The 57,671-nt window shown below is 72.7% G+C and carries 54 protein-coding genes (1 of these 54 running past the window's edge); 47 read left to right on the top strand and 7 right to left on the bottom strand.

The annotated features are described in order from the left end of the window. From ABTY40_RS21775 to rpsD, 5 genes are all read left to right on the top strand, one after another. A protein-coding gene (locus ABTY40_RS21775; protein WP_352061053.1) for an MBL fold metallo-hydrolase crosses the window boundary here: on the top strand, nt 1-255 show its 3' portion. It extends 453 nt beyond the left edge of the window; only the last 255 of its 708 coding nucleotides appear in the window; the start codon falls outside the window, past its left edge; the stop codon is at nt 253-255. A gap of 8 nt (nt 256-263) precedes the next feature. Further along, nucleotides 264-1,526, top strand: coding sequence for a histidine--tRNA ligase (gene hisS / locus ABTY40_RS21770; RefSeq protein ID WP_309051137.1), 1,263 nt, complete (start codon nt 264-266; stop codon nt 1,524-1,526). A gap of 141 nt (nt 1,527-1,667) precedes the next feature. Continuing rightward, a complete protein-coding gene (locus tag ABTY40_RS21765; RefSeq protein WP_352061052.1) occupies nt 1,668-2,315 on the top strand; it encodes a vitamin K epoxide reductase family protein in 648 nt (215 codons plus the stop codon). Between the two features lie 93 nt (nt 2,316-2,408). Continuing rightward, entirely contained in the window at nt 2,409-3,761 is a 1,353-nt protein-coding gene (locus tag ABTY40_RS21760; RefSeq protein WP_309051142.1) for a replication-associated recombination protein A, read from the top strand. 376 nt (nt 3,762-4,137) lie between these two features. Continuing rightward, on the top strand, nt 4,138-4,752 hold the full coding sequence (gene rpsD, locus ABTY40_RS21755) for a 30S ribosomal protein S4 (protein WP_137990520.1): 615 nt from the start codon (nt 4,138-4,140) through the stop codon (nt 4,750-4,752). A gap of 52 nt (nt 4,753-4,804) precedes the next feature. Here the strand turns inward: rpsD and ABTY40_RS21750 are convergent, their stop codons facing one another. Next, nucleotides 4,805-7,036: an ATP-binding protein gene (locus ABTY40_RS21750; RefSeq protein ID WP_352061051.1), complete on the bottom strand. Its 2,232-nt coding sequence runs from the start codon at nt 7,034-7,036 to the stop codon at nt 4,805-4,807. A 156-nt stretch (nt 7,037-7,192) separates the two neighbouring features. On the opposite strand from ABTY40_RS21750, the gene ABTY40_RS21745 reads away from it, so the two are divergent. From ABTY40_RS21745 to nusB, 15 genes are all read left to right on the top strand, one after another. Further along, a complete protein-coding gene (locus ABTY40_RS21745; protein WP_309051134.1) occupies nt 7,193-7,633 on the top strand; it encodes a DUF948 domain-containing protein in 441 nt (146 codons plus the stop codon). Nucleotides 7,634-7,639: 6 nt separating this feature from the next. After that, entirely contained in the window at nt 7,640-7,996 is a 357-nt protein-coding gene (locus tag ABTY40_RS21740) for a DUF6167 family protein (RefSeq protein ID WP_352061050.1), read from the top strand. Then, on the top strand, nt 7,996-10,665 hold the full coding sequence (alaS, locus tag ABTY40_RS21735) for an alanine--tRNA ligase (RefSeq protein WP_352061049.1): 2,670 nt from the start codon (nt 7,996-7,998) through the stop codon (nt 10,663-10,665). The genes ABTY40_RS21740 and alaS overlap by 1 nt, the downstream gene beginning before the upstream one ends. Beyond that, nucleotides 10,665-11,129 (top strand): Holliday junction resolvase RuvX, encoded by a 465-nt coding sequence (gene ruvX, locus ABTY40_RS21730; RefSeq protein ID WP_345282198.1) that lies wholly within the window; start codon nt 10,665-10,667, stop codon nt 11,127-11,129. Before alaS ends, ruvX begins: the two co-directional genes overlap by 1 nt. A 102-nt stretch (nt 11,130-11,231) precedes the next feature. Further along, complete coding sequence (gene mltG / locus ABTY40_RS21725) at nt 11,232-13,052, top strand: endolytic transglycosylase MltG (RefSeq protein WP_352061048.1); 1,821 nt, start codon at nt 11,232-11,234, stop codon at nt 13,050-13,052. Continuing rightward, nucleotides 13,033-13,875 (top strand): shikimate dehydrogenase, encoded by an 843-nt coding sequence (locus ABTY40_RS21720; protein ID WP_352061047.1) that lies wholly within the window; start codon nt 13,033-13,035, stop codon nt 13,873-13,875. Before mltG ends, ABTY40_RS21720 begins: the two co-directional genes overlap by 20 nt. 74 nt (nt 13,876-13,949) lie before the next feature. Continuing rightward, nucleotides 13,950-14,165: a hypothetical protein gene (locus ABTY40_RS21715; protein WP_352061046.1), complete on the top strand. Its 216-nt coding sequence runs from the start codon at nt 13,950-13,952 to the stop codon at nt 14,163-14,165. Between the two features lie 135 nt (nt 14,166-14,300). After that, on the top strand, nt 14,301-15,485 hold the full coding sequence (gene aroC / locus ABTY40_RS21710; RefSeq protein ID WP_345282190.1) for a chorismate synthase: 1,185 nt from the start codon (nt 14,301-14,303) through the stop codon (nt 15,483-15,485). Then, nucleotides 15,482-16,003 (top strand): shikimate kinase, encoded by a 522-nt coding sequence (locus tag ABTY40_RS21705; protein WP_352061045.1) that lies wholly within the window; start codon nt 15,482-15,484, stop codon nt 16,001-16,003. Before aroC ends, ABTY40_RS21705 begins: the two co-directional genes overlap by 4 nt. After that, a complete protein-coding gene (gene aroB / locus ABTY40_RS21700) occupies nt 16,000-17,097 on the top strand; it encodes a 3-dehydroquinate synthase (RefSeq protein ID WP_352061044.1) in 1,098 nt (365 codons plus the stop codon). Before ABTY40_RS21705 ends, aroB begins: the two co-directional genes overlap by 4 nt. Then, nucleotides 17,094-17,546: a type II 3-dehydroquinate dehydratase gene (aroQ, locus tag ABTY40_RS21695; RefSeq protein ID WP_345282184.1), complete on the top strand. Its 453-nt coding sequence runs from the start codon at nt 17,094-17,096 to the stop codon at nt 17,544-17,546. Before aroB ends, aroQ begins: the two co-directional genes overlap by 4 nt. A gap of 267 nt (nt 17,547-17,813) precedes the next feature. Further along, on the top strand, nt 17,814-18,743 hold the full coding sequence (locus tag ABTY40_RS21690) for an AAA family ATPase (protein ID WP_352061043.1): 930 nt from the start codon (nt 17,814-17,816) through the stop codon (nt 18,741-18,743). A 102-nt stretch (nt 18,744-18,845) separates the two neighbouring features. Then, nucleotides 18,846-19,958: a M24 family metallopeptidase gene (locus tag ABTY40_RS21685; protein ID WP_352061042.1), complete on the top strand. Its 1,113-nt coding sequence runs from the start codon at nt 18,846-18,848 to the stop codon at nt 19,956-19,958. 48 nt (nt 19,959-20,006) lie between these two features. Further along, entirely contained in the window at nt 20,007-20,573 is a 567-nt protein-coding gene (gene efp, locus ABTY40_RS21680) for an elongation factor P (RefSeq protein ID WP_345282178.1), read from the top strand. A 2-nt stretch (nt 20,574-20,575) separates the two neighbouring features. After that, on the top strand, nt 20,576-21,010 hold the full coding sequence (nusB, locus tag ABTY40_RS21675) for a transcription antitermination factor NusB (protein WP_345282176.1): 435 nt from the start codon (nt 20,576-20,578) through the stop codon (nt 21,008-21,010). A 197-nt stretch (nt 21,011-21,207) separates the two neighbouring features. On the opposite strand, the gene bldD is transcribed toward nusB, so the two are convergent. Beyond that, on the bottom strand, nt 21,208-21,708 hold the full coding sequence (bldD, locus tag ABTY40_RS21670) for a transcriptional regulator BldD (protein ID WP_309050665.1): 501 nt from the start codon (nt 21,706-21,708) through the stop codon (nt 21,208-21,210). Nucleotides 21,709-21,953: 245 nt separating this feature from the next. On the opposite strand from bldD, the gene pyrR reads away from it, so the two are divergent. The 14 genes from pyrR to ABTY40_RS21600 all read left to right on the top strand — a co-directional run bounded on the left by pyrR (nt 21,954) and on the right by ABTY40_RS21600 (nt 38,476). Further along, nucleotides 21,954-22,517 (top strand): bifunctional pyr operon transcriptional regulator/uracil phosphoribosyltransferase PyrR, encoded by a 564-nt coding sequence (pyrR, locus tag ABTY40_RS21665; protein WP_345282173.1) that lies wholly within the window; start codon nt 21,954-21,956, stop codon nt 22,515-22,517. 86 nt (nt 22,518-22,603) lie between these two features. Then, the gene (locus tag ABTY40_RS21660; RefSeq protein WP_352061041.1) at nt 22,604-23,587 is read left to right on the top strand and encodes an aspartate carbamoyltransferase catalytic subunit; all 984 of its coding nucleotides are present in this window, start codon (nt 22,604-22,606) and stop codon (nt 23,585-23,587) included. 2 nt (nt 23,588-23,589) lie between these two features. Beyond that, a complete protein-coding gene (locus ABTY40_RS21655) occupies nt 23,590-24,876 on the top strand; it encodes a dihydroorotase (protein WP_352061040.1) in 1,287 nt (428 codons plus the stop codon). After that, nucleotides 24,873-25,460 (top strand): PH-like domain-containing protein, encoded by a 588-nt coding sequence (locus tag ABTY40_RS21650; protein ID WP_345282167.1) that lies wholly within the window; start codon nt 24,873-24,875, stop codon nt 25,458-25,460. Before ABTY40_RS21655 ends, ABTY40_RS21650 begins: the two co-directional genes overlap by 4 nt. Beyond that, nucleotides 25,457-26,596 carry a glutamine-hydrolyzing carbamoyl-phosphate synthase small subunit gene (gene carA / locus ABTY40_RS21645; protein ID WP_352061039.1) on the top strand — a complete coding sequence of 380 codons (1,140 nt, stop codon included), beginning with the start codon at nt 25,457-25,459 and terminating at the stop codon, nt 26,594-26,596. Before ABTY40_RS21650 ends, carA begins: the two co-directional genes overlap by 4 nt. Then, entirely contained in the window at nt 26,589-29,897 is a 3,309-nt protein-coding gene (carB, locus tag ABTY40_RS21640) for a carbamoyl-phosphate synthase large subunit (RefSeq protein ID WP_352061038.1), read from the top strand. Before carA ends, carB begins: the two co-directional genes overlap by 8 nt. Before the next feature lie 57 nt (nt 29,898-29,954). Next, a complete protein-coding gene (locus tag ABTY40_RS21635; RefSeq protein WP_352061037.1) occupies nt 29,955-31,064 on the top strand; it encodes a quinone-dependent dihydroorotate dehydrogenase in 1,110 nt (369 codons plus the stop codon). Next, nucleotides 31,061-31,897, top strand: coding sequence for an orotidine-5'-phosphate decarboxylase (gene pyrF, locus ABTY40_RS21630; protein ID WP_352061036.1), 837 nt, complete (start codon nt 31,061-31,063; stop codon nt 31,895-31,897). The genes ABTY40_RS21635 and pyrF overlap by 4 nt, the downstream gene beginning before the upstream one ends. A 302-nt stretch (nt 31,898-32,199) precedes the next feature. After that, entirely contained in the window at nt 32,200-32,523 is a 324-nt protein-coding gene (locus tag ABTY40_RS21625) for an integration host factor (RefSeq protein WP_026246651.1), read from the top strand. Between the two features lie 72 nt (nt 32,524-32,595). Then, complete coding sequence (gene gmk, locus ABTY40_RS21620; RefSeq protein WP_352061035.1) at nt 32,596-33,159, top strand: guanylate kinase; 564 nt, start codon at nt 32,596-32,598, stop codon at nt 33,157-33,159. 28 nt (nt 33,160-33,187) lie between these two features. Further along, the gene (gene rpoZ / locus ABTY40_RS21615) at nt 33,188-33,460 is read left to right on the top strand and encodes a DNA-directed RNA polymerase subunit omega (protein ID WP_005319902.1); all 273 of its coding nucleotides are present in this window, start codon (nt 33,188-33,190) and stop codon (nt 33,458-33,460) included. A 58-nt stretch (nt 33,461-33,518) separates the two neighbouring features. Beyond that, the gene (coaBC, locus tag ABTY40_RS21610) at nt 33,519-34,778 is read left to right on the top strand and encodes a bifunctional phosphopantothenoylcysteine decarboxylase/phosphopantothenate--cysteine ligase CoaBC (protein WP_352061034.1); all 1,260 of its coding nucleotides are present in this window, start codon (nt 33,519-33,521) and stop codon (nt 34,776-34,778) included. Nucleotides 34,779-35,044: 266 nt separating this feature from the next. Next, nucleotides 35,045-36,253, top strand: coding sequence for a methionine adenosyltransferase (gene metK, locus ABTY40_RS21605; RefSeq protein ID WP_352061033.1), 1,209 nt, complete (start codon nt 35,045-35,047; stop codon nt 36,251-36,253). 93 nt (nt 36,254-36,346) lie between these two features. After that, a complete protein-coding gene (locus ABTY40_RS21600) occupies nt 36,347-38,476 on the top strand; it encodes a primosomal protein N' (protein WP_352061032.1) in 2,130 nt (709 codons plus the stop codon). Between the two features lie 87 nt (nt 38,477-38,563). Here ABTY40_RS21600 and ABTY40_RS21595 read toward each other — a convergent pair whose 3' ends face one another. Then, nucleotides 38,564-39,082, bottom strand: coding sequence for a hypothetical protein (locus tag ABTY40_RS21595; RefSeq protein WP_352061031.1), 519 nt, complete (start codon nt 39,080-39,082; stop codon nt 38,564-38,566). 226 nt (nt 39,083-39,308) lie between these two features. Between ABTY40_RS21595 and fmt the strand changes: the two genes are divergently transcribed. From fmt to ABTY40_RS21555, 8 genes are all read left to right on the top strand, one after another. Continuing rightward, nucleotides 39,309-40,241 carry a methionyl-tRNA formyltransferase gene (fmt, locus tag ABTY40_RS21590; protein ID WP_345282147.1) on the top strand — a complete coding sequence of 311 codons (933 nt, stop codon included), beginning with the start codon at nt 39,309-39,311 and terminating at the stop codon, nt 40,239-40,241. Nucleotides 40,242-40,256: 15 nt separating this feature from the next. Further along, the gene (locus ABTY40_RS21585) at nt 40,257-40,613 is read left to right on the top strand and encodes a hypothetical protein (RefSeq protein ID WP_352061030.1); all 357 of its coding nucleotides are present in this window, start codon (nt 40,257-40,259) and stop codon (nt 40,611-40,613) included. A gap of 35 nt (nt 40,614-40,648) precedes the next feature. Beyond that, nucleotides 40,649-42,070 carry an RsmB/NOP family class I SAM-dependent RNA methyltransferase gene (locus ABTY40_RS21580; RefSeq protein ID WP_352061029.1) on the top strand — a complete coding sequence of 474 codons (1,422 nt, stop codon included), beginning with the start codon at nt 40,649-40,651 and terminating at the stop codon, nt 42,068-42,070. A 152-nt stretch (nt 42,071-42,222) separates the two neighbouring features. Continuing rightward, entirely contained in the window at nt 42,223-42,906 is a 684-nt protein-coding gene (rpe, locus tag ABTY40_RS21575) for a ribulose-phosphate 3-epimerase (RefSeq protein ID WP_352061028.1), read from the top strand. Nucleotides 42,907-43,026: 120 nt separating this feature from the next. Beyond that, a complete protein-coding gene (locus ABTY40_RS21570; protein ID WP_345282139.1) occupies nt 43,027-44,073 on the top strand; it encodes a sugar-binding transcriptional regulator in 1,047 nt (348 codons plus the stop codon). Between the two features lie 73 nt (nt 44,074-44,146). Continuing rightward, the gene (locus tag ABTY40_RS21565) at nt 44,147-44,575 is read left to right on the top strand and encodes a guanyl-specific ribonuclease (RefSeq protein ID WP_352061027.1); all 429 of its coding nucleotides are present in this window, start codon (nt 44,147-44,149) and stop codon (nt 44,573-44,575) included. Further along, complete coding sequence (locus ABTY40_RS21560) at nt 44,572-44,973, top strand: barstar family protein (protein WP_352061026.1); 402 nt, start codon at nt 44,572-44,574, stop codon at nt 44,971-44,973. Before ABTY40_RS21565 ends, ABTY40_RS21560 begins: the two co-directional genes overlap by 4 nt. Nucleotides 44,974-45,038: 65 nt before the next feature. Next, on the top strand, nt 45,039-46,481 hold the full coding sequence (locus tag ABTY40_RS21555) for a GuaB1 family IMP dehydrogenase-related protein (protein WP_352061025.1): 1,443 nt from the start codon (nt 45,039-45,041) through the stop codon (nt 46,479-46,481). 141 nt (nt 46,482-46,622) lie between these two features. On the opposite strand, the gene ABTY40_RS21550 is transcribed toward ABTY40_RS21555, so the two are convergent. Then, on the bottom strand, nt 46,623-47,615 hold the full coding sequence (locus ABTY40_RS21550) for a GDSL-type esterase/lipase family protein (RefSeq protein ID WP_352061024.1): 993 nt from the start codon (nt 47,613-47,615) through the stop codon (nt 46,623-46,625). Nucleotides 47,616-47,955: 340 nt separating this feature from the next. Between ABTY40_RS21550 and ABTY40_RS21545 the strand changes: the two genes are divergently transcribed. The 4 genes from ABTY40_RS21545 to ABTY40_RS21530 all read left to right on the top strand — a co-directional run bounded on the left by ABTY40_RS21545 (nt 47,956) and on the right by ABTY40_RS21530 (nt 52,814). After that, a complete protein-coding gene (locus ABTY40_RS21545; protein WP_352061023.1) occupies nt 47,956-49,443 on the top strand; it encodes an amino acid permease in 1,488 nt (495 codons plus the stop codon). A 10-nt stretch (nt 49,444-49,453) separates the two neighbouring features. Continuing rightward, nucleotides 49,454-49,909: an Lrp/AsnC family transcriptional regulator gene (locus tag ABTY40_RS21540; RefSeq protein ID WP_015032260.1), complete on the top strand. Its 456-nt coding sequence runs from the start codon at nt 49,454-49,456 to the stop codon at nt 49,907-49,909. A gap of 350 nt (nt 49,910-50,259) precedes the next feature. Further along, entirely contained in the window at nt 50,260-51,066 is an 807-nt protein-coding gene (locus ABTY40_RS21535; protein ID WP_352061022.1) for a carbon-nitrogen hydrolase family protein, read from the top strand. Nucleotides 51,067-51,119: 53 nt separating this feature from the next. Beyond that, nucleotides 51,120-52,814, top strand: a complete 1,695-nt coding sequence (locus ABTY40_RS21530; protein ID WP_352061021.1) for a flavin monoamine oxidase family protein — start codon at nt 51,120-51,122, stop codon at nt 52,812-52,814. A gap of 12 nt (nt 52,815-52,826) precedes the next feature. On the opposite strand, the gene ABTY40_RS21525 is transcribed toward ABTY40_RS21530, so the two are convergent. The 3 genes from ABTY40_RS21525 to ABTY40_RS21515 form a co-directional block, all read right to left on the bottom strand. Continuing rightward, nucleotides 52,827-53,534, bottom strand: a complete 708-nt coding sequence (locus ABTY40_RS21525) for a DUF5995 family protein (RefSeq protein WP_352061020.1) — start codon at nt 53,532-53,534, stop codon at nt 52,827-52,829. Between the two features lie 73 nt (nt 53,535-53,607). After that, nucleotides 53,608-55,002: a uracil-xanthine permease family protein gene (locus tag ABTY40_RS21520; protein WP_352061019.1), complete on the bottom strand. Its 1,395-nt coding sequence runs from the start codon at nt 55,000-55,002 to the stop codon at nt 53,608-53,610. A 101-nt stretch (nt 55,003-55,103) separates the two neighbouring features. Then, on the bottom strand, nt 55,104-56,321 hold the full coding sequence (locus tag ABTY40_RS21515) for an MFS transporter (protein WP_352061018.1): 1,218 nt from the start codon (nt 56,319-56,321) through the stop codon (nt 55,104-55,106). A gap of 134 nt (nt 56,322-56,455) precedes the next feature. Between ABTY40_RS21515 and ABTY40_RS21510 the strand changes: the two genes are divergently transcribed. Further along, nucleotides 56,456-57,580, top strand: coding sequence for an ROK family transcriptional regulator (locus ABTY40_RS21510; protein ID WP_352061017.1), 1,125 nt, complete (start codon nt 56,456-56,458; stop codon nt 57,578-57,580). The last annotated feature ends 91 nt before the right edge of the window (nt 57,581-57,671 follow it).

The following is a 57,671-nucleotide window of genomic DNA, read 5'->3' as shown; positions in this document are numbered from 1 at the left end:
GACGTGCCGTCCGTGTTCTTCTCCGGGGATCTGCTGTTCGCCGGCTCCGTCGGACGCACCGACCTGCCCGGCGGTGACATGGACGAGATGCTCGAGTCGCTGGCCCGCGTGTGCCTCCCGCTCGACAACTCGACCGTGGTCCTGTCGGGACACGGTCCCCAGACGACCATCGGCCAGGAGCGCGCCACCAACCCCTATCTGCGGCAGGTGGCGGCCGGCCTCGGGAGCCCCGACGCTCCCCGACGAGGAATGTGACGATTCACGTGAGCACCTTCAAGGCCCCCAAGGGCACGTACGACCTCATCCCGCCCGTCTCCGCGACGTACCTGGCGGTGCGCGAGGCCATCGCCGCCCCCGTGCGGAAGGCCGGCTACGGCTACGTCGAGACCCCCGGCTTCGAGGACGTGAACCTCTTCGCCCGTGGCGTCGGCGAGTCCACCGACATCGTGACCAAGGAGATGTACGCCTTCGAGACCAAGGGCGGCGACCGCCTCGCCCTGCGCCCCGAGGGCACCGCCTCCGTGCTGCGCGCCGCCCTGGAGGCGAACCTGCACAAGCAGGGCAACCTCCCGGTCAAGCTCTGGTACTCCGGCTCGTACTACCGCTACGAGCGTCCGCAGAAGGGCCGCTACCGCCACTTCTCGCAGGTCGGCGCCGAGGCGATCGGAGCCGAGGACCCGGCCCTCGACGCCGAGCTGATCATCCTCGCCGACGAGGCCTACCGCTCGCTCGGCCTGCGGAACTTCCGCATCCTGCTGAACTCGCTCGGCGACAAGGAGTGCCGCCCGGTCTACCGCGAGGCGCTGCAGACCTTTCTGCGCGGCCTCGACCTCGACGAGGAGACCCTGCGCCGCGCCGAGATCAACCCGCTGCGCGTCCTCGACGACAAGCGCGAGGCCGTGCAGAAGCAGCTCACCGGCGCCCCGCTCCTGCGCGACTACCTGTGCGACGCCTGCAAGGCGTACCACGAGGAGGTCCGCGCCCTGATCACCGCCGCCGGCGTGGTCTTCGAGGACGACGCCAAGCTCGTCCGCGGCCTCGACTACTACACCCGGACCACCTTCGAGTTCGTCCACGACGGCCTCGGCTCCCAGTCGGCGGTCGGCGGCGGCGGCCGCTACGACGGCCTCTCGGAGATGATCGGCGGCCCCGCGCTGCCGTCCGTGGGCTGGGCCCTCGGCGTCGACCGCACGGTCCTCGCCCTGGAGGCGGAGGGCGTCGAGCTCGACATCCCCGCCGCCACCTCCGTCTTCGCCGTGGCCCTCGGCGAGGAGGCGCGCCGTCTCCTCTTCGGCAAGATCACCGAGCTGCGCCGGGCCGGGATCGCCGCCGACTTCTCCTTCGGGGGCAAGGGACTCAAGGGCGCCATGAAGGACGCCAACCGCTCCGGCGCGCGCTTCGCCGTCGTCGCCGGCGAGCGCGATCTCGCCGAGGGCGTCGTCCAGCTCAAGGACATGGAGTCCGGTGAGCAGGAGGCCGTCGCCGTGGACGCGCTCGTGGACGCGGTCCGCGCCAAGCTGGCCTGATCGCCGCTCCCGCCCGGCCGGGCCCGGACCACCACGCGGTGGTCCGGGCCCGTTCCTTATGTCCCGCGAACGGCCGAGGGCGTCCGGCCTGTTGCAGAATGGCCGTGCCCACAAGGCCGGCCGAGCGAGGGAAAAGGCGACATGACGAAGGCAACGGTGGACGGCGGCGTCCCGTCCGGCCGGGACGGCGACGGCGCGATCCGGACGTCCGGCACCATCGGGGCGAGCAGGCCCCTCGCCTGGCTGTTGGTGATCACCGGTGCGGCCGGCGTCCTCGCCGCCTGGGTGATCACCCTCGACAAGTTCAAGCTCCTTGAGGACCCGAACTTCGTCCCGGGGTGCAGCCTCAACCCGATCGTCTCCTGCGGCAACATCATGAAGAGCGAGCAGGCCTCGGTCTTCGGCTTCCCGAACCCCATGCTCGGGCTCGTCACCTACGGCATGGTCGTCGCCATCGGCGCGGCCCTCCTCGCGGGCGCCCGCTTCCGCCGCTGGTACTGGCTCGGGCTCAACGCCGGCACCCTGTTCGGCGTCGGCTTCTGCACCTGGCTGATGCAGCAGTCCCTGTACGAGATCAACTCGCTCTGCCTCTGGTGCTGCCTCGCCTGGATCGCCACCATCGTCATGTTCTGGTACGTGACCTCGCACAACGTACGCAACGGCGTCCTGCCCGCCCCCGCCGCCCTGCGCGGCTTCCTCGACGAGTTCACCTGGATCCTCCCGGTCCTGCACATCGGCATCATCGGCATGCTGGTCCTGACCCGCTGGTGGGACTTCTGGACGAGCTGACCGCCCCGGACGTGCGGTCGCCGGCCCGAGCGGCGCCGGCGGTGCCGACGGTGTGGACGGCGTTGTCGGTGCGGTGACCTAGGCTTCATGAGCGTGGAGCCCGACCTCTTTACCGCAGCCGCCGAAGAACGCCAGGAGAAGGACCCCGCCGGCAGCCCGCTGGCCGTCCGGATGCGCCCCCGCACCCTCGACGAGGTGGTGGGCCAGCGCCACCTGCTCAAGCCCGGTTCACCGCTGCGCCGCCTCGTCGGCGAGAGCGGCGGACCCGCCGGGGCCTCCTCGGTGATCCTGTGGGGCCCGCCGGGCATCGGCAAGACCACCCTGGCGTACGTGGTGTCCAAGGCCACCGACAAGCGCTTCGTGGAGCTGTCCGCGATCACCGCGGGCGTCAAGGAGGTCCGGGCCGTCATCGACGGGGCCCGCCGGGCGGTCGGCGGCTACGGCAAGGAGACCGTCCTCTTCCTGGACGAGATCCACCGCTTCTCCAAGGCCCAGCAGGACTCCCTCCTGCCGGCCGTGGAGAACCGCTGGGTCACCCTCATCGCCGCCACCACCGAGAACCCGTACTTCTCGGTGATCTCCCCGCTCCTCTCCCGCTCCCTGCTGCTCACCCTGGAGCCGCTCACCGACGAGGACCTGCGCGGTCTGCTCGCCCGGGCACTGCGCGACGAGCGGGGCCTGGGCGGCGCGGTGACCCTGGCGGAGGATGCCGAGGCCCACCTGCTGCGGGTCGCCGGCGGGGACGCCCGGCGCGCCCTGACCGCCCTGGAGGCCGCGGCGGGTGCCGCCCTCGACAAGGGGGAGCCCGAGATCACCCTCGGGACCGTGGAGGAGACCGTCGACCGGGCCGCCGTCACGTACGACCGCGACGGCGACCAGCACTACGACGTGGCGAGCGCGCTCATCAAGTCGATCCGGGGTTCCGACGTCGACGCCGCCCTGCACTACCTGGCCCGCATGATCGAGGCGGGGGAGGACCCGCGCTTCATCGCCCGGCGGCTGATGATCTCGGCGAGCGAGGACATCGGGCTCGCCGACCCGACCGCGCTCCCGCTCGCCGTGGCCGCCGCCCAGGCCGTCGCGATGATCGGCTTCCCGGAGGCGGCGCTCACCCTCGGCCACGCCACCGTCGCCCTGGCCCTCGCCCCCAAGTCCAACGCGGTGACCAACGCGATCTTCGCCGCCCGCGCCGACGTGCAGAAGGGCCTCGCCGGTCCGGTACCGCCGCACCTGCGCGACGGCCACTACAAGGGCGCCGCCAAGCTCGGCCACGCCCAGGGCTACGTGTACCCGCACGACGTGCCCGGCGCGATCGCCGCCCAGCAGTACGCCCCCGACGCGATCCACGGCAAGCGTTACTACGAGCCCACCCGCTACGGGGCCGAGGCCCGCTACGCGGACGTGGTGGAGAAGGTCCGCGAGCGCCTCAGGGGCGAGGGCGGCTGACGGGTTCCGTAGCGAGGGGGCCGCCGGGGCCGCCCCGGTGCACCGGCCCCCGCCGGAGCCGGTACACTTCTCTGGATTGCTGTGTTCCGTGCCCGGCCCCGGTCGGCACCACCAGAGCGGGACCAACAGCGGGAGTCCCGGTCCCCGGACCTGTTCTCCAGGAGCGTCGCGCACCTTCGAAGGTGTCGCGTGCCACCCACCACCTCCCGGATTTCCGGACCAGGCGGTGGGTCGTTCGCGTGCTGCACGTATGTGCCCAGACCAGGGAGCGGCTGCCCGGCAGGCCCCTCACGGGACCGGCGGGTTTCCCCGGCTGCGGATGCGACCTCCTCTAACCCTGGTGAAGCCGTATTCATACAGATAGAGAGGTTGGTTCATGCCGAACCAGTCCCGTCCCAAGGTCAAGAAGTCGCGTGCCCTCGGCATCGCGCTGACCCCGAAGGCCGTCAAGTACTTCGAGGCCCGCCCCTACCCGCCGGGCGAGCACGGCCGTGGCCGCAAGCAGAACTCGGACTACAAGGTCCGTCTGCTCGAGAAGCAGCGTCTGCGCGCCCAGTACGACATCAGCGAGCGCCAGATGGCGCGCGCCTACGACCGTGCCAAGAAGGCCGAGGGCAAGACGGGTGAGGCGCTGGTCGTCGAGCTCGAGCGTCGTCTCGACGCCCTGGTCCTGCGTTCGGGCATCGCCCGCACCATCTACCAGGCCCGCCAGATGGTCGTTCACGGCCACATCCAGGTCAACGGCCAGAAGGTCGACAAGCCGTCCTTCCGCGTCCGTCCGGACGACGTCGTGATGGTGCGCGAGCGCTCCCGCGAGAAGCCGCTGTTCCAGGTGGCCCGTGAGGGTGGCTTCGCCGCTGACGGCGAGACCCCGCGCTACCTCCAGGTCAACCTGAAGGCCCTGGCCTTCCGCCTGGACCGCGACCCGAACCGCAAGGAGATCCCGGTCATCTGCGACGAGCAGCTGGTCGTCGAGTACTACGCCCGCTGATCCGGGGCACCTCCCGGCGGTAGCCGGGGGAGTCGTACCACCCTCGCGGTGTTCAGCCCGCCGCTTCCCCGCCCTTTCCGGTGGGGGAGCCGGCGGGCTTCCGCGTTCCCGGGACCCCCGAGGGGCGCGTCGTGCGGAACGGCCGCGGAGCCCCCGTCCCGTCCGCGGCCGGGCCGCCGCGGAAGGCGAGAGCCCGCTCCACCGCCGCGTCGAGCGACAGCGCCCTGCCCTCCCGCAGCGCCGCCTCGTACCGCTCGGCGCCCAGCTCCTCGGCCGCCCGGCGCGCGCACAGCTCCCGCGGCCCGTCGAAGGACGCCGAGCCGAACAGCCTGATCCCCACCGTGTCCCACACCGGCACCGCCGAACCCTGCAGCACGGCCGCCTCGGCCGGATCGCCCTCGCCGACCGTGACCAGCGCCAGCAGTTCGATCCCCAGGACCAGCCCCACCAGGTCGTGGAAGGCATGGTTGATCGTCACGCACTCGCGCAGCAGCTCCCGCGCCTCCGCGAGCTCCCCACGGGTCCACGCCGAGAAGGCCAGCACGTACAGCGCGTAGGCCCGGGTCCAGCGCTCGCCGCGCTCCTCGCAGACCTCCCGCACCTCCCGGCAGATCGCCGCCGCGCCCTCCAGATCGCCCTGGAACGCCCGCGCCATCGCGAGTTCCACCCGGCCCATCAGCACGTTGCTGTTGAGTTCGCCCAGTTCCCGGTATGTCTCCAGGGCCCGCCCGATCAGCTCCTCGGCCCGGGGCATGTCGTCCGAGAGCAGTGCCAGGCAGCCCATCCGGTGCGTCGCGTACGCCTCCGCCAGCAGGTTTCCCGCGTCCCGCGCGCGCTCGCGGCAGGAGTGGAGCGCCGCCACGGCCGCCGTGCCGTCGCCCTGGAGGACGGACACGTAGCCCAGCACCCACAGCGCCTTGAGCCGGGCGTCCTCGTACCCGGATTCCAGGGCCAGCGCCCGCTCCAGCCAGTGACGGCCCTCCGAGAGCCGCCCGCAGCCCACCCACGCGAACCAGAGCGTCCCCGCCAGGTGCTGGGCCAGGTGCGCGTCCTCCGGCTGCTCCAGGCACAGGTCGAGCGCGGCCCGCAGGTTGGGCAGTGCCGCGTCCGTCCGGGCGGCCACCTCCGCCTGGCGCGGGCTGAACCACTCCAGCTCGCACCAGGTGGCGAGGCCCATGTACCAGTCACGGTGCCGCCGCCGCATCCGCTCGGTGTCGCCGAGCGCCGCCAGCCACTCGGCCCCGTACGCGGCGACCGTGTCCAGCATCCGGTAGCCCGGCCCGGCCGGGGTGTCCTCCCGCGCCACCAGCGACTGGGCCAGCAGGCCGCCGAGCAGATCGAGGATCCGGTCCTGCGGCAGCTCCGGGCCGCCGCACACGTACTCCACCGCCTCCAGGTCGAACGGCCCGGCGAACACCGAGAGCCGCGCCCACAGCAGCCGCTCCTCGGGTGTGCACAGTTCGTGGCTCCAGCCGATGGCGGTGCGCAGCGTCTGATGGCGGGGCAGGACACCCCGCCCGCCGTCCGTGAGCAGCCGGAACCGGTCGTCGAGGCGGTGCAGCATCTGGTCGACCGAGAGCAGGGGGAGCCGGCTCGCCGCCAGCTCCAGGGCGAGCGGGATCCCGTCCAGGCGACGGCACAGCTCCCGTACCCCGGGATCCACGGCCCACCGGTCCGCCGCCCCGGACCCCGCCGGATCCGGCCGCGGCCCCGGCACGGCGGGCGGGCCGGTACGGACCGCCGGGCCGGGAGCCGGCGCGCCCGCCTCCGCCGCCCGCTCGGCGAGCAGCGCGACCGCGTCCGCCTCGTCCATCGGCGCCAGGGTGAACACCGCCTCGCCCGCCACCCGCAGCGCCCGCCGGCCGGTCGCCAGGACCGTGAGCCCCGGCGCGTGCCCGAGGAGCTCCCGAAGCAGCGGGGCGCAGCTCTCCACCAGGTGCTCGAAGCCGTCCACGACCAGCAGCAGCCGGGACCCCGCCAGGTGCTCGGCCAGCACCTCGCGCGGGGCCCGGGGCGTGTGGTCGGTCAGGCCGAGGGCCTCCACGAGGGCGTGCGCCACGAGCTCCGGGTCCCGCAGCGGGGCCAGTTCCGCGAGCCGTACGCCGTCGCCGTAGCGTTTCTGCGTGGCCGCGGCGACCCGCAGCGCGAGCCGGGACTTGCCGACCCCGCCCACGCCCACCACCGTGACCAGCCGCGATTCCTCCAGGAGCGCCTCCAGTGCGCTCCGCTCGGCGGCCCGTCCGACGAACCGGTTCAGCTCCGCCGGGAGATTGCTCCGTCGCATGGGACACGGAGCGTACTCACCCACGCGCGCTCCGTACAACCGCCCCCCCCGTGACCGGGCCCGCGGGCGGTAATGCGGTACGGCACAACAGCCCGGGCGCGATAGGGTCGGAGAACGACTTTTCGCAAGGCCAACGACAGCAGAGAGCGGTGCGGCGTGACCGGTGGAGAGGTTGCCGGGATCCTGGTGGCCGTGTTCTGGGCGATCCTCGTCTCCTTCCTCGCCGTGGTACTGGTGAGGCTGGCGCAGACGCTCAGGGCGACCACCAAGCTCGTGGCGGACGTGACGGAGCAGGCGGTTCCCCTGCTCGCCGACGCCTCGGCGACCGTGCGGTCCGCGCAGACCCAGCTCGACCGGGTCGACGCCATCGCCTCGGACGTCCAGGAGGTCACCTCCAACGCCTCCGCGCTCTCCTCCACCGTCGCCTCCACCTTCGGCGGCCCGCTCGTCAAGGTGGCCGCCTTCGGCTACGGCGTGCGCAAGGCCCTCGGCCGGGAGCGCGGCGGCCGCGAGGAAGCACCGCGGGCCACCACGCGACGCACCGTGATCGTCGGCCGTACCGTGCCCCTGGCACGCCGCAGGAAGCAGAAGGGCTGAGCCGCGATGTTCCGCCGCACGTTCTGGTTCACGGCCGGCGCAGCCGCCGGCGTCTGGGCCACCACCAAGGTCAACCGCAAGCTCCGGCAGCTGACGCCCGAGAGCCTCGCCGCCCAGGCCGCGGACAAGGCGATCGAGACCGGCCACCGGCTCAAGGAGTTCGCCCTCGACGTACGGGCCGGCATGGTCCAGCGCGAGGCGGAGCTGGGCGAGGCGCTCGGCCTGGGCGCGCCGCCGCCCGAGGATGGGGAGCTGCCGGAGGGGCGCCGCCGGGCCGCCCTGGGCGCGACCCGGCCCCCGCACACCACGTACACGCATCCCGTATTGCCCACGCATTCGAACAACCGGAATGAGGACCACTGATGGAGTCGGCTGAAATCCGCCGCCGCTGGCTGAGCTTCTTCGAGGAGCGCGGGCACACCGTCGTCCCTTCGGCGTCGCTCATCGCGGACGACCCGACTCTGCTGCTCGTCCCCGCCGGCATGGTGCCCTTCAAGCCCTACTTCCTGGGCGAGGTCAAGCCGCCCTTCTCGCGCGCCTCCAGCGTGCAGAAGTGCGTGCGCACGCCGGACATCGAGGAGGTCGGGAAGACCACCCGGCACGGCACCTTCTTCCAGATGTGCGGAAACTTCTCCTTCGGCGACTACTTCAAGGAAGGCGCCATCAAGCTCGCCTGGGAGCTGCTGACCACCCCGGTCGAGCACGGCGGCTACGGCCTGGAGCCGGAGAAGCTCTGGATCACCGTCTACCAGGAGGACGACGAGGCCGAGCAGATCTGGCGCGACGTCATCGGCGTCCCGGCCGAGCGCATCCAGCGCCTCGGCAAGAAGGACAACTACTGGTCGATGGGCGTCCCCGGCCCCTGCGGCCCCTGTTCCGAGATCAACTACGACCGCGGCCCGGAGTTCGGCGCCGAGGGCGGCCCCGCCGTCAACGACGAGCGGTACGTGGAGATCTGGAACCTCGTCTTCATGCAGTACGAGCGCGGCGAGGGCTCCGGCAAGGACGACTTCCCGATCCTCGGCGAGCTGCCGTCGAAGAACATCGACACCGGCCTCGGCCTGGAGCGCCTGGCGATGATCCTCCAGGGCGTCCAGAACATGTACGAGACGGACACGCTCAAGGTCGTCATCGACAAGGCCACCGAGCTCACCGGCGTCGCCTACGGCAAGGCCCACGACAGTGACGTCTCGCTGCGCGTGGTCGCCGACCACATGCGCACCTCCGTCATGCTCATCGGCGACGGCGTCACCCCCGGCAACGAGGGCCGCGGCTACGTGCTGCGCCGCATCATGCGCCGCGCCATCCGCAACATGCGCCTGCTCGGCGCCACCGGCCCGGTGGTGCAGGAGCTCGTCGACACCGTGATCACCACGATGGGCGAGCAGTACCCGGAGCTGGTCACCGACCGCAAGCGCATCGAGACCGTCGCCCTCGCCGAGGAGGCCGCCTTCCTCAAGGCCCTCAAGGGCGGCACCAACATCCTCGACACCGCCGTCACCGAGACCAAGGCCGCCGGCGGCACCGTCCTCTCCGGCGACAAGGCGTTCCTGCTCCACGACACCTGGGGCTTCCCGATCGACCTCACCCTGGAGATGGCCGCCGAGCAGGGCCTGTCCGTGGACGAGGACGGCTTCCGCCGCCTGATGAAGGAGCAGCGGGAGCGCGCCAAGGCCGACGCCCAGGCCAAGAAGACCGGCCACGCCGACCTGACCTCGTACCGCGAGATCGCCGACACGGCCGGCGCCACCGAGTTCACCGGCTACACCAACACCGAGGGCGAGACCACCGTCGTCGGCCTGCTGGTCAACGGCGTCCCGTCCCCGGCCGCCTCCGAGGGCGACGAGGTCGAGGTCGTCCTCGACCGCACCCCGTTCTACGCCGAGGGCGGCGGCCAGATCGCCGACCAGGGCCGCATCAAGCTGCACTCCGGCGCCGTCATCGAGGTCCGCGACGTGCAGCAGCCGGTTCCGGGCGTCTCGGTCCACAAGGGGTCGGTCCAGGTCGGCGAGGTGACCGTCGGCGCCACCGCCTACGCCGCCATCGACGTGCGCCGCCGCAGGGCCATCGCCCGCGCCCACTCGGCCACCCACCTCACCCACCAGGCCCTGCGCGACGCCCTCGGCCCGACGGCCGCCCAGGCCGGCTCCGAGAACCAGCCCGGCCGCTTCCGCTTCGACTTCGGCTCGCCGAACGCCGTTCCGGGCACGGTCCTCATGGACGTCGAGCAGAAGATCAACGAGGTGCTCGCCCGCGAGCTGGACGTGCACGCCGAGGTCATGCCGATCGACGAGGCCAAGCGCCAGGGCGCCATCGCCGAGTTCGGCGAGAAGTACGGCGAGAAGGTCCGCGTCGTCACCATCGGGGACTTCTCCAAGGAGCTGTGCGGCGGCACGCACGTCCACAACACCGCCCAGCTGGGTCTGGTGAAGCTCCTCGGCGAGTCCTCCATCGGCTCCGGCGTGCGCCGCATCGAGGCCCTCGTCGGCGTCGACGCGTACAACTTCCTCGCCAGGGAGCACACGGTCGTCGCCCAGCTCCAGGAGCTGGTCAAGGGCCGCCCGGAGGAGCTGCCGGAGAAGATCTCCACCATGCTCGGCAAGCTGAAGGACGCCGAGAAGGAGATCGAGAAGTTCCGCGCGGAGAAGGTCCTCCAGGCCGCCGCCGGCCTGGTCGAGTCCGCCAAGGACATCCGGGGCGTCGCCCTGGTCACCGGCCAGGTGCCGGACGGCACCGGCGCCGACGACCTGCGCAAGCTGGTCCTGGACGTCCGCGGCCGCATCTCCTCCGACCGTCCGGCCGTCGTGGCCCTCTTCACCACGGCGAACGGCAAGCCGCTCACGGTCATCGCCACCAACGAGGCCGCCCGCGAGCGCGGTCTCAAGGCCGGCGAGCTGGTCCGCACGGCCGCCAAGACCCTCGGCGGCGGTGGCGGCGGCAAGCCGGACGTCGCCCAGGGCGGCGGCCAGAACCCGGAGGCCGTCGGCGAGGCCATCGCCGCCGTCGAGCGCCTCGTGGTGGAAACGGCCTGATGCGACGAGGACGACGACTCGCCGTCGACGTCGGGGACGCCCGGATCGGGGTCGCCTCGTGCGACCCCGACGGGGTCCTGGCCACGCCGGTGGAGACCGTGCCGGGACGTGACGTCCCGGCCGCCCACCGGCGGCTCCGCCAGATCGTCGAGGAGTACGAACCGATCGAGGTCGTCGTGGGCCTGCCCCGCTCGCTCAGCGGGCGGGAGGGCCCGGCCGCGACCAAGGTCCGTGCCTTCGCCCGCGAGATGGCCAAGGGCATCGCCCCGGTCCCGGTCCGGCTGGTGGACGAGCGGATGACGACGGTGAGCGCGACCCACGGGCTGCGCGCCTCCGGGGTGAAGGCGAAGAAGGGGCGGTCGGTCATCGACCAGGCCGCCGCTGTGATCATCCTGCAGAACGCTCTTGAGTCCGAACGGGTATCAGGTAATCCGCCCGGTGAGGGCGTCGAAGTGGTCATCTGATCGCGATACGGTAACGTTCCGCGCGATGCGGCGGTGTTCGAACATCTGCCGTACTACGGAGAGGCGGATCGTCCGGAAGCCTCGCGGCTGTTTTGGGGATCGATGACTGAGTATGGCCGGAGCCCCGGCTCCGAACCGTGGCACCCCACGGACCCCTTGTACGGGGACCAGGGGTGGGAGGGCCAGCAGCAGTACCACCCGCACCCGCAGCAGGCGACGCAGTACGGCCACGGGGAGCAGGGTTACCCGCAGCAGGGGTACCAGGACCCGTACGCGCAGCCGGACGGTGGGCAGGGCTACGCGCCCGACCCGTACCAGCAGCAACAGCAACAGCACCAGCCGGTGGACCAGCAGCAGTCCCACGCGCACCAGCAGCATCAGGAACAACAGCAGCACCAGAACCAGCAGGCGCAGCACGAGCAGTACGCGCAGCAGGGCTACGGCGACCAGCGGCAGTACGAGCAGCCGGGGTACCCGGGCGGCGGTTACGACACGCCCGGGAACCCCGGACACCAGTACGACGCCACCTGGGAGACCGGTCAGGCGGCCATGCCGTACACCGCGCCCCCGGCCGATCCGTACGGCGGCCAGGACCCCGACCTCTACGGAACTCCCGACGCCTACCCGCCCCCGCAGCCCCCCGGCCGGCGGCAGGAACCGCCGTCGCGGGACCGCGACTGGGAGGCGGAGGAGGATCCTCACCCCGAGCCGGAGGAGGAACGTCACCCCTTCTTCACCGGCGAGGACGACGACCCCGACGAGGCCCGCGCGACCGAATCCGCGGGCCGTGGCGGCCGCGGCTCGCGCGGCGACGACCGCGAGCGCCGCAACAAGGCCAAGAAGCGCAAGGGCAAGAACGGCTTCGCCTGCCTGGTCGTCGCGGCGGTCCTCGTCGGCGGCGTCGGCGGCATCGGCTACTTCGGCTACCAGTTCTGGCAGGGCCAGTTCGGCGAGGCCCCCGACTACGCGGGCGCCGGCACCGGCGAGGTGCAGGTCGAGATCCCCAAGGGCGCTCTCGGCTACGACATCGGCAACATCCTGAAGAAGGCCGGTGTGGTCAAGAGCGTCGACGCCTTCGTGGCGGCGCAGCAGAGGGACCCGAACGGCCGCTCCATCCAGGATGGCGTCTACACCCTGAAGAAGGAGATGTCCGCCGACAGCGCGGTCAAGCTGCTGCTCAGCCCGGCCAGCCAGGCCAACCTGATCATCCCCGAGGGCAAGCGCAATGCCTGGGTGTACGAGCGGCTGGACCAGCGCCTCAAACTCGAACCCGGCACCACCCGGGAGATCGCCCTCACCAAGGCGGACTCGCTGGGCCTGCCCGACTGGGCCAAGGGGCACCAGAACGTCAAGGACCCCCTGGAAGGCTTCCTCTTCCCGGCCAGCTACCCGGTCGCCAAGAGCAGCAAGCCCGAGGACGCGCTCCGCAAGATGGTGAGCCGCGCCAACCAGGAGTACGCCAAGCTCGACCTGGAGACGAAGTCCCGGGAGCTCGGCATGAAGAGTCCGTGGGACCTGGTGACCGTCGCGAGCCTCGTGCAGGCTGAGGGCAAGACGCACGACGACTTCCGCAAGATGGCCGAGGTCGTCTACAACCGTCTCCAGCCCGACAACCGGGAGACCTACCAGCTCCTCCAGTTCGACTCCACGCTGAACTACCTCAAGGGCCAGTCCGAGATCAAGATCTCGGAGAAGGAAGCCAACACCAACACCGACCCGTACAACACCTACAAGCACAAGGGCCTGCCGCCCGGCCCCATCGGCAACCCGGGCAACGAGGCACTCGCCGCCATGCTCGACCCCACGAAGGACGGCTGGATCTACTTCGTGGCCACGGACGGCATGAACAAGACCGAGTTCGCCAAGACGCACGCCGAGTTCCTGATCCTGAAGGACAAGTTCAATGCCAGCACGAACCAGTGAGACGCGCCGCCGCGCGGCCGTCCTCGGTTCGCCGATCGCCCACTCGCTCTCCCCGGTCCTCCACCGGGCCGCGTACGAGACGCTCGGCCTGGACGACTGGTCCTACGACCGCTTCGAGGTCGACGAGGCGGCGCTGCCCGGCTTCGTCACCGAGCTCGACGACACCTGGGCCGGCCTGTCGCTGACCATGCCGCTGAAGCGGGCGATCATCCCGCTCCTCGACGGGATCAGCGACACGGCGGCCTCCGTGGAGGCGGTCAACACGGTGGTGTTCCGCGCGGACGGGCGCCGGGTCGGTGACAACACCGACATCCCCGGCATGATCGCCGCCCTGCGCGAGCGGGGCGTCGAGAAGGTGGAGTCGGCGGCCGTCCTCGGCGCCGGCGCCACCGCCTCCTCCGCCCTCGCCGCGCTGGCCCGCGTCTGCGCGGGCCCGGTCACGGCCTACGTACGGAGCGAGGCCCGCGCCGAGGAGATGCGCGGCTGGGGCGAGCGGCTCGGCGTGGAGGTCCGTACCGCCGGCTGGGACCGGGCGGCCGAGGCCTTCGCCGCGCCGCTGGTCGTCGCGACCACCCCGGCCGGCACCACGAACGCCCTCGCCGCCGACGTCCCCGGCCGGGTCGGCACCCTCTTCGACGTCCTGTACGACCCGTGGCCGACACCACTGGCCGCCGCCTGGTCCGAGCGCGGCGGCAAGGTGGTCGGCGGCCTCGACCTCCTGGTCCACCAGGCGGTCCTCCAGGTCGAACAGATGACGGGCGTCCCGCGCGCGCCGCTCGCGGCGATGCGCGCGGCGGGGGAGCGGGCACTGGCCGCCCGCTGAGTCGTCCCGGGCGGGGACCGGGACGACTCACGGGGAAACGGCGAACGCAGAGAGACACGAGAGACACGGGGGACATGGGCGGGGACCTGACGCTGGCGTCGAAATGGGACGTCGGCCTCGATCTGGCGCGTTTTCTGTACGTGGGATTCTTCAGCGACGTCCCGGCCTGGGCGCGCTGGACCGTCGTCGTCCTGGGCTGCGGCGCCCTCGGCTACGGGGCCGTGCGGTCCCGCAGGGCCCGTACCGAGGACGCCGGACGTCCCGACGACGGCACCTCCGGCGCCCCGTAGGGCGAGACGCGCGTCCGACAGCTGGACCGGGGACAAGGGGGACGCCCCGGACGTGGGAGGATCTGGGGTGGCGGGCCCGGGCCGCGCACCCGGCCGCGCCGTCGCAGTGCCCAGGCGCGAGCATGAGGAGCATCGTTGAGCAGGTTGCGTTGGCTGACCGCTGGGGAGTCCCACGGACCCGCGCTGGTCGCGACCCTTGAGGGTCTTCCCGCCGGTGTCCCGGTCACCACTGAGCTGGTGGCCGACCACCTCGCGCGGCGGCGCCTCGGGTACGGGCGCGGCGCCCGGATGAAGTTCGAGCAGGACGAGATCACCTTCCTCGGCGGTGTACGGCACGGCCTCTCCCTCGGCTCCCCGATCGCCGTCATGGTCGGCAACACCGAGTGGCCCAAGTGGGAGAAGGTCATGTCGGCCGACCCGGTCGACCCCTCGGAACTCAAGGAGACCGGCCGCAACGCGCCGCTCACCCGTCCCCGCCCCGGCCACGCCGACCTCGCCGGCATGCAGAAGTACGGCTTCGACGAGGCCCGGCCGATCCTGGAGCGCGCCAGTGCCCGGGAGACCGCCGCCCGCGTCGCCCTCGGCGCCGTCGCCCGCTCCTTCCTCAAGGAGGCCGCGGGCATCGAGATCGTCAGCCACGTCGTGGAGCTGGCCGCCGCCAAGGCCCCGTACGGCGTGTACCCGACCCCCGCCGACGTCGAGAAGCTCGACGCCGACCCGGTCCGCTGCCTCGACGCCGACGCGAGCAAGGCGATGGTCGCGGAGATCGACCAGGCCCACAAGGACGGCGACACCCTCGGCGGCGTCGTCGAGGTCCTGGCCTACGGCGTGCCCGTCGGCCTCGGCTCGCACGTCCACTGGGACCGCCGCCTCGACGCCCGGCTCGCCGCCGCGCTCATGGGCATCCAGGCCATCAAGGGCGTCGAGGTCGGCGACGGCTTCGACCTCGCCCGCGTGCCCGGCTCGAAGGCCCACGACGAGATCGTGAAGACCGACGAGGGCATCCGGCGCACCTCCGGCCGCTCCGGCGGCACCGAGGGCGGCCTGACCACCGGCGAGCTGCTGCGCGTGCGCGCCGCGATGAAGCCCATCGCGACCGTCCCCCGCGCCCTCGCCACCGTCGACGTCGCCACCGGCGAGGCCGCGGCCGCCCACCACCAGCGCTCCGACGTCTGCGCCGTCCCGGCCGCGGGCATCGTCGCCGAGGCCATGGTCGCCCTGGTCCTCGCCGACGCCGTGCTGGAGAAGTTCGGCGGCGACTCGGTCCCCGAGACCCGCCGCAACGTCCGGTCGTACCTCGACCACCTGCACATCCGGTGACCGGCGGGCCGCTGGTCGTCCTCGTCGGGCCGATGGGCTCCGGCAAGTCCACGGTGGGCGCGCTCCTCGCCGAACGGCTCGGCGCGCCCTACCGGGACACCGACGCCGACATCGTCGCCGCCGAGGGCCGGGAGATCTCCGACATCTTCGTCGAGGACGGCGAGGAACACTTCCGCGCCCTTGAGCGGGCCGCCGTCGCCGCGGCGCTCGCCGAGCACCAGGGCGTCCTCGCCCTCGGCGGCGGCGCGGTCCTCGACGCCGGGACCCGCGCCCTGCTGGCCGGGCTGCCCGTCGCGTACCTCTCCATGGACGTCGAGGAGGCCGTACGCCGGGTGGGGCTGAACACCGCCCGGCCGCTGCTCGCCGTCAACCCGCGCCGCCAGTGGCGCGAGCTGATGGAGGCCCGCCGTCACCTGTACACCGAAGTCGCCCGGGTCGTCGTCGCCACCGACGAGCGGACCCCCGAGGAGGTCGCGGACGCGGTCCTCTCGGCACTGGAACTGAAGAAGGACGCATGACCACGGAGCAGGACGTCACCCGCATCCACGTCGGGGGCAGCGCGGGCACCGACCCGTACGAGGTGCTGGTCGGCCGGCAGCTGCTCGGCGAGCTCCCCACCCTCATCGGGGACAGGGCCAAGCGGGTCGCCGTGATCCACCCGGAGGCCCTGGCCGAGACCGGCGAAGCGCTCCGCCAGGACCTCGCCGACCAGGGCTACGAGGCCGTCGCCATCCAGGTGCCCAACGCCGAGGAGGCGAAGACCGCCGAGGTCGCCGCCTACTGCTGGAAGGCCCTCGGCCAGACCGGTTTCACCCGCACCGACGTCATCGTGGGCGTCGGCGGGGGCGCCACCACCGACCTCGCCGGCTTCGTCGCCGCGACCTGGCTGCGGGGCGTGCGCTGGGTCGCCGTACCGACCACGGTCCTCGCCATGGTCGACGCGGCCGTCGGCGGCAAGACCGGCATCAACACCGCCGAGGGCAAGAACCTCGTCGGCGCCTTCCACCCGCCGGCCGGCGTGCTGTGCGACCTGGCCGCCCTCGACTCGCTGCCGGTCCACGACTACGTCAGCGGTCTCGCCGAGATCATCAAGGCCGGTTTCATCGCCGACCCGGTGATCCTGGACCTGATCGAGCAGGACCCGCAGGCGGCCCGGACCCCCGCCGGACCGCACACCGCCGAGCTGATCGTCCGCTCCGTCAAGGTCAAGGCGGAGGTCGTCTCCGGCGACCTCAAGGAGTCCGGCCGCCGCGAGATCCTCAACTACGGCCACACCCTCGCCCACGCCATCGAGAAGAACGAGCGGTACAAGTGGCGCCACGGCGCCGCCGTCTCCGTCGGCATGGTCTTCGCCGCCGAGCTCGGCCGGCTCGCCGGCCGCCTCGACGACGCCACCGCCGACCGGCACCGCAGCGTCCTGGAGTCCGTGGGCCTGCCGCTCACCTACCGGGGCGACCAGTGGCCCAAGCTCCTGGAGACCATGAAGGTGGACAAGAAATCCCGCGGCGACCTGCTGCGCTTCATCGTGCTCGACGGGCTCGGCAAGCCGGCCGTCCTCGAAGGCCCCGACCCGGCCGTCCTCGTCGCGGCGTACGGCGAGGTGTCCGCGTGAGCGAGCCGGGACGCCGGCGCGTCCTCGTCCTGAACGGCCCGAACCTGGGCCGGCTCGGCTCCCGTGAGCCGGACATCTACGGCGCCACCTCCTACAAGGGGCTGGTCGAGTCCTGCCGGAACCTCGGCGCGGAGCTGGGCTTCGACGTCGAGGTCCGCGAGACGAACGACGAGGGCGAGATGATCCGCTGGCTCCACGAGGCGGCGGACGGCACGATCCCGGTCATCCTCAACCCGGGGGCGTTCACCCACTACTCGTACGGGATGCGCGACGCCGCCGCCCAGCGCACCGCGCCGCTGATCGAGGTCCACATCTCCAACCCGTACGCCCGTGAGGAGTTCCGCCACACCTCGGTCGTCGCCGCCGTGGCCACCGGCACGGTCGCGGGCTTCGGCATCGGCTCCTACCGGCTCGCACTGCGGGCCCTCGCCGAGGAACTGTCCGCCTGAGGGATTGAGGGGCCGGGTCCGGGCAAGGGGGTGGGGGCGAGGGCCCGCCCGTCGGGACCGGTGACGCGCGGGCCGGGGGTCGTCCCGGCCGGGCGCGCGGGACCGCCGTGCCCGGCGAGGCGCTCGCGGGGCGCCCGGTGCGGAGCCGGGCACTCCCGGCGGAGCCCGGCCGTTCCCCTCGCGGGGGGCCGGGGCGGTAACGTTCCGCCGTCCCCGCACACGCCGGGACACCGGAAACAGCAGTCGTACGGGACGGAGTGCCACCGGATGCAGCACGCAGTGGGGGGCCCGCTGCCACCGCCGGAGCGGTCGGGCCGGGCACCCGACCCCGTGAACGGACCCGGCGGGTCCCAGGACGGCCGACCTCCCGTCCCGCCGCCCCCTCCTTCCGCGCCCGCGCGGCCCGGCTCCCGCCTCGGCGTGCACCGCGCCGTCCAGGCCGGCGCCCCCGGGGCGCCCCACCCCGCCGCACCGCCGGCGCCTCCGGGCGCACCGGCCTGGGGCGCCCCCGGAGCCGTACCGCAGCACCCGGCCGCGCCTCCCTCCGCGCCGCCGCACCGCGCCGAACCCACCGGTCACGTCCCGCTGCCGCCCGTCGCGCCCCTCGCGCCGGCCGCCGAGCACGCGGCCGGCACGGGCACCGCGACCCTCGCCGTCCTGCTGATCGGCCCGGCGGGCGCGGGCAAGACGACGGTGGCCCGCCACTGGGCCCAGCGGCGGCGGGTGCCGACCGCGCACATCAGCCTGGACGACGTCCGCGAATGGGTCTGCTCCGGATTCGCCGACCCGCAGTCCGGGTGGAACGAGAACTCCGAGGCGCAGTACCGGCTCGCCCGCCGCACCTGCGGTTTCGCCGCCCGGAACTTCCTCGCCAACGGCATCTCCTGCATCCTCGACGACGCCGTCTTCCCCGACCGCCCCGTCGTCGGCCTCGGCGGCTGGAAGCGGCACGTCGGGCCCGGCCTGCTGCCCGTGGTCCTGCTGCCCGGCCTGGAGATCGTCCTGGAGCGCAACGCCGAGCGCAGCGGCAACCGGCGCCTCTCGGACGAGGAGGTCGCCGCCATCCACGGCCGGATGGCCGGCTGGTACGGCTCGGGCCTGCCGATCATCGACAACTCCACGTACGACGTGGAGACCACGGCCCGCGTCCTCGACGAGGTCCTCGCCCGCGCGATAGCGAGCCCGCCCGCCTGGTGATCGGCGTCCGCCCCGGGCCCGCGCCCGGGGCGGCCCCCCGTCCCGCCCCGGTCGGCCGCGCTGAACAGGCCGGAGCGCGCCGGGGCTCGTAGGCTCGAAAACATGTCAGAGGTGTATGCGGACCGCCGTGTACGGCTGCGCGACCGGAGCGCGGCCGCGGGCAGCCCGGCGGCCCTGGTCTCCCGCCCCGCCAACGTCCGCTATCTCGCGGGCGCCGCACCCCCCGGAGCCGTGCTCCTCGTCGGGCCCGAGCCCGGCACGGACGTCCTGCTGCGCCCCACCGCGCCCGGCGCGGAACCGGCCGACGGGCGCCTCGACGAACTCCTGCGCCAGCAGATCCTCCCCACCGGCGGCGGCGACCCGGCGGTCCTCGCCGTGGACCTCGCCCGGCGGTCCGGTGCCGACGCGCTCGCCGTCGAGGAGCACGACCTCACCGTCGCCCGCCACCGGGCGATGGGCTACGTCACCCCGGGGCTGCCGCTGACCGACCTCGCCTGCGCGGTCGAACAGCTCAGGGTCGTCAAGGACGAGGACGAGATCGCCTGCCTCAGGATCGCCGCCGAGATCGCCGACCAGGCCCTCGGCGAACTCCTCGAATCGATCCTGGTCGGCAGGACCGAGCGCCATCTCGCCCTGGAGCTGGAGCGGCGGCTCGTCGACCACGGCGCCGACGGGGTCGCCTTCCCCACCTCCGTCGCCACGGGCCCGCACTCCGGCCGCCGGGGCCACCGGCCCACCGACCGGCGCGTCGAGGAGGGCGACTTCCTCTCCGTCTGCCTCGGCGCCGACTACCGCGGCTACCGCTGCGAGATCGGCCGCACCTTCGTCATCGGGACCACCCCCGCGGACTGGCAGATCGAGCTGTACGAGCTCGTCTTCGCCGCTCAGCGGGCGGGCCGGGAGTCCCTCGCCCCCGGCGCCGGATACCGTGACGTGGACCGTGCCGCCCGGCAGATCCTGGACGCGGCGGGCCACGCCGAGACCGCCGTTCCCCTCACCGGGCACGGTGTGGGGCTCGAAATCGACGAGGACCCGCAATTGTCCCCGTCGGCCATGGGTAAACTGGACGCTTGTGTGCCGGTCACCGTCGAACCGGGGGTCCACCTCCCGGGCCGGGGCGGAGTCCGGATCGATGACACGCTCGTCGTGCGCCAGGAGGCGGACGGCGGACCCGAGCTACTCACCATCACGACCAAGGAGCTGCTCGCGCTCTAGGGCGCGTACGCCTCCGGGGTCCACGTCAGTCCAGGAGATTCCGCAACCGTGGCTTCCACGAACGACCTCAAGAACGGCATGGTGCTCAAGCTCGAAGGCGGCCAGCTCTGGTCCGTCGTCGAGTTCCAGCACGTCAAGCCCGGCAAGGGCCCGGCCTTCGTGCGCACCAAGCTCAAGAACGTGCTGTCCGGCAAGGTCGTCGACAAGACCTTCAACGCGGGCGTGAAGGTCGACACGGCCACCATCGACCGCCGCGAGATGCAGTTCTCCTACATGGACGGCGAGTACTTCGTCTTCATGGACATGGAGACCTACGACCAGCTGATGGTCGACCGCAAGGCCGTCGGCGACGCCGCCAACTTCCTCATCGAGGGCTTCACCGCCCAGGTCGCGCAGCACGAGGGCGAGGTGCTCTACGTCGAGCTGCCGGCCGCGGTCGAGCTGACCGTCGCCGAGACCGAGCCGGGCGTCCAGGGCGACCGCTCCACCGGTGGCACCAAGCCCGCCACCCTGGAGACCGGTCACCAGATCCAGGTGCCCCTCTTCATCACCACCGGTGAGAAGATCAAGGTCGACACCCGCACCAGCGACTACCTCGGCCGGGTGAACAGCTAACCGTGGCCGCCCGGAGCAAGGCCCGCAGGCGGGCCTTCCAGATCCTGTTCGAGGCCGACCAGCGCGGCGCCTCCGTGCACGAGGTCCTCGCGGACCAGGTCCGGCACCACCGGGCCGACGACCGCCAGCCGCCGGTGAACGACTTCACCATGCAGCTGGTCGAGGGCTATGCCCAGCACATCGACCGGATCGACGACCTGATCGCGACCTACGCGGTGGACTGGGACCTCGACCGGATGCCGGTCGCCGACCGGAACATCGTGCGCCTCGGCGCGTACGAGCTCCTCTGGGAGGACGGCACGCCGGACGCGGTCGCGATCGACGAGGCGGTGCAGCTCGCCAAGGAGTTCTCCACGGACGAGTCGCCGACCTTCGTCAACGGTCTCCTCGCGCGTTTCAAGGACCTGAAGCCGCGCCTGCGCCGGGACGAGGCCTAGGGACCCCCCGGGACTCCGTCCGCCGTCACGCCACGCGAAGGGGCCCGCAGCATCCTGTGCTGCGGGCCCCTTCGCGTACCACCGTCGGGGTGAGACGGCGGGAACGCGCGGACGAAAAGCGCCGGGCCCGTGGACGTCGGTCGACGTCCACGGGCCCGGCGGCACGTTTCTGCTGGACGGCCGCGGCCTCGCCGCGGTCAGTTGTCCTCGTGGGCGACCGCGCGGCGCGCGTCCGCGTCCAGCACGCCCCAGCTGATCAGCTGGTCGGTGAGGACCGAGGGGGACTGGTCGTAGATGACGGCCAGGGTGCGCAGGTCGTCCTGGCGGATCGACAGCACCTTGCCGTTGTAGTCGCCGCGCTGCGACTGGATCGTCGCCGCGTAACGCTGGAGCGGGCCGGCCTTCTCCGCGGGGACGTGCGCGAGCCGCTCCAGGTCCAGGACCAGCTTCGGCGGGGGCTCGGCGGCACCGCCGGGGGTCGTGCCCGGCAGCAGCTCCTGCACCGGAACCCCGTAGAAGTCCGCCAGCTCCGCCAGACGCTGCACGGTCACCGCGCGGTCGCCACGCTCGTAGGAGCCGACCACCACGGCCTTCCAGCGGCCCTGGGACTTCTCCTCCACCCCGTGGAGCGAAAGACCCTGCTGGGTGCGGATGGCGCGGAGTTTGGCCCCGAGCTGCTTTGCGTATTCGCTGGACATAACGCTCCCGGACGCTGTGACGACATGCGGCTGCGCCGCGCGGCTGGTAACTCACTGTGAGGTTACGCAGCGTTACTCTTTCCCGTCAAGCCGAATGGTCCGTACCGCCCCCCTGCGAGCGACGGCGCCCGGTGTGGCGCAGGGGGTGTGGGCGGGGGGACCGTTCGCCCCTGGTAGAGTGGACGGCGCAATTCCGACGTCCTTTAAGGTCCGTCCCGTGAGGCGGAGAAGGAGGTCCGTTTCACATGGACGCACAGCAGCAGACCGGTGCGGCACGGCCCGTTCTCGAGGCCCCCGACATCGCGCGGGTTCTGACCCGCATCGCCCACGAGATCGTCGAGCGCGCCAAGGGCGCCGACGACGTGGTCCTCCTCGGCATTCCCACCCGCGGCGTCTTCCTCGCCCGGCGGCTCGCCGACAAGCTCGAATCGATCACCGGCACCAAGATCCCGGTCGGCTCCCTGGACATCACCATGTACCGGGACGACCTGCGGATGAAGCCCGCCCGCGCCCTCGGCCGCACCGAGATCCCGGGCGAGGGCATCGACGGCCGCCTCGTCGTCCTCGTCGACGACGTCCTCTTCTCCGGGCGCACCATCCGCGCCGCGCTCGACGCCCTCGGTGACATCGGCCGCCCGCGCGCCGTCCAGCTCGCCGTGCTCGTCGACCGCGGCCACCGCGAACTCCCGATCCGCGCCGACTACGTCGGCAAGAACCTCCCCACGTCGCTGCGGGAGACGGTCAAGGTACAGCTCTCCGAGGAGGACGGTCGCGACACCGTGCTGCTCGGTTCGCAGCCCGCCTCCTGAACCGGACCGGCTTCCCCACGGGGCCGGGGCCCGTCCCCGCGCCCCGGCATGCCCTCATACCTCCCGACACCGGAGAGACACCCCCGATGATGCGTCACCTCATCTCGGCCGCCGACCTCACCCGCGACGACGCCGTCCTCATCCTCGACACCGCCGAGGAGATGGCCCGGGTGGGCGACCGGCCGATCAAGAAACTGCCGACCCTGCGCGGCCGGACGATCTGCAACCTCTTCTTCGAGGACTCCACGCGGACCCGGATCTCCTTCGAGGCCGCCGAGAAGCGTCTCTCCGCCGACGTGATCAACTTCGCCGCCAAGGGGTCCAGCGTCTCGAAGGGCGAGTCCCTCAAGGACACCGCGCAGACCCTGGAGGCCATGGGCGTCGACGCCGTCGTCATCCGGCACAGCGCCTCCGGCGCCCCCTACCGGCTCGCCACCTCCGGCTGGATCGACGCCCCCGTCATCAACGCGGGTGACGGCACCCACCAGCACCCCACCCAGGCCCTCCTGGACGCCTTCACCATGCGCCGCCGCCTCGTCGGCCGCGACGCCGGCCTCGGCCAGGACCTCGCCGGCAAGCGCATCACCCTGGTCGGCGACATCCTGCACAGCCGCGTCGCCCGCTCCAACGTCGACCTGCTGCACACCCTCGGCGCCGAGGTCACCCTGGTGGCCCCGCCCACCCTGGTCCCCGTCGGCGTCGAGACCTGGCCCTGCGAGATCAGCTACGACCTCGACAGCGTGCTGCCGAAGTCCGACGCGGTCATGATGCTCCGGGTGCAGCGCGAGCGGATGAACGCCGCCTTCTTCCCCACCGAGCGCGAGTACTCGCGCCGCTACGGGCTCGACGGCGACCGGATGGCGAAGATGCCCGAGCACGCAATCGTCATGCACCCCGGCCCCATGGTCCGCGGCATGGAGATCACCGCCGAGGTCGCCGACTCCGACCGCTGCACGGTCGTCGAGCAGGTCGCCAACGGCGTCTCCATCCGCATGGCCGTCCTCTACCTGCTGCTCGGTGGCTCCGAGCCCGCCCCCACCACCCCCGCCCGTACCGAGGAGAGCAAGTGACCATGAGCAAGATCCTGATCCGCGGTGCGCAGATCCTGGGCGGTGAGCCGCAGGACGTCCTGATCGACGGCGAGACCATCGAGGCCGTCGGCACCGGCCTGTCCGCCGAGGGCGCCGAGGTGATCGAGGCCGCCGGCCGGATCCTGCTGCCCGGCCTGGTCGACCTCCACACCCACCTGCGCGAGCCCGGCCGCGAGGACTCCGAGACCGTCCTCACCGGCACCCGCGCCGCCGCCTCCGGCGGCTACACCGCCGTCTTCGCCATGGCCAACACCTTCCCCGTCGCCGACACCGCCGGCGTCGTCGAGCAGGTCTGGCGCCTCGGCCGGCAGTCCGGCTACTGCGACGTGCAGCCCATCGGCGCCGTCACCGTCGGCCTGGAGGGCAAGAAGCTCGCCGAGCTCGGCGCCATGCACGACTCCGCCGCCGGCGTCACCGTCTTCTCCGACGACGGCAAGTGCGTCGACGACGCGGTCATCATGCGCCGCGCCCTGGAGTACGTGAAGGCCTTCGGCGGCGTCGTCGCCCAGCACGCCCAGGAGCCCCGCCTCACCGAGGGCGCCCAGATGAACGAGGGCATCGTCTCCGCCGAGCTCGGACTCGGCGGCTGGCCGGCCGTCGCCGAAGAGTCGATCATCGCGCGCGACGTCCTCCTCGCCGAGCACGTCGGCTCCCGCGTCCACATCTGCCACCTCTCCACCGCCGGCTCCGTCGAGATCGTCCGCTGGGCCAAGTCCCGCGGCATCGACGTCACCGCCGAGGTCACCCCGCACCACCTCCTCCTCACGGACGAGCTGGTCCGCACGTACAACCCGGTCTACAAGGTCAACCCCCCGCTGCGCACCGAGCGTGACGTGCACGCGCTGCGCGAGGCCCTCGCCGACGGCACGATCGACATCGTCGCCACCGACCACGCCCCGCACCCGCACGAGGACAAGGACTGCGAGTGGGCCGCGGCCGCCATGGGCATGGTCGGCCTGGAGACCGCCCTCTCCGTCGTCCAGCGGACGATGGTCGAGACCGGCCTCCTCGACTGGGCCGGCGTCGCCGACCGCATGTCCTTCGCCCCCGCCCGCATCGGACGGGCCCGCGGCCACGGCCGCCCCGTCTCGGCAGGTGAGCCCGCGAACCTGACCCTGGTCGATCCGGCATACCGTGGTGTCGTGGACCCCGCGGACTTCGCCTCCCGCAGCCGCAACACCCCCTACGAGGGCCGCGAGCTGCCGGGACGCGTCACCCACACCTTCCTGCGGGGCCGGGCAACGCTCGTGGACGGGAAGCTGGCGTGACACCACTCATCACCCTCGCCGCACAGGCTGCGGAGACCGCCGAACAGAAGTCGGCCGAGGTGACCGACTGGGCCGCGCGGCTCGGCTGGGTCGCCGGACTGCTGCTCTTCATCGCCTTCGTCTACTGGCTCATGCGCCAGGGATGGAAGTGGCGCGGCAGTCTCCAGTCGGACCTGCCCCCGCTCCCCGCGCTGCCGGAGCGGCCCGGCGAGGCGACACTGACTCTCAGCGGGCGCTACCACGGGTCCACGACCGCCGGGCAGTGGCTCGACCGGATCGTGGCCCACGGCCTGGGCACCCGCAGCCGGGCCGAGCTCACGCTCACCGGCGCCGGGATCTCGGTCGTACGCCCCGGGGCGTCCGACTTCCTCATCCCGGCCGCCGCCCTGCGTGAGGCACGCCTCGACAAGGGCATCGCCGGCAAGGTCCTCGCCGAGGGCGGGCTCCTGATCGTCACCTGGGAGCACGGCGGGAAGCTGCTCGACTCCGGCTTCCGCTCCGACCGGGCGGCCGAGCACACCGCCTGGGTCGAAGCCCTCAACTCCATGAACCCCGTAAGCACGACGGAAGGCATCGCACGATGACGACCTCCACCAGGGGAACCAGGGTTCCCGCCGTACTCGTCCTGGAGGACGGCCGCATCTTCCGCGGCCGCGCCTACGGGGCCGTGGGGGAGACCTTCGGCGAGGCCGTGTTCTCCACCGGCATGTCCGGCTACCAGGAGACCCTCACCGACCCGTCGTACCACCGCCAGGTCGTGGTCATGACCGCCCCGCACGTCGGCAACACCGGCGTCAACGACGAGGACCCCGAGTCCGGCCGCATCTGGGTCTCCGGATACGTCGTCCGCGACCCCGCCCGCGTCCCCTCCAACTGGCGCGCCACCCGCACCCTCGACGAGGAGCTGGAGCGCCAGGGCGTCGTCGGGATCTCCGGCGTCGACACCCGTGCCCTCACCCGCCACCTCCGCGAGCGCGGCGCCATGCGCGTCGGCATCTTCTCCGGCGACGCGGTCCGCGGCGACGGCGAACTGCTCGCCAAGGTCCAGGCGCAGCCCCAGATGACCGGCGCCGACCTCTCCGCCGAGGTCGCCACCAAGGAGGCGTACGTCGTCCCCGCGATCGGTGAGAAGAAGTTCACCGTCGCCGCCGTCGACCTCGGCATCAAGGGCATGACCCCGCACCGGATGGCCGAGCGCGGCATCGAGGTCCACGTCCTGCCCGCCACCGCCACCGCCGAGGACGTCTACGCCGTGGCGCCCGACGGCGTGTTCTTCTCCAACGGCCCGGGCGACCCGGCGACCGCCGACGGCCCCGTCGCCGTCATGCAGGAGGTCCTGCGCCGCAAGACCCCCCTCTTCGGCATCTGCTTCGGCAACCAGATCCTCGGCCGCGCCCTCGGCTTCGGCACCTACAAGCTGAAGTACGGCCACCGGGGCATCAACCAGCCCGTCCAGGACCGCACCACCGGCAAGGTCGAGGTCACCGCGCACAACCACGGCTTCGCCGTCGACGCGCCCCTCGACGCGGTCTCCGACACCCCCTTCGGGCGTGCCGAGGTCTCCCACGTGTGCCTGAACGACAACGTCGTGGAAGGCCTGCGGCTGCTCGACCAGCCCGCCTTCTCCGTCCAGTACCACCCCGAGGCGGCCGCCGGCCCGCACGACGCCGCGTACCTCTTCGACCGCTTCGTATCCCTGATGGAGGCCGAGCGTGCCTAAGCGCACCGATATCCAGTCCGTCCTGGTCATCGGCTCCGGCCCGATCGTCATCGGCCAGGCCGCCGAGTTCGACTACTCCGGCACCCAGGCGTGCCGCGTCCTCAAGGCCGAGGGCCTGCGGGTCATCCTGGTGAACTCCAACCCGGCGACGATCATGACCGACCCGGAGATCGCCGACGCGACCTACGTCGAGCCGATCACCCCCGAGTTCGTCGAGAAGATCATCGCCAAGGAGCGCCCCGACGCCCTCCTGCCCACCCTCGGCGGCCAGACCGCGCTCAACACCGCGATCTCCATGCACGAGCAGGGCGTCCTGGAGAAGTACGGCGTCGAGCTCATCGGCGCCAACGTCGAGGCCATCCACAAGGGCGAGGACCGCGACCTGTTCAAGGGCGTCGTGGAGGCCGTCCGCGGCAAGATCGGCCACGGCGAGTCCGCCCGCTCGGTCATCTGCCACTCCATGGACGACGTCCTCAAGGGCGTCGAGACCCTCGGCGGCTACCCCGTCGTCGTCCGGCCCTCCTTCACCATGGGCGGCGCCGGCTCCGGCTTCGCCCACGACGAGGAGGAGCTGCGCCGCATCGCCGGCCAGGGCCTCACGCTCTCCCCGACCACCGAGGTGCTCCTGGAGGAGTCCATCCTCGGCTGGAAGGAGTACGAGCTGGAGCTGATGCGCGACAAGAACGACAACGTCGTGGTCGTCTGCTCCATCGAGAACTTCGACCCGATGGGCGTCCACACCGGCGACTCCATCACCGTCGCCCCGGCGATGACCCTCACCGACCGCGAGTACCAGCGGCTGCGCGACATCGGCATCGCGATCATCCGCGAGGTCGGCGTCGACACCGGCGGCTGCAACATCCAGTTCGCGGTCAACCCCGCCGACGGCCGGATCATCGTCATCGAGATGAACCCGCGAGTCTCCCGCTCCTCCGCGCTCGCCTCCAAGGCCACCGGCTTCCCGATCGCCAAGATCGCCGCCAAGCTGGCCGTCGGCTACACGCTGGACGAGATCCCGAACGACATCACGGAGAAGACCCCGGCGTCGTTCGAGCCCACCCTCGACTACGTCGTCGTCAAGGCCCCCCGCTTCGCCTTCGAGAAGTTCCCCTCCGCCGACTCCACGCTGACCACGACCATGAAGTCGGTCGGCGAGGCCATGGCGATCGGCCGCAACTTCACCGAGGCGCTCCAGAAGGCCCTGCGCTCCCTGGAGAAGAAGGGCAGCCAGTTCGCCTTCACCGGCGAGCCCGGCGACAAGGCCCAGCTGCTGCGCGACGCGGTCCGCCCGACCGACGGCCGCATCAACACCGTGATGCAGGCCATCCGCGCCGGCGCCACCCCCGAGGAGGTCTTCGAGGCCACGAAGATCGACCCGTGGTTCGTCGACCAGCTGTTCCTCATCAAGGAGATCGCCGACGAGCTGGCCGCCGCCGAGAAGCTCGACCCCGAGCTGCTCGCCGAGGCCAAGCGCCACGGCTTCTCCGACGCCCAGATCGCGGAGATCCGCGGCCTGCGCGAGGACGTCGTCCGCGAGGTCCGGCACGCCCTCGGCGTCCGCCCCGTCTACAAGACGGTCGACACCTGCGCCGCCGAGTTCGCCGCGAAGACCCCGTACTTCTACTCGTCCTACGACGAGGAGAGCGAGGTCGCGCCGCGCGAGAAGCCGGCCGTGATCATCCTCGGCTCCGGCCCGAACCGCATCGGCCAGGGCATCGAGTTCGACTACTCCTGCGTCCACGCCTCCTTCGCCCTGAGCGACGCCGGCTACGAGACCGTGATGGTCAACTGCAACCCGGAGACCGTCTCCACCGACTACGACACCTCCGACCGGCTCTACTTCGAGCCGCTCACCCTGGAGGACGTCCTGGAGATCGTCCACGCCGAGTCCCTCGCGGGCCCGATCGCCGGCGTCGTCGTCCAGCTCGGCGGCCAGACCCCGCTCGGCCTCTCCCAGGCCCTCAAGGACAACGGCGTCCCCGTCGTCGGCACCTCCCCGGAGGCCATCCACGCCGCCGAGGACCGCGGCGCCTTCGGCCGGGTCCTCGCCGAGGCCGGCCTGCCCGCCCCCAAGCACGGCACCGCGACCACCTTCACCGGCGCCAAGGCCATCGCCGACGAGATCGGCTACCCGGTGCTCGTACGCCCCTCGTACGTGCTCGGCGGCCGCGGCATGGAGATCGTGTACGACGAGGCCCGCCTGGAGTCGTACATCGCCGAGTCCACCGAGATCAGCCCCACCCGGCCGGTCCTGGTCGACCGCTTCCTCGACGACGCCATCGAGATCGACGTCGACGCGCTCTACGACGGCGAGGAGCTCTACCTCGGCGGCGTCATGGAGCACATCGAGGAGGCCGGCATCCACTCCGGCGACTCGGCCTGCGCCCTGCCCCCGATCACCCTCGGCGGCCACGACATCAAGCGCCTGCGCGCCTCCACCGAGGCCATCGCCAAGGGCGTCGGCGTGCGCGGCCTGATCAACATCCAGTTCGCCATGGCCGGCGACATCCTGTACGTCCTGGAGGCCAACCCGCGCGCCTCCCGGACCGTCCCCTTCACCTCGAAGGCGACCGCCGTCCCGCTCGCGAAGGCCGCCGCCCGCATCTCGCTCGGCGCCACCATCGCCGAGCTGCGCGCCGAGGGCCTGCTGCCGAAGAACGGCGACGGCGGCACCCTGCCGCTCGACGCGCCGATCTCCGTCAAGGAGGCCGTGATGCCGTGGTCGCGCTTCCGCGACGTGCACGGCCGCGGCGTGGACACCGTCCTCGGCCCGGAGATGCGCTCCACCGGCGAGGTCATGGGCATCGACGCGGTCTTCGGCACGGCCTACGCCAAGTCGCAGGCCGGCGCCTACGGCCCGCTGCCCACCAAGGGCCGCGCGTTCATCTCCGTCGCCAACCGCGACAAGCGCTCGATGATCTTCCCGGCGCGTGAGCTCGTCGCCCACGGCTTCGAGCTGCTCGCCACCTCCGGCACCGCCGAGGTCCTCAAGCGCAACGGCATCAACGCCACCGTCGTGCGCAAGCTCAGCGAGGGCGAGGGCCCGGGCGGCGAGAAGACCATCGTCCAGCTCATCCACGACGGCCAGGTCGACCTGATCGTCAACACCCCGTACGGCACCGGCGGCCGCCTCGACGGCTACGAGATCCGTACGGCGGCGGTCTCGCGCGGCGTCCCGTGCCTCACCACGGTCCAGGCACTCGCCGCGGCCGTCCAGGGCATCGACGCCCTCAACCACGGTGACGTGGGCGTCCGCTCGCTCCAGGAACACGCGGAACACCTGACCGCGGCCCGCGACTAGCAGCCCAGTGAGGGGGACACCGGAAACGGTGTCCCCCTCTTCGTGAGGACACCCTTCATGTACAAGCTCTTCTTCCAGCTCGTCTTCCAGCGCATGGACCCGGAGAAGGCCCATTACCTGGCCTTCCGCTGGATCCGCCTCGCCGTCCGCGTCCCGGTGCTGCGCACCTTCGCCGCCGCCGTGTTCGCCCCCCGGTACAAGGAGCTGCGCACCGAGGCCCTCGGCCTGCGGATGCACGGCCCCTTCGGCCTCGCCGCCGGCTTCGACAAGAACGCCGTCGCGATCGACGGCATGGCCATGCTCGGCTTCGACCACGTCGAGATCGGCACGGTAACCGGCGAGCCCCAGCCCGGCAACCCCAAGAAGCGCCTCTTCCGGCTGGTCCAGGACCGCGCCCTGATCAACCGCATGGGCTTCAACAACGACGGCTCGGCCGCCGTCGCCGCCCGCCTCGCCACCCGCCGGCCCGTCCTGCGGACCGTCGTCGGCGTGAACATCGGCAAGACCAAGGTCGTCCCCGAGGCGGAGGCCACCGCCGACTACGTGAAGTCCGCCGAGCGGCTCGCCCGCCACGCCGACTACCTCGTCGTCAACGTCTCCTCCCCGAACACCCCCGGACTGCGCAACCTGCAGGCCACCGAGTCCCTGCGCCCGCTGCTGACCGCGGTGCGCGAGGCGGCCGACCGCACGGTGACCGGCCGCCGGGTCCCGCTCCTGGTCAAGATCGCCCCCGACCTCGCCGACGAGGACGTCGACGCCGTCGCCGACCTGGCCCTCGAACTCGGCCTCGACGGCATCATCGCCACCAACACCACCATCGCCCGCGAGGGCCTCGGCCTGCGGTCGGACCCGGCCCTCGTCCAGGAGACCGGCGGCCTCTCCGGCGCCCCGGTGAAGGCCCGCTCCCTGGAGGTCCTGCGCCGCCTGTACGCCCGCGTGGGTGACCGGATGGTCCTCGTCGGCGTCGGCGGCATCGAGAACGCCGAGGACGCCTGGCAGCGCATCCTCGCCGGCGCCACCCTGATCCAGGGCTACAGCGCCTTCATCTACGAGGGCCCCTTCTACGCCCGCGCGATCCACAAGGGCCTCGCCGCGCGCCTCGCCGCCTCCCCGTACGCCACCCTCGCCGAGGCCGTCGGCGCCGACACCCGAAAGGCCACCGCATGACCCTCCCCTTCGGCACCCGCCTGCGCGCCGCCATGGACGAGCGCGGCCCCCTCTGCGTCGGCATCGACCCGCACGCCGCCCTGCTGGACTCCTGGGGCCTCGCGGACGACGTGGCGGGCCTGGAGCGCTTCACCTTCACCGTGGTGGAGGCCCTGGCCGGCACCGTGGCCGTCTTCAAGCCCCAGTCCGCCTTCTTCGAGCGCTTCGGCTCGCGGGGCGTCGCGGTCCTGGAACGGGCCGTCGCGGACCTGCGGCAAGCGGGCGGCCTGGTCGTCATGGACGCCAAGCGCGGGGACATCGGCTCCACGATGGCCGCCTACGCGGAGGCCTTCCTGCGCAAGGACGCGCCCCTCTTCTCCGACGCGCTCACGGTCTCCCCGTACCTCGGCTACGGCTCCCTGAAGCCCGCCGTGGACCTGGCCCGCGAGTCCGGCGCCGGCCTCTTCGTCCTGGCCCTCACCTCCAACCCGGAGGGGGCCGAGGTCCAGCGGGCCGTCCGTGAGGACGGCCGGACCATCAGCGCGACGATGCTCGCCCACCTGGCCGAGGAGAACGCGGGGGAAACCCCGATGGGTTCCTTCGGCGCGGTCGTCGGCGCGACCCTGGGCGACCTGTCCTCCTTCGACCTGGACATCAACGGCCCCCTCCTCGCCCCCGGCATCGGGGCGCAGGGAGCCACCCCCGCGGATCTGCCCGCCGTCTTCGGCGCGGCCGTCCGCAACGTCGTCCCGAACGTGAGCCGGGGCGTCCTCCGGCACGGTCCCGACGCCACCGCGCTGCGCGCCTCCGCCGAGCGGTACGCGGACGAGATCCGGGCCGCCGTCGGCGCCTGATCCGGGTCCTGGGGCAATTGGCGCAGGTCGGAGCGGATCGGCCGGGCCGGGGTGGTCCGTCTCACTCCTTGACGAAAAGATGGCCCAAAACCCGCTCGTTATGCCCGAAAAGTCCTGGTCAGTCGATGCTGACCAGGACTTTTCCGCTGTTCTCGCTGACTGGAGCGGCCTCGGCCGCTAGTCTCCGGAGCAGAGCGGGCGTTCAACGGGCACTTCGTTGATCGTTGCTCCACTGGTGTGGGGGCGACTAGGTTCCTCACCGGGTCCGTATCCGACAGTTCGACATCCGAGGTGACGTAGGCGTGGCTCTTCCGCCCCTTACCCCTGAACAGCGCGCAGCCGCGCTCGAAAAGGCCGCCGCGGCTCGCCGGGAGCGGGCCGAGGTCAAGAATCGACTCAAGCACTCCGGCGCCTCCCTCCACGAGGTCATCAAGCAGGGCCAGGAGAACGACGTCATCGGCAAGATGAAGGTCTCCGCGCTTCTTGAGTCCCTGCCGGGCGTGGGCAAGGTCCGCGCCAAGCAGATCATGGAGCGGCTCGGCATCTCCGAGAGCCGCCGTGTCCGAGGTCTCGGCTCCAACCAGATCGCCTCCCTGGAGCGCGAGTTCGGCAGCACCGGCGCCTGACCTTTCGGTACATTTCCGGCACCGGGCGTCCTTGCTGCGCGAGCGGGGGCGAACCACTGGAATAATCGCTGCATGGCAGCAGAGGCACGTCCGCGACTGACCGTGCTCTCCGGCCCCTCCGGGGTCGGCAAGAGCACGGTCGTCGCTCATATGCGCAAGGTCCACCCCGAGGTCTGGCTCTCGGTGTCGGCCACGACACGGAAGCCCCGCCCGGGCGAGCAGCACGGCATCCAGTACTTCTTCGTCACGGACGACGAGTTCGACAAGCTGGTCGCCAACGGTGAGCTCCTCGAATGGGCCGAGTTCGCGGGCAACCGCTACGGCACCCCCCGCCGTGCGGTCCTCGACCGCCTGGAGGCGGGTGAGCCCGTCCTCCTGGAGATCGACCTCCAGGGCGCCCGCCAGGTCAAGGAGTCCATGACCGACTCCCAGCTGGTCTTCCTCGCTCCGCCGAGCTGGGAGGAGCTGGTCCGCCGGCTGACCGGCCGCGGCACCGAGTCGCCCGAGGTCATCGAGCGCCGACTGGCCGCAGCCAAGGTCGAACTGGCCGCCGAGGCGGAGTTCGACACCACCCTCGTCAACACCTCCGTCGAGGACGTGGCGCGCGAGCTGCTAACGTTGATGCACGTAGTCTGATCTTTTATCCATCTTCGGAAGGTAGAGCGTGTCCTCTTCCATCACCGCGCCCGAGGGCATCATCAACCCGCCGATCGACGAGCTGCTCGAGGCCACGGACTCGAAGTACAGCCTCGTGATCTACGCGGCCAAGCGCGCGCGTCAGATCAACGCGTACTACTCGCAGCTCGGTGAGGGCCTGCTGGAGTACGTGGGCCCCCTCGTCGACACCCACGTCCACGAGAAGCCGCTCTCGATCGCCCTGCGCGAGATCAACGCGGGCCTGCTGACGTCCGAGGCCATCGAGGGTCCGGCTCAGTAAGCGCGTCACGTTCGTCATCCCAGGCCCGGCGGCACGTCCGCCGGGCCTGTGGTGTCTCATGGAGTCGTACGCATCCGAGCACGGGGAGTCGCGGGGAGTGACAGTGGTGACGAAGCCGAGGGTCGTCCTGGGCGTGAGCGGCGGCATCGCCGCCTACAAGGCCTGCGAACTGCTGCGGCGGCTGACCGAGTCCGGCCACGACGTACGCGTCGTCCCGACCGACGCCGCCCTCCACTTCGTCGGCGAGGCGACCTGGTCCGCCCTCTCCGGCAACCCGGTCTCCACCGAGGTGTGGGAGACCGTCCACGAGGTGCCGCACGTCCGCATCGGGCAGGCCGCCGACCTGGTCGTCGTCGCCCCCGCCACCGCCGACATGCTCGCCAAGGCCGCCCACGGCCTCGCGGACGACCTCCTCACCAACACACTGCTCACCGCCCGCTGTCCGGTGGTCTTCGCCCCCGCCATGCACACCGAGATGTGGGAGCACCCCGCCACCCAGGAGAACGTGGCCACCCTGCGCCGCCGCGGCGCCGTCGTCATCGAGCCCGCCGTCGGCCGGCTCACCGGCGTCGACACCGGCAAGGGCCGCCTCCCGGACCCCGCCGAGATCTTCGAGGTCTGCCGCCGGATCCTGGCCCGCGGCACCGCCGCGCCCGACCTCGCCGGCCGCCATGTCGTCGTCAGCGCCGGCGGCACCCGCGAGCCCCTCGACCCCGTCCGCTACCTCGGCAACCGCTCCTCCGGCAAGCAGGGCTACGCGCTCGCCAGGGCCGCCGCCGCCCGGGGCGCCCGGGTCACCCTGGTCGAGGCCAACACCGGCATCCCCGACCCGGCCGGCGTCGACGTCGTGCACGTCGGCACCGCCGTCCAGCTCCGCGAGGCCGTCCTCAAGGCGGCGGCCGACGCCGACGCCGTGGTCATGGCCGCCGCCGTCGCCGACTTCCGCCCCGCCGCCTACGCCTCGGGGAAGATCAAGAAGAAGGACGACGGCGGGGCGCCGACCGTCGAGCTGGTCCGCAACCCCGACATCCTCGCCGAGCTCTCCGCCGACCGCGCCCTGCCCGGCCAGGTCGTCGTCGGCTTCGCCGCGGAGACCGACGACGTGCTCGCCCACGGCCGCGAGAAGCTCCGCCGCAAGGGCTGCGACCTGCTCGTCGTCAACGAGGTCGGCGAGCGGAAGACCTTCGGCTCGGAGGAGAACGAGGCCGTGATCCTCGCCTCGGACGGCGCCGAGACCCCCGTACCGTACGGGCCCAAGGAGGCGCTCGCCGAGACCGTCTGGGACCTGGTGCTGCCCCGGCTGCGCCCCGCGACCTGACACTTCTGCGTCCCGGACCGAGGGAGCCGGACGGCTACCGGGCGGTGCGTGAAACACCCCCTTGGGGGTGATTCACGCCGCAGGGAAGGCGGCCCGGCCACCCGCCACCCGGGCCGTCCGGCCCGACCCCGACCATTCGTCTGGCGAGACACCTGCTTCACTCGCTGGTCACGACCGATAGACTGTTCGCGGAACGTCGCGGGGCGCAGCCCCCTGCCGGTCCGCTCAACCCATAGCCAGCAGCCGCTGCAACCCCAGGGAGCGTTGTGTCCCGTCGTCTGTTCACCTCGGAATCCGTCACCGAGGGTCACCCCGACAAGATCGCTGACCAGATCAGCGACACCATTCTCGACGCGCTGCTCCGGGAGGACCCCACCTCCCGCGTCGCCGTCGAGACGCTGATCACCACCGGTCTCGTGCACGTCGCCGGTGAGGTGACCACCAAGGCGTGGGCGGACATCCCGACCCTCGTCCGGAACAAGATCCTGGAGATCGGTTACGACTCCTCCAAGAAGGGCTTCGACGGCGCCTCCTGCGGCGTGTCGGTGTCCATCGGATCGCAGTCCCCGGACATCGCCCAGGGTGTCGACACCGCGTACGAGAAGCGCGTGGAAGGTGACGAGGACGAGCTGGACAAGCAGGGCGCGGGCGACCAGGGCCTGATGTTCGGTTACGCGTCGGACGAGACCCCCGAGCTGATGCCGCTGCCCATCCACCTGGCGCACCGGCTCTCGCGCCGTCTGACCGAGGTCCGCAAGAACGGCACCATCCCGTACCTGCGCCCCGACGGCAAGACGCAGGTCACCATCGAGTACGACGGTGACAAGGCCGTCCGCCTGGACACCGTGGTCGTCTCCTCGCAGCACGCCTCCGACATCGACCTGGAGTCGCTGCTCGCGCCGGACATCCGCGAGTTCGTCGTCGAGCACGTCCTGGGGCAGCTCGTCGAGGACGGCATCAAGCTCGACACCGAGGGCTACCGGCTCCTGGTGAACCCGACCGGCCGCTTCGAGATCGGCGGCCCGATGGGCGATGCCGGCCTCACCGGCCGCAAGATCATCATCGACACCTACGGCGGCATGGCCCGCCACGGCGGCGGTGCCTTCTCCGGCAAGGACCCGTCCAAGGTCGACCGTTCGGCCGCCTACGCCATGCGCTGGGTCGCCAAGAACGTGGTCGCCGCGGGCCTCGCCTCGCGCTGCGAGGTCCAGGTCGCCTACGCGATCGGCAAGGCCGAGCCCGTCGGCCTCTTCGTCGAGACCTTCGGCACGAACACCGTCGAGACCGAGAAGATCGAGAACGCCATCGCCGAGGTCTTCGACCTCCGCCCGGCCGCGATCATCCGCGACCTCGACCTGCTCCGCCCGATCTACTCCCGGACCGCCGCCTACGGCCACTTCGGCCGTGAGCTGCCGGACTTCACCTGGGAGCGCACCGACCGCGTGGACGCCCTCAAGCAGGCCGCCGGCCTGTAAGCGGCCGCCGCACGCCCCGGAAGCCCGGCGCCCCCGAGGGGTGCCGGGCTTCGGCGTGCCCGGCTGTCGGACCCGTCTGGTAGGTATGGGGCTGTGAGCAGCGAGAACGAGAAGTCCGACGGGCCCGAGCAGCTCGCGCTCATTCGGGAGACCGTCCGGAAGGCGAAGGTGCCGCGCGCCAAGCCGCGGACCTGGCGCGGCGCGCCCCTGGCCAAGGAGCTGCCCGTCGCCCGGGTCGTGGTCAACAAGGGCGTGCTCCACCTCGACCAGTTCTTCGACTACGCGGTCCCCGAGGAACTCGACGCCGCCGCCCGGCCGGGCGTCCGGGTCCGGGTCCGCTTCGGGGCCGGGGCACACCAGGTCAAGAACGGCCGGCGCGAGGGCGGTCGGCTGATCGACGGCTTCCTCGTGGAGCGCAGGGCCTCCTCCGACTACGCCGGACCGCTGGCCGCCCTCGCCGACGTGGTCTCGCCCGAGCCGGTCCTCGGCCCCGAACTCCTCGGCCTCGCGCGGGCGGTCGCCGACCGGTACGCCGGCAGCCTCGCCGACGTCCTCCAGCTCGCCGTCCCCCCGCGCAGCGCCAAAGCCGAGGCGAGCCCCTCACCCGCACCGCTGCCCCCGCCGCCCGCGCCCGGGCCCGGCACCTGGACGCGGTACGAACGCGGGCCCGCCTTCCTGGAGTCCCTCGCGCGCGGCGGGGCGCCCCGCGCCGTCTGGAACGCCCTGCCGGGCCCCCACTGGGCCGAGGAGATCGCCCGCGCCGTCGCCGCCACGCTCGCCTCCGGCCGGGGCGCCCTCGTCGTCGTCCCCGACGGCCGCGCCGCCGGACGGGTCGACGCCGCCCTGACGGCCGTCCTCGGAGAGGGCCGGCACGCCCTGCTCACCGCCGAGGCCGGACCCGAGAAGCGGTACGCGCGCTGGCTCGCCGTACGGCGCGGCTCCGTCCGCGCCGTCGTCGGCACCCGCGCCGCGATGTTCGCCCCCGTACGGGACCTCGGGCTCGCCGTCATCTGGGACGACGGCGACGGCAGCCACAGCGAACCGCACGCCCCGCAGCCCCACGCCCGCGAGGTGCTGCTGCTGCGCGCCGCCCACGACCGCTGTGCCTTCCTCCTCGGCTCCACCAGCTGCACCGTCGAGGCCGCCCAGCTCGTCGAGACCGGATGGGCGAAGCCGCTCTCCGCCCCCCGCGAGCAGATCCGCCGGGCCGCCCCGCTGGTCCGGACCGTCGGCGACGGCGAACTCGCCCGCGACGAGGCGGCCCGCGCCGCACGCCTGCCCTCGCTCGCCTGGCAGGCCGTACGGGACGGCCTCAAGAGCGGCCCGGTGCTCGTGCAGGTCCCGCGCCGCGGCTACGTACCGCGGCTCGCCTGCGAGCGCTGCCGCGCACCGGCCCGCTGCCGGCACTGCGCGGGACCGCTCGAAGCGCCCGAACAGCAGGAGCTGCGCTGCGGCTGGTGCGGCCGTGGCGCTCCCGACTGGTCCTGCGTGGCCTGCGGCTCCACCCGGCTGCGGGCCAGCGTCGTCGGGGCGCGGCGGACGGCCGAGGAACTGGGCCGCGCCTTCCCCGCCGTGCCCGTCCGGACCTCCGGGCGCGACCACGTCCTGGACCGGGTGCCGGGCCGGCCCGCGCTCGTCGTCTCCACCCCCGGCGCCGAACCCGTCGCCGAGGGCGGCTACGCGGCCGCCCTCCTCCTCGACGGCTGGGCCATGCTCGGGCGGCCCGACCTGCGGGCGGGGGAGGAGGCGCTGCGGCGCTGGATCGACGCGGCCTCCCTGGTGCGGGGCCAGCCCGACGGCGGCACGGTCGTCGTGGTCGCCGAACCCACCCTCCGGCCGGTGCAGGCCCTGGTCCGCTGGGACCCGGTCGGGCACGCCCAGCGCGAGCTGGCCGAACGCGCCGAGCTCGGCTTCCCGCCGGTCTCCCGCATGGCGGCGGTCGCCGGCCCGCCCGAGGCGGTCACGAGCTTCCTGGCCGCCGCCGAGCTGCCCCCGGACGCCGAGGTGCTCGGCCCCGTCCCGCTGCCGGTCGTCCGCCCCGGCGGCGCGCGGCGCCCCGGTGACCCGCCGCCCGGCGAGCAGTGGGACCGGGCCCTGGTGCGGGTGCCGCCGGGCAGCGGCGCGGCCCTCGCCGCCGCCCTCAAGCAGGCCCGCGCGGCCCGCTCGGCACGCGGCGCGGGCGATCCGGTGCGGATCCGCGTCGACCCCGTGGACATCGGCTGACCGCCGGCCCCGCGGGACCGGGGCCCGGACGCGCGACGGCCGCCCGTCCCCGCCGGGGGAGGGCGGCCGGCTCGGTGCCGCGAGGGATCAGGCGCCCCGCGGGCCGGGCAGGGCCGGCGGCCTGGGCTCCTCGCGGAGCGCGGCGCTCCCCGAGGTGGGCTGCGGCGGCATGGACCGCGCCGCCGGCACGGTGGGCAGCGTACGGGTCGCGCCCGGCTCCGCCGTACGGTCCTGGTCCGCGCCACCGCCCTGCTGCGGCGTGCGGCGGGCGCCGTAGCGGCGGTGGACGGCCTGCTTGGTGACGCCCAGCGCGGACCCCACCGCGTCCCAGGAGAACCCGAGCGAACGGTCGAAGTCGACCGCCGCGGTCACCAGGGTCTCCACGCTGTCGCGCAGCTCCTGGGCCAGGCGTACGGTCGGGGCGGGCGCCCGGCCGTAGACGACGAAGCCCGTGGACGGGCCGGAGCGGCGAGGGCGGTAGACATTGCCCAGCTGAGCCGTGAGCGTGCGCAGTGCGTCCACCTGCCGCCGGACCCGCTCGATGTCCCGCACCAGCAGGTGCAGACTCGCCCGGGCCTGGGCGTCGTGGGTTGCGTGGTCGGCCATGGATAAGCCTCTCGAACCGGCGATGAAAGGGGCGGGCCGCCCGGGGAACGGCGACCCGATTCGGTCAATCTCTCTTGACCAACGCGCCACGGGGAGTTGGGTCACGGTGCGGGGGCGTACACGCATATGCGCGAGGCGCCCGGCCTCCCGTACGCCCCCTCGCGCCACCGCCCCTAAACTGGTGTGCCGCCCGCAACACCCCCGGACAGACAGGCAGTCGCCCTTCATGAAGCTCGTCTTCGCAGGCACCCCCGAGGTCGCCGTTCCCGCCCTGGACGCCCTGCTCGCCTCCGGCCGGCACGAGGTGGCCGCCGTGGTCACCCGCCCGGACGCCCCGGCGGGACGCGGCCGGCGGCTGGTCGCCAGCCCGGTCGCCCAGCGCGCGGAGGAGGAGGGCATCGAGGTCCTCAAGCCGGCGAAGCCGCGTGACGAGGACTTCCTCGCCCGGCTGCGGGAGATCGCCCCCGACTGCTGCCCGGTCGTCGCCTACGGCGCGCTCCTGCCCAGGACCGCCCTCGACATCCCCGCGCACGGCTGGGTCAACCTGCACTTCTCGCTGCTGCCCGCCTGGCGCGGCGCGGCGCCCGTGCAGCACTCGCTCATGGCCGGCGACGAGGTGACCGGGGCGTCCACCTTCCGGATCGAGGAGGGGCTCGACTCGGGTCCCGTCTACGGTGTCGTCACCGAGGAGATCCGGCCCACCGACACCAGCGGCGACCTGCTCACCCGCCTCGCCTTCGCCGGCGCGGGTCTGCTCGCGGCCACGATGGACGGCATCGAGGACGGCAGCCTCAAGCCCGTGCCGCAGCCCGCCGAGGGCGTCACCCTCGCCCCGAAGATCCAGGTCGAGGACGCCCACGTCGACTTCGCGGCCCCCGCCCTGCGGGTGGACCGGGTGGTCCGCGGCTGCACCCCGGCCCCCGGCGCCTGGACCGTCTTCCGCGGCGAACGCCTCAAGCTGATCCAGGTCGCCCCCCTCCCGGACCGCACGGACCTCGCCCCCGGCGAACTCGCCGCCGGCAAAAACAACGTGTACGCCGGCACCGGCTCGTACGCCGTCGAACTGCTGTGGGTCCAGCCCCAGGGCAAGAAGCCGATGAAGGCGGCCGACTGGGCGCGCGGGGTGCGGATCGCGCCGGGGGAGCGTCTGGGCGCGTAGGGCGGAGCGTCCGCGGTGCTGCTCCCGCTCCCCGACGGGTCCTGGTGGGACTGGGCGGTACTCGGCTACGACGGCAGCCGGCTGACGCTCGCCGCGGGCCACGACCTCACGTATCACCACGGGCTCGAAGTGGTCTTCACGGACACTCGCTACGTCCGGTGCCCGACGGACTTCACGGACCCCGCGTTCCGCGAGCCCACCTCCGAGGAGCGCGCGGAGGTCACCCGGTTCCTCGGTGAGGAACCGCCCGTCCTCGTCGCCTTCGAGGCGGACGGCGGCGGCACGGTGCCCGTCTCCTGCCTGATCGCCGCCGAGGACTGGGCGATCCGGCAGGGGCGTTTTCCCCGGTGGGGGAGGGCGGACGTACGCTGAGAGGGTTCGGCCCCCTTTCGTCACGCGGAGCACCTTTGAGCGAGCAGGCACGTCGCCGCACCCCCCAGCCCCCCAGGCCCCACCGGCGGCCCAAGAAGGACCCCGTCCGGATGCTCGCCTTCGAGGTGCTCCGGGCGGTGGACGAGCGCGACGCCTACGCCAACCTGGTGCTGCCGCCGCTGCTGCGCAAGGCCCGCGAGAAGGACGGCTTCGAGTCCCGGGACGCGGCGCTCGCCACCGAGCTGGTCTACGGCACGCTGCGCCGGCAGGGCACGTACGACGCGATCATCTCCGCCTGCGTCGACCGGCCGCTGCGCGAGGTCGACCCGCCGGTCCTCGACGTCCTCTCGCTCGGCGCGCACCAGCTCCTCGGCACCCGGATCCCCACCCACGCCGCCGTCTCCGCCAGCGTGGAGCTGGCCCGGGTGGTCCTCGGCGACGGGCGGGCGAAGTTCGTCAACGCCGTCCTGCGGAAGATCGCCCGGCAGGACCTCGACGCCTGGATCGCCGAGGTCGCCCCGCCGTACGAGGAGGACGCCGAGGACCACCTCGCCGTCGTCCACTCCCACCCGCGCTGGGTCGTCTCCGCGCTCTGGGACGCGCTCGGCGGCGGCCGGGCCGGCATCGAGGCCCTCCTGGCCGCCGACAACGAGCGGCCCGAGGTCACCCTCGTCGCCCGGCCCGGCCGGTCCACCACCGAGGAGCTGGCCGCCGCCGCCGAGACGGAGCCGGGCCGCTGGTCCCCGTACGCCCTCCGGCTCGCCGAGGGCGGCGAACCCGGCGCCCTCGACGCCGTACGGGACGGCCGGGCCGGCGTCCAGGACGAGGGCAGCCAGCTCGTCGCCCTCGCCCTCGCCAACGCCCCGCTGGAGGGCCCCGACACCCGCTGGCTCGACGGCTGCGCCGGCCCCGGCGGCAAGGCCGCCCTCCTCGGCGCCCTCGCGGCCGGACGCGGGGCCGCCCTGCTCGCCTCCGAGAAGCAGCCGCACCGCGCCCGCCTCGTGGAACGCGCCCTCGCCGGCAACCCCGGCCCCTACCAGGTCATCGCCGCCGACGGCACCCGCCCGCCGTGGCGCCCCGGGTCCTTCGACCGGGCCCTGGTGGACGTGCCCTGCTCGGGCCTCGGCGCCCTGCGCCGCCGCCCGGAGGCCCGCTGGCGCCGCCGCCCCGAGGACCTGGACGGCTTCGGGCCGCTCCAGCGCGGGCTGCTCACCGAGGCCCTGCGCGCGGTACGGGTCGGCGGGGTCGTCGGCTACGCGACCTGCTCGCCGCACCTCGCCGAGACCCGGGTGGTCGTGGACGACGTCCTGAAGCGGACCGGGGGCGGCGAGCTGATCGACGCCCGCCCGCTGTTCCCCGGCGTCCCGGACCTCGGCGACGGACCCGACGTCCAGCTATGGCCGCATCTGCACGGCACGGACGCCATGTACCTGGCGCTGATCCGCCGGACCTCCTGAACCGCGACGCGGCCCGCGCCCCCGCACCGCGGGCCGCTATCTCCCGGTCTGTACCGGTCCCGTGCTCGTCGCTTCGTACCGAAACTGGTCTGGACCGCAACCGAAACCGCTCCGCGGCAAAGAAGTGCCCAAGAACATGGCAGGCTTGGCACATGGCGCAGATCAACCCCAGCATCCTGTCCGCAGACTTCGCCCGGCTCGCCGAGGAGGCGAAGGCCGTCGAGGGCGCCGACTGGCTGCACGTCGACGTGATGGACAACCACTTCGTGCCCAACCTCACGCTGGGCGTGCCGATCGTGGAGTCCCTCAGCCGCGCGACGGACACCCCCCTCGACTGCCACCTCATGATCGAGGACCCCGACCGCTGGGCGCCCCAGTACGTCGAGGCCGGCGCGGGCTCGGTCACCTTCCACGCGGAGGCCGCCGCCGCGCCCGTACGGCTCGCCCGCGAGATCCGGGCCAAGGGCGCCCGCGCCTCCATGGCGCTCAAGCCCGCCACGCCGATCGAGCCCTTCGAGGACCTGCTCCCCGAGCTCGACATGCTGCTGATCATGACCGTCGAGCCGGGCTTCGGCGGCCAGGCCTTCCTCGACATCATGCTCCCCAAGATCCGCCGCACCCGTGAGCTGATCTCCAAGCACGGACTGGAGCTCTGGCTCCAGGTCGACGGCGGGGTCGCGGAGTCCACGATCGAGCGGTGCGCGGAGGCGGGCGCCGACGTCTTCGTCGCGGGATCCGCCGTCTACGGCGCGGCCGATCCGGCCGCCGCCGTGGCCTCCCTCCGGGCCCGGGCCGAGGCCGCGACGGCCTCCGCCGCCTGGGCGTGTGGACACTGAGCCTCCGGCGGATGAACGCGGTCCGTCGGGCCGCCGACAGGACTGATCAAGGCCCGCCGGATCTGACAGGATGAACGGCGAGTCCAGATGTGAACGACAGCGGTACATGGACAGCGGTACGTGAACAGCAGTGAGGAGAACGCGGTGGCGGGAATGTCGGCGGGACGGTCTGCCCTGCGGATGGGCCCCGCGGAGCTGGTGCAGGCGGCGGCCATGGCCCGCCGTTTCTACCTCGAGGGCAAGTCCAAGATCCAGATCGCCGAGGAGTTCGGCGTGAGCCGCTTCAAGGTGGCCCGGGTCCTGGAGACCGCCCTGGAACGCGACCTCGTGCGCATCGAGATCCGCGTCCCGGCCGAGCTGGACGCGGAGCGCTCCGACGCCCTCCGCGCCCGCTACGGGCTCCGCCACGCGGTGGTCGTCGAGTCCCCGGCCGAGGACGAGGAATCGCCCGACCCGGAGAACCTCGGCGAGGTCGCGGCCGACCTCCTCGGCGAGCTGGTGGCCGAGGGCGACGTCCTCGGCCTGGCCTGGGGCCGCTCCACCATCCACATGGCCGCGGCGCTCGACCGGCTGCCGCCGTGCACGGTCGTGCAGCTCACCGGGGTGTACGACGCGGGGACCGCCGAGCGCGGCTCCGTCGAGGCGGTGCGGCGCGCCGCCCAGGTCTCCGGCGGCGAGGCCCACCCCATCTACGCGCCCATGCTCCTGCCCGACCCGGCGACGGCGGCGGCGCTGCGCAGCCAGACCGGCATCGCGCGGGCCTTCGACTACTTCGACAAGGTGACGGTCGCCTGTGTGTCCATCGGCTCCTGGGAGCCGGGCATCTCGACCGTGCACGACATGCTCTCCGACGAGGAGCGCGCCCACTACGCGTCGCTGGGCGTCGCCGCCGAGATGTCCGCGCACCTCTTCGACTCCGAGGGGCGCCGGGTCGGCCGCGACCTCGGTGAGCGGTGCATCACCGTGGAGGCGGACCGGCTGCGCCGGATCCCGGAGGTCGTCGCGATCGCCGGCGGCCAGCGCAAGGCGGCGGCGATCGGCGCGGTGCTCCGCTCCGGCCTCGTCACCAGCCTGGTGACCGACCGCTCGGCCGCGGACTACCTCCTCACCGAGTTCAGCCCCGGTGCCCGCCCGGCCCTCGACCGGGCAGACCCTGACGGGCGCTGACGGCCGCTGAGGGCCCCGGCGCGGGCACCCCGCCCGCGAGGCGCGGGCAGCCGTGCGGTGGCAGCATCGGGCCATGGTCGTCCGACGGGTCGTACGGGGCGGGACCGCGCTCCTCGCGGGGGTCGTGCTCCTGCTCGGCGGGTGCGCCGGGGGAGAGGTCGGACGGGACGCGCCGCCGTCGCCGCGGCCGTCGCCCGCGGCGAGCCGGAGCGACGGGGCCGCGCTGCCGGTCGTGCGGGTGGCGGACCTGCCGCCCGAGGCGCGGCGGACGCTGGAACTCATCGAGCGGGGCGGCCCCTTCCCGTACGCCAGGGACGGAGCGGTGTTCTCGAACTTCGAGCGGCGGCTGCCCCGTAGGCCCGGCGGGTACTACCGGGAGTACACCGTCCCGACGCCCGGCGAACGCGACCGGGGCGCCCGGCGCATCGTGACCGGCCGGGGCGGGGAGACGTACTACACCGACGACCACTACGAGAGTTTCCGGGAGGTGGCCGGACCATGACCGCGCACCGCGGCACGGGCCACCGGGCCCCCGATCTGTCCCGCCCCGTCCTGCTCGACCTGCACGGCGTCATCGACAAGACGGCCTTCATGAACCGGTGCGTCCGCACCCTGCCGCTCCCCGTCTGGTTCGGGCGCAACTGGGACGCCCTCGCCGACTGCCTCGCGGACATGCGTGAACCCATGGCGATCGTGGTGACCGGCTGGCAGGCTTACGCCGAGGCCCACCCGGACGACTGGACGATCGCGCAGGAGGTCTTCTCCGCCGCCGCCCGCGCGAGCGCCCGGGGCCTCGCGGTCCTCCTCTCGCTCGGCCCTTTGGAGGATCCGACAGGCACCCCCGCGCCAGCCTCGGACGATCCGACCGCACCGTCTCGCACGCCTCCCGTGGGAGAATGAACTACGTGCTTTTTCCCCTGGCTGAAATGCCTAGGGGCCGATCCGAACGACTGGGATGTCAGCACGTGCGTTTCCTCAATGACGTCAAGCCGCCGTACGACCTCACGTACGACGATGTGTTCATGGTGCCGAGCCGCTCGGCCGTCGGTTCCCGCCAGGCCGTGGACCTCTCCTCGCCCGACGGGACCGGTACGACGATCCCGCTGGTCGTCGCCAACATGACCGCCATCGCCGGCCGCCGCATGGCCGAGACCGTCGCCCGCCGCGGCGGCCTGGTCGTCATCCCCCAGGACATCCCGATCGAGGTCGTCACCGACGTCATCGCCTGGGTCAAGTCCCGCCACCACGTGCTCGACACCCCGATCGAGCTGGAGCCCCACCAGACCGTCGCCGACGCGCTCTCGCTGCTGCCGAAGCGGGCGCACAACGCCGGTGTCGTCGTCGACGAGCACCGCCGCCCGATCGGTGTCGTCACCGACGCGGACCTCTCCGGCGTGGACCGCTTCACCCAGCTGTCCGAGGTCATGTCCAAGGACCTGCTGCTGCTGGACGCGGACATCGACCCGCGCGAGGCGTTCAACACCCTCGACCACCACAACCGCCGCTACGCCCCGGCCGTCGACAAGGACGGCAAGCTGGCCGGCATCCTGACCCGCAAGGGCGCGCTGCGCGCGACCCTGTACAGCCCGGCCGTCGACGCCCAGGGCAAGCTGCGCATCGCCGCCGCCGTCGGCATCAACGGCGACGTGGCGGGCAAGGCCAAGCAGCTGCTCGACGCGGGCGTGGACACGCTCGTCATCGACACCGCGCACGGCCACCAGGAGTCGATGATCTCCGCGATCAGGACCGTCCGGGCGCTCGACCCGCAGGTCCCGATCGTCGCCGGCAACATCGTCGCCGCCGAGGGCGTCAAGGACCTCATCGATGCCGGCGCCGACATCATCAAGGTCGGCGTGGGCCCCGGCGCCATGTGCACCACCCGCATGATGACCGGTGTCGGCCGCCCGCAGTTCTCCGCCGTCATGGAGTGCGCCGCCGAGGCGAAGAAGTACGGCAAGCACGTCTGGGCCGACGGCGGTGTCCGCCACCCGCGCGACGTCGCCATGGCGCTCGCCGCCGGCGCGTCCAACGTCATGATCGGCTCCTGGTTCGCCGGCACGTACGAGTCCCCGGGCGACCTCCAGCACGACGCCAACGGCCGTGCGTACAAGGAGTCCTTCGGCATGGCCTCGGCCCGCGCCGTCAAGAACCGGACCTCCGACGAGTCCGCCTACGACCGCGCCCGCAAGGCGCTGTTCGAGGAGGGCATCTCCACCTCGCGCATGTTCCTCGACCCGCAGCGTCCGGGCGTCGAGGACCTGATCGACTCGATCATCGCGGGCGTCCGCTCCTCCTGCACCTACGCCGGCGCGGCCTCGCTCGCCGAGTTCGAGGAGAAGGCCGTCGTCGGCATCCAGTCGGCCGCCGGTTACGCCGAGGGCAAGCCGCTGCACGCCAGCTGGAGCTAGTTCCGCCCACCTCCCCCCGGCGGGGGAGGGCCGAAGGCCCCCGGGAGACCCTCCCGGGGGCCTTCTCGCGCTTCCGGGCGACCGGAAGGCCCCCGGCGGCACCGGCGGATTCCCGGAGCCCCTGAGGTGCCGTGGGGCCCCTCAGCGCCCCGGCGCGTACGGCGCCAGCGCCTCGGCCACCGCCGCCGCGATCCGCGCGTGGCCCGCGTCGTTCGGGTGGAGGCCGTCCGCCAGGTGCTCCTCCCGCAGCAGCGGGCGCCCCGGCAGGACCAGGAGCCGCTCGTCGCCCTCGGCGGCCAGGTCGCGGCCCGCGCGCTCCATCGCCCGGCGCAGCTCCGTCAGCGTGGCCCCGAGGGCGTTGCGCCCGTGCTCCGCCTCCGGGCGCAGCACGGGCGAGACGAGCAGCAGGGGCGCGTCCGGGTGGCCGCGCCGCAGGAGGCCCACGAAGGCCCGCACGGTGGCGTACAGCCACTCCGGCGTCACGGGGGCGGGCGACCAGCAGTTCGTCCCGAAGGCGAGCGTCAGGAGGTCTCCAGGGAGCCGCGCCAGATGCTCGGCCACCGGCAGCTCGCCCCGCGCCCCGCCCGCGTACCCCAGGTTGACCGTGTCGAGCCCGAGCCGCCGCCCCGCGTCGGCGGGCCAGGCGTGCGCCGGGCGGGTCGACCACCAGCCCTCGGTGATCGAGTCGCCGTGGACCAGCCAGCGCGGCCGGGGCGGGGCGGGGGAGAGGGCCCCGCCGACCGCGCGCAGCCCGAGCGGCACCGGCGCCTGCGCCTCCGGTACGTAGACGCAGAAGGTCCCGCCGCCCTCGGGCAGCGAAAGGGTCACCGAGGCCTCCGGCGCCGGCTCCGCGCACACCTCACCGACCGGCCGCCCGTCCCGCCAGAGCGCGAAGCAGTGCCGCAGCGCCGCCAACGGGTCGTCCGGCCCCGGCACCTCCGCCCGGTAGCGCAGCTCCACCGCCCGGGTGCCGGGCGCGGCCCGGAACTCGATCCGCACACCCACCGGCAGCGCCGCCCTGGCCGCCATGTCCCAGGGCCAGCGGGCCAGGTCACCGGGGTCGGCACGCACCGGTCGCGCCCCGTCCAGCCACGCCGTACCGCGCAGGAACGGCCGTACGTCGAGCCACGTCACCGAAAGCCTCCCCTCACCGGTCGCGAAGGCCCGAGGACAACGCGTCCACCCCGTGGGAACAAGGACACCCGGAGACCCTTTCCCGACCCCAATGTGTCGATTCATGCGGGGGCGCGCAATGTTTCCCCGTCCGCGCCCCAACAGCGCAATGATCAGTCGACAGTGCGCAACAACCCTGCATTACGAGTGCGAACCTCCGCCCTTTAGGCTCGTGCCCCGTACCAGGAGTGGCGGCGACCGCCTGCTCGGCGGTTCCCCTTCCCCCGTGGGCTGTGATCACACGCCCCCGTACCGCCGCGGTCGTCCTCGCATTCACAGGCAGCGATAAGGAGCCTCCGCAGTGCTGGACCACGGCGCAGCCCCGCCGGTCGAGGAATCGACCGCCCCCAAGACCTCCGCTCTCAGCGCCCTCGTCCGCCGCAAGCCGGTGGAAGACCTGGTCGCGGAGGGTGGACAGGGTGAAGGTGGAAGCCTCCGCCGCTCACTCTCGATGTGGCAGCTGACGATGATCAGCATCGGTGCCACGCTCGGCACAGGCATTTTCGTCGTCCTCGGCGAAGCCGTCCCCGAGGCCGGCCCGGCGGTCACGCTGGCGTTCGTCTTCGCCGGCCTCACCGCCCTCTTCTCCGCGCTCTCCTACGCCGAGCTGGCCGGGACCATACCGGTCGCCGGTTCCTCCTACTCGTACGCGTACGCAACGATGGGTGAACTCGTCGCGTGGGTGTGCGGCTGGTGTCTGATGCTGGAGTACGGCGTCTCGGTCGCCGCCGTCGCGGTCGGCTGGGGCGACTACCTCAACGAGCTGCTCGACGGCACGATCGGTGTCACCCTCCCCGAGGCGCTCAGCGCGCCCCCCGGTGACGGCGGCGTGTTCAACCTGCCCGCGCTGATCGTGGTCGTCCTGGCCATGCTGTTCCTGCTCGGCGGCGCCCGCGAGTCGGCCCGCGCGAACACCATCATGGTGGGCGTGAAGATCGCCGCCCTGGTGCTCTTCTGCGCCGTCGGCTTCATGGGCTTCAAGTCGGGCAACTACGCCGACTTCATGCCGCTCGGCATCGGCAGCGTCGGCGCCGCCGGAGCCATCCTCTTCTTCTCCTACATCGGCTTCGACGCCGCCTCCACCGCGGGTGAGGAGGCCAAGAACCCCAAGCGGGACCTGCCGCGGGCGATCATGCTGTCGCTGGTCGTCGTGACCGCGCTGTACGTGCTGGTCGCGGCCGTCGCCGTCGGCGCCTGGGACTGGAAGAAGTTCGCGGGCTCCGAGGCCTCGCTGGCCGCGATCATGAACGACGTCACGGGCCAGAGCTTCTGGGGCACCCTGCTCGCCGCCGGCGCCGTCATCTCCATCGCCAGCGTCGTCCTCACCGTGCTCTACGGCCAGACCCGCATCCTCTTCGCGATGTCCCGCGACGGCCTGGTGCCCAAGGTCTTCGGCAAGGTCGACGCCCGCACCGGCACCCCGCGCGTCAACACCCTGATCGTCTCGCTGCTGTGCGGCGTCCTCGCCGCCGTCGTCCCGCTCGGCGAGCTGGTCAACGCCACCAGCATCGGCACGCTCTTCGCGTTCGCCCTGGTCAACGTCGCCGTCGTCGTGCTCCGCCACACCCGCAAGGACATGGAGCGCTCCTTCAAGGTGCCGTTCGGGCCGGTCTTCCCCGTCCTCGGCTTCCTGTGCTGCGGCTACAGCATGTACAGCCTCGACCTGATCACCTGGGTGTACTTCGGTGCCTGGATGGCAGCCGGTCTCGTGTTCTACTTCCTGTACGGCATGCGCCGCTCCCGACTGGCCGCGGCCCCGTCCCCGGCAGAGGCCCCCGCAGAGAAGTGATCCACCCGTAGTGCGACTGAACGACCTCGACGAACGCATCGTCCACGCCCTCGCGGAAGACGCCCGCCGCAGCTACGCCGACATCGGCTCGCTCGTCGGGCTCTCCGCCCCCGCCGTGAAGCGGCGCGTGGACCGGCTCCGGGCCGAGGGTGCCATCACCGGCTTCACCGTCCGGGTGGACCCGGCGGCGCTCGGCTGGGAGACGGAGGGGTTCGTCGAGATCTACTGCCGCCACAACACCTCGCCGGACGACATCCGGCGCGGCCTGGAGCGGTATCCGGAGGTGGTGTCCGCGTCGACCGTCACCGGTGACGCGGACGCCGTCGTGCAGGTCTTCGCCTCCGACATGCGCCACTTCGAGCGGGTCCTGGAGCGGATCGCGGGTGAGCCGTTCGTGGAGCGCACCAAGTCGGTCCTGGTGCTCTCGCCGCTGCTGCGGCGCTTCTCCTCGGGCTCGCCCGCGTAGGCCCGGCACCCGCGGAGGCGCGAGAGGGACCACCCCCCGTGGGGCGGTCCCTCTTCTCGTGCGGCCGGGCGGACCGGGGGCCAGGGGGACGCGGCGGCCGCCGTCCCCGCCGTACCCCGGCGTCACGCCCGGGAACGCTCCGCACCAGCCGTGCGGCGGGCCCCGCCACGCCCCCGGTCGGAGCCGTACGTCACACCCCCGCGCCGCGCGCAACGAATCACCGCCGGACCGGCGGATCGCGCAACGGTTCGACGGTCGGTCCGCAACGGTCCCGCCTTGTCCCGGCGGAGCGCGAAACCGTACCGTTTTTGACGTCTTCCCCCTCAACTCCGACCCCCCGAGGATCGCCCATGGCCGCGCTGCGCATCGCCCTGCTCCAGAGTTCCGGTGAGCTCGGTGACGTGGCCGCCAACCTGAAGATCCTCGACGAGGCCGCGGCCCGCGCCGCGGCGGCCGGAGCGGGTCTGCTGCTCGCCCCCGAGCTCTTCCTGACCGGCTACGCCATCGGCCCCGACCTCGCGGGGCTCGCGGAGCCGTCCGACGGCCCCTCCGCCCGCGCGGTCGCGGACATCGCCGCCCGCCACGGCCTCGCCGTCGGCTACGGCTATCCGGAGCGCGACACCGAGCGGCACGGCGTGCTGTACAACTCCGCCCAGGTCTTCGGCGCCGACGGCGCGGTCCTCGCGCACTACCGCAAGACCCACCTCTTCGGCGACTTCGAGGCGAAGTGGTTCACGCCCGGCGCCGACGGCCTCGTCCAGACGCGGCTCGGCGGCCTCACCGTCGGCCTGATGATCTGCTACGACGTCGAGTTCCCCGAGAACGTACGGGCGCAGGCGCTGGCCGGCACGGACCTCCTCCTCGTCCCGACCGCGCTCATGCACCCCGCCGAGATCGTGCCCGAGTCCGTGATCCCCGTCCGCGCCTTCGAGAACCAGCTGTACATCGCGTACGCCAACCGGACCGGCCCCGAGGGCGACTTCGAGTTCGTCGGTCTGTCCACGCTGGCCGGCCCCGACGGCACCGCCCGGGCCCGCGCCGGGCGCGGCGAGGACCTCGTGTTCGGCGACGTCGATCCCGACTTCCTGGCGGCCTCACGCAAGGACAACCCCTACCTCCGCGACCGGCGCCCCGGCCTCTACGGCTCCCTGGTCTGAGCCGCCCCACCCTCCCCGCCCCACCCGTTTTCCGTGCAAGGAGTCCGTACCCCATGACGTCCACGGTGCCCACCGCCGTCCAGCACACCGACGCGCAGCCGCCGATCACCATGTTCGGTCCGGACTTCCCGTACGCCTACGACGACTTCCTGGCCCACCCGGCCGGCCTCGGCCAGATACCCGCCACCGAGCACGGCACCGAGGTCGCCGTCATCGGCGGCGGCCTGTCCGGCGTCATCGCCGCGTACGAGCTGATGAAGATGGGCCTCAAGCCCGTCGTCTACGAGGCCGACCAGATCGGCGGCCGGCTGCGCACCGTCGGCTTCGACGGCCCGGAGACCGAGGGTCTGACCGCGGAGATGGGCGCCATGCGCTTCCCGCCGTCCTCCACCGCCCTCCAGCACTACATCGACCTGGTGGGCCTGGAGACCCGGCCCTTCCCGAACCCGCTGGCCGAGTCCACCCCCTCGACCGTCGTGGACCTCAAGGGCGAGACCCACTACGCCGAGACCATCGACGACCTGCCGCAGGTCTACCGGGACGTCGCCGCCGCCTGGGCGAAGTGCCTGGACGAGGGCGCCGACTTCTCCGACATGAACCGCGCGATGCGCGAGCGCGACGTCCCGCGCATCCGCGAGATCTGGGCCAAGCTGGTCGAGAAGCTCGACAACCAGACGTTCTACGGCTTCCTGTGCGAGTCGGAGGCCTTCAAGTCCTTCCGGCACCGCGAGATCTTCGGCCAGGTCGGCTTCGGCACCGGCGGCTGGGACACCGACTTCCCGAACTCCATCCTGGAGATCCTCCGCGTCGTCTACACCGAGGCGGACGACCACCACCGCGGCATCGTCGGCGGCTCCCAGCAGCTGCCGCTGCGCCTGTGGGAGCGCGAGCCGGAGAAGATCGTCCACTGGGCGCAGGGCACGTCCCTCAAGTCCCTGCACGAGGGCGACCCGCGCCCCGCCGTGACCCGGCTGACCCGCGCCGCCGGCAACCGGATCACCGTCACCGACGCCTCCGGCGACATCCGCACCTACCAGGCGGCGATCTTCACCGCCCAGTCGTGGATGCTGCTGTCCAAGATCGCGTGTGACGACTCGCTCTTCCCGATCGACCACTGGACGGCGATCGAGCGCACCCACTACATGGAGAGCTCCAAGCTGTTCGTGCCGGTGGACCGGCCGTTCTGGCTGGACAAGGACGAGGAGACCGGCCGGGACGTCATGTCGATGACGCTCACCGACCGGATGACCCGTGGCACGTACCTCCTGGACGACGGCCCGGACAAGCCGGCCGTCATCTGCCTCTCGTACACCTGGTGCGACGACAGCCTGAAGTGGCTGCCGCTCTCCGCGCAGGAGCGGATGGAGGTCATGCTGAAGTCGCTCGGCGAGATCTACCCGAAGGTCGACATCCGCAAGCACATCATCGGCAACCCGGTGACCGTGTCCTGGGAGAACGAGCCCTACTTCATGGGCGCGTTCAAGGCCAACCTGCCGGGCCACTACCGCTACCAGCGCCGCCTGTTCACCCACTTCATGCAGGACCGGCTGCCCGAGGACAAGCGGGGCATCTTCCTCGCCGGCGACGACATCTCCTGGACGGCCGGCTGGGCCGAGGGCGCGGTGCAGACGGCGCTCAACGCGGTGTGGGGCGTGATGCACCACTTCGGCGGAGCGACCGACGCCACCAACCCGGGCCCGGGCGACGTGTACGACGAGATCGCCCCGGTCGAGCTCCCGGAGGACTGATCCCGGCGGGGTTCAGGGCCCGGCCAGGGGGGTGAGCAGCATCCGCCCCACCAGGCCCACCGAGCGGTCGAGGCGTTCCGTGAACTCCTCGGCCAGCTCGGGCAGGCCGCGCAGCTGCCACAGCGAGCGCGCGGCCAGCCAGGCCCCCTCCCGGGCCCGGTCCAGGCTCCAGCAGCCGAGCAGATGCGTCAGCGGGTCCGCGATCTCCAGGAGGTCCGGGCCCGGCATCAGTTCCTCCCGGATGCGTTCCTCCAGGAGCACCAGGACGTCACCGACCCGGCCGAACTCGTCCTCCAGGTCGGCGGGCGCGCACTGAAGGTCCCGGCAGCTGTCCACGACGGCGAGGGCCAGGTCGTGCCCGACGTGTGCGTTGATCCCGGCGAGGGCGAACTGGAGCGGCCGCACTCCGGGATGCCGCCGGTAGTGGAAGAGGGGCCGCCAGCAGGCGGGCGCGGGCGTCCCGGTGGCGACGGCGTCCACCGCCGCGAGGTAGCGCTCCGCGAACCGCACGTCGAGGGTGGCGGCGGCCCGCCGGTCGTCGAAGGTGCCTGCCTCGATGGCGTGGCCGATCTCCTCGGTGACGGTGAGGTAGACCCGGTTGAAGACGGCGACCCCGTCGGAGGGGTGCCAGGTGGAGCGGAGCTCCCGCATCCGGTCCACCACGGGGTCGACCGCCACGAACTGCCCGATCCGCTCTGCCGTCCACTGGGTCTGCGCCATGGGGGCAGGCTCCCAGCGGCGGGCCCAGGAGGGAACCTCTCCGGGCCCGGCTTCGCCGGAACGGGCGAATCACTCAGTTCTTCGACGCGTCGTCCGCGCTCTTCTCGTAAGAGCTGGTCCCCGAGTCGAGGAGCGGCTCCTGCTCCTTCATGTGGGCCGGGGCGAAGGCCCGCAGTACGTGGTAGCCGGTGATGACGACCAGGGTGCCGAGCGCGATGCCGCCGAGCTCGAAGGTGTCGGTGAAGGTCAGCTTGACGCCGCCGACGCCGATGATGATGCCGGCGGCGGCCGGGACCAGGTTGAGCGGGTTGCGCAGGTCCACCTTGGCGTTGATCCAGATCTGGGCGCCGAGCAGGCCGATCATGCCGTAGAGGATGACGGTGATGCCGCCGAGGACGCCTCCGGGGATGGCGGCGACGACCGCGCCGAACTTCGGGCAGAGGCCGAAGAGGAGCGCGAAGCCGGCCGCGGCCCAGTAGGCGGCGGTCGAGTAGACGCGGGTGGCGGCCATGACGCCGATGTTCTCGGAGTACGTGGTGTTCGGCGGGCCACCCACGGCCGTGGAGAGCATCGAGGCGGCGCCGTCGGCGGCGATGGCGGTGCCGAGCTTGTCGTCGAGCGGGTCGCCGGTCATCTCGCCGACCGCCTTGACGTGGCCGGCGTTCTCCGCCACGAGGGCGATGACGACGGGCAGCGCGACGAGGATCGCTGACCACTCGAAGCTCGGGCCGTGCAGCGACGGCAGGCCGATCCAGTCGGCCCTGGCGACGCCGGAGAGGTCGAGCCGCCAGTGGTCGGTGACCTGGCCGCCCGGCGACATCGAGTGGATCTTGTCGAACACGAGGTCGAACACCCATGAGATCGCGTAACCGAAGACCAGGCCGAGGAAGATCGCGATACGGGACCAGAAACCGCGCAGGCAGACCACGGCCAGACCGGTGAACAGCATCACCAGCAGGGCCGTCCACTGGTCCTGCGGCCAGTAGGTGGCGGCGGTGACCGGGGCCAGGTTGAAGCCGATCAGCATGACGACCGCGCCGGTCACGATCGGGGGCATCGCCGCGTGGATGATCCGCGCGCCGAACTTCCGCACCGCGAGGCCCACCAGGAACAGCACGGCGCCGACCACGAGGACGGCGCCGGTCACGGTGGCGCTGCTGCCGCCCGAGGCCCGGATCGCGGCCGCGACCCCCACGAAGGAGAGCGAGCAGCCCAGGTACGACGGCACGGTGCCGCGGGTGGCGAGCAGGAAGACGACGGTCGCGACGCCCGACATCATGATCGCGAGGTTCGGGTCCAGGCCCATGAGGACCGGCGCGACGAACGACGCCCCGAACATCGCCACCACGTGCTGGGCGCCGAGTCCGGCCGTACGGGGCCAGGAGAGCCGCTCGTCCGGCCGGACGACGGCTCCGGGAGCGGGTGTCCTCCCGTCGCCGTGCAGGGTCCAGCGCACGCCGAGGTCCATGGGGTCGCTCCAGTTCTCCGGTTCCGGCGGCCACGTCAGGGCCGCAAAAGATCAGCCATATGGTATGCGCCACCGCCGGGGGAGAGCCGCGTCCGCGTCGCTCAGGGAGCGGTGCTCCGGGCCGGGCTGTTCCCGCCCGAAGGGGCCGCCGCCGTACCGCGCCGCCGGCCCAGCACGCCCGCACCGGCCACCAGCCCCAGGCAGAGCACGGTGACCAGGCCGAAGGAGGCGACGAGCGAGGTCGCGTCCGCGATGCCGCCGATCGCCGAGGGGGCGATGAGCCCGGAGGTGTACGTGATGGTGGCGACACCCGCGATGGCCTGGCTCGGGTTCGGCCCGCTGCGGGCGGCGGCGGCGAAGGCCAGCGGGACCACGACGGCGACCCCGAGGCCCATCAGTCCGAATCCGGCCATCGCGACGGCGGCGTGCGGGGCGAGGACGACGAGGACCCCGCCCAGGGTGGCGGCGGCGCCCCCGACCCGTACGGTACGGACCGCGCCGAAGCGGTCCACGACGCGGTCACCGACCAGCCGGGCCACCGCCATGGTCAGGGCGAAGGCGGTCGTGGAGGCGGCCGCGAGCCCGGCCGAGCTGCCCAGCTCGTCACGGAGGTACACGGCCGACCAGTCGAGGCTGGCGCCCTCCGCGAAGACACCGCAGAAGCCGATGGCCCCGATGACGAGGGCGGACTTCGGCGGCAGCGCGAACCGCGGCGGCGGCTCCTCGTCGGCGGCGCTGCGCAGGTCGAGCACGCCCTGGCAGAAGAGGAGGCCGAGCGCGGTGAGGGCGAGCGCGGCGAGGAGGTGGTGGATCCGGGCGTCGCCGCCGAGGTGCGCGGCGACGGTGCCGGCGGCCGAGCCGACGAGGGCGCCCACGCTCCACATGCCGTGCAGGCTGGACATGATCGACCGGCCGAGCCGGTTCTCGGTCTCCACGCCGAGCGCGTTCATCGCCACGTCGGACATGCCGGAGGTGGCCCCGTACACGAAGAGGGCCGCGCACAGGCCCCAGACGTTGGGGGCGAGGGACGGCAGGGTCAGGGACATCGTCCACAGGGCGAGCAGCGCGCGCAGGGCGGTTCGGGCGCCCAGGCGGTGGGCGACGGCCCCGGCCAGCGGCATCGCGAGCGAGGCGCCGAGGGCGGGGAAGGCGAGCGCGAGGCCCAGCTGCCCCGCGCTCACGCCCGCGTGCTCCTGGATCCAGGGGATGCGCGTCGCAAAACTGCCGGTGACCGCGCCGTGGACGCAGAAGACGGCGGCGACGGCGAAGCGCGCCCGTCGCAGGCGTTCGGTGCTGAGGACGGTCCCGTCCGTCGTCATGTGTCCCTCCCTGGGCGGTGGTGGGGCTGCCGGAGCCCTGGCCGCGTAAACTATCAGGAACCCTGCCTGATAAATAGTCCGCATGCCGGGCCGGTGACCTCCGGCCCCCGTGACGAGTCTGAGAGGATCGCCGCATGGCCGCATCCCCGAGCACCGCGCGGGCCATCAACGACCGCCACGCCCTGCGACTGCTTCAGGACGAGGGCCCGTTGACGGCCGCTCAGCTCAAGACGCTCACCGGACTCTCCCGGCCGACCGTCGCCGATCTGGTCGAGCGGCTCCGGGGCTCCGGCCTGGTCCACGTCGTCGGCGAGGCCGGCGCCGAGCGCCGCGGCCCCAACGCCAAGCTGTACGGCATCGTCGCCGACCGGGCCCACCTCGCCGCGCTCGACGTGCGCACCCACTCCGTCTCCGTCACCGTCGCCGACCTGCTCGGCGCGACGCTCGCCGAGGCCTCCGCGCCCGTCGGTGAGGACGGTGGCACCGGGCCCGCCGTCGAGAAGGCCGTCGCCCTCCTGGAGCGGACCGCGAAGGAGGCGGGCGCCGACCGGCTGCACACCCTCACGGTCGGCGCCCCCGGCCTCGTCGACCCGGCCGGCGGCGAGCTGCGCGACTCCGCGAAACTGCCCGCCTGGCACCGCCGGCTCATCGGTGTCCTGCAGGAGCGGCTTCCCGCCCGCGTCCTCGTCGAGAACGAGACCAACCTCGCCGCCGTCGCGGAACTGCGCGCCGGCGCGGCCCGTGACCGCGAGGACTTCGTCCTGCTCTGGCTCGGCCAGGGCGTCGGCGCGGCCGTCGTCCTCGGCGGCCGGCTGCGCCGGGGGGCCTCCGGCGGCGCCGGCGAGATCGGCTTCCTGCCGGTGCCCGGCACCTCCGGGCTGCCCTCCGCGACCGGCTGCGACGGCGGCTTCCACGAGCTGGCCTGCCTCGCCGCCGTGGAAGCCCTGGCCCTCGACCACGGACTGGACCCGGCGAGCGCGCTCGCCTCCGGACACGGCCCCTTCCTCGGCGCCCTCGCCCGCCGGCTCGCCCTCGGCGCGGCCGCCGTGGCCTCCGTCCTGGACCCCGGCTGCGTGGTCCTCGCCGGAGACACGGGTCACCGGGGCGGCGCCGCGCTCGCCGCCCGGGTCGAAGCCGAACTCGCCCTCCTCTCCCCGCTGCAAACCGAGGTCCGCGCCACGACCCTCGGCGACACGGCGGTTCTGCGCGGCGCGCTGCTGGTGTCCCGGGACGCGGCCCAGGACGAGCTGTTCCCCTAGGTGTATTGATCACGAGCGTTGTTAACGCCGACTGGTCTTGATCATGGCGAAGACCTCCGGTGTGGTGGAGGTGTCTAGGCTTCACCGCACA

This window comes from Streptomyces sp. NPDC126503, from assembly GCF_040302405.1.
In the GTDB taxonomy this organism is placed as follows: Bacteria; Actinomycetota; Actinomycetes; order Streptomycetales; family Streptomycetaceae; genus Streptomyces; species Streptomyces gulbargensis.
This window is presented reverse-complemented; position numbering and strand designations above follow the sequence as displayed.

Coding starts and splice junctions, on each gene's coding strand:
- ABTY40_RS21765 (WP_352061052.1), top strand. CDS start 1,668: ATGACGAAGGCAACGGTGGACGGCGGCGTCCCGTCCGGCCGGGACGGC.
- rpsD (WP_137990520.1), top strand. CDS start 4,138: ATGCCGAACCAGTCCCGTCCCAAGGTCAAGAAGTCGCGTGCCCTCGGC.
- ABTY40_RS21750 (WP_352061051.1), bottom strand. CDS start 7,036: ATGCGACGGAGCAATCTCCCGGCGGAGCTGAACCGGTTCGTCGGACGG.
- ABTY40_RS21740 (WP_352061050.1), top strand. CDS start 7,640: ATGTTCCGCCGCACGTTCTGGTTCACGGCCGGCGCAGCCGCCGGCGTC.
- alaS (WP_352061049.1), top strand. CDS start 7,996: ATGGAGTCGGCTGAAATCCGCCGCCGCTGGCTGAGCTTCTTCGAGGAG.
- ruvX (WP_345282198.1), top strand. CDS start 10,665: ATGCGACGAGGACGACGACTCGCCGTCGACGTCGGGGACGCCCGGATC.
- mltG (WP_352061048.1), top strand. CDS start 11,232: ATGACTGAGTATGGCCGGAGCCCCGGCTCCGAACCGTGGCACCCCACG.
- ABTY40_RS21720 (WP_352061047.1), top strand. CDS start 13,033: ATGCCAGCACGAACCAGTGAGACGCGCCGCCGCGCGGCCGTCCTCGGT.
- ABTY40_RS21715 (WP_352061046.1), top strand. CDS start 13,950: ATGGGCGGGGACCTGACGCTGGCGTCGAAATGGGACGTCGGCCTCGAT.
- aroB (WP_352061044.1), top strand. CDS start 16,000: ATGACCACGGAGCAGGACGTCACCCGCATCCACGTCGGGGGCAGCGCG.
- ABTY40_RS21690 (WP_352061043.1), top strand. CDS start 17,814: ATGCAGCACGCAGTGGGGGGCCCGCTGCCACCGCCGGAGCGGTCGGGC.
- ABTY40_RS21685 (WP_352061042.1), top strand. CDS start 18,846: ATGTCAGAGGTGTATGCGGACCGCCGTGTACGGCTGCGCGACCGGAGC.
- bldD (WP_309050665.1), bottom strand. CDS start 21,708: ATGTCCAGCGAATACGCAAAGCAGCTCGGGGCCAAACTCCGCGCCATC.
- pyrR (WP_345282173.1), top strand. CDS start 21,954: ATGGACGCACAGCAGCAGACCGGTGCGGCACGGCCCGTTCTCGAGGCC.
- ABTY40_RS21660 (WP_352061041.1), top strand. CDS start 22,604: ATGATGCGTCACCTCATCTCGGCCGCCGACCTCACCCGCGACGACGCC.
- ABTY40_RS21655 (WP_352061040.1), top strand. CDS start 23,590: ATGAGCAAGATCCTGATCCGCGGTGCGCAGATCCTGGGCGGTGAGCCG.
- carA (WP_352061039.1), top strand. CDS start 25,457: ATGACGACCTCCACCAGGGGAACCAGGGTTCCCGCCGTACTCGTCCTG.
- ABTY40_RS21635 (WP_352061037.1), top strand. CDS start 29,955: ATGTACAAGCTCTTCTTCCAGCTCGTCTTCCAGCGCATGGACCCGGAG.
- pyrF (WP_352061036.1), top strand. CDS start 31,061: ATGACCCTCCCCTTCGGCACCCGCCTGCGCGCCGCCATGGACGAGCGC.
- gmk (WP_352061035.1), top strand. CDS start 32,596: ATGGCAGCAGAGGCACGTCCGCGACTGACCGTGCTCTCCGGCCCCTCC.
- coaBC (WP_352061034.1), top strand. CDS start 33,519: ATGGAGTCGTACGCATCCGAGCACGGGGAGTCGCGGGGAGTGACAGTG.
- ABTY40_RS21595 (WP_352061031.1), bottom strand. CDS start 39,082: ATGGCCGACCACGCAACCCACGACGCCCAGGCCCGGGCGAGTCTGCAC.
- fmt (WP_345282147.1), top strand. CDS start 39,309: ATGAAGCTCGTCTTCGCAGGCACCCCCGAGGTCGCCGTTCCCGCCCTG.
- rpe (WP_352061028.1), top strand. CDS start 42,223: ATGGCGCAGATCAACCCCAGCATCCTGTCCGCAGACTTCGCCCGGCTC.
- ABTY40_RS21565 (WP_352061027.1), top strand. CDS start 44,147: ATGGTCGTCCGACGGGTCGTACGGGGCGGGACCGCGCTCCTCGCGGGG.
- ABTY40_RS21560 (WP_352061026.1), top strand. CDS start 44,572: ATGACCGCGCACCGCGGCACGGGCCACCGGGCCCCCGATCTGTCCCGC.
- ABTY40_RS21535 (WP_352061022.1), top strand. CDS start 50,260: ATGGCCGCGCTGCGCATCGCCCTGCTCCAGAGTTCCGGTGAGCTCGGT.
- ABTY40_RS21530 (WP_352061021.1), top strand. CDS start 51,120: ATGACGTCCACGGTGCCCACCGCCGTCCAGCACACCGACGCGCAGCCG.
- ABTY40_RS21525 (WP_352061020.1), bottom strand. CDS start 53,534: ATGGCGCAGACCCAGTGGACGGCAGAGCGGATCGGGCAGTTCGTGGCG.
- ABTY40_RS21520 (WP_352061019.1), bottom strand. CDS start 55,002: ATGGACCTCGGCGTGCGCTGGACCCTGCACGGCGACGGGAGGACACCC.
- ABTY40_RS21515 (WP_352061018.1), bottom strand. CDS start 56,321: ATGACGACGGACGGGACCGTCCTCAGCACCGAACGCCTGCGACGGGCG.
- ABTY40_RS21510 (WP_352061017.1), top strand. CDS start 56,456: ATGGCCGCATCCCCGAGCACCGCGCGGGCCATCAACGACCGCCACGCC.